The 57,671-nt window shown below is 61.9% G+C and carries 49 protein-coding genes and 1 tRNA gene (1 of these 50 running past the window's edge); 26 read left to right on the top strand and 24 right to left on the bottom strand.

Going from position 1 to position 57,671, the window contains the following annotated elements:
* Positions 1 to 109 carry the final stretch of an NUDIX domain-containing protein gene (locus ACERIT_RS10310; RefSeq protein WP_373674768.1) on the top strand. The gene continues 509 nt to the left of window position 1, outside the view, so the window shows 109 of its 618 coding nt (coding positions 510-618); its start codon lies off the left edge, out of view; its stop codon occupies positions 107 to 109.
* A gap of 4 nt (positions 110 to 113) precedes the next feature.
* On the opposite strand, the gene gpmI is transcribed toward ACERIT_RS10310, so the two are convergent.
* Entirely contained in the window at positions 114 to 1,628 is a 1,515-nt protein-coding gene (gene gpmI, locus ACERIT_RS10305; protein ID WP_373674767.1) for a 2,3-bisphosphoglycerate-independent phosphoglycerate mutase, read from the bottom strand.
* A 236-nt stretch (positions 1,629 to 1,864) separates the two neighbouring features.
* Between gpmI and ACERIT_RS10300 the strand changes: the two genes are divergently transcribed.
* Both ACERIT_RS10300 and ACERIT_RS10295 read left to right on the top strand, forming a co-directional pair.
* A complete protein-coding gene (locus tag ACERIT_RS10300) occupies positions 1,865 to 2,791 on the top strand; it encodes a replication factor A (protein ID WP_373674766.1) in 927 nt (308 codons plus the stop codon).
* A gap of 1 nt (position 2,792) precedes the next feature.
* Positions 2,793 to 3,425: an RPA family protein gene (locus ACERIT_RS10295; RefSeq protein ID WP_373674765.1), complete on the top strand. Its 633-nt coding sequence runs from the start codon at positions 2,793 to 2,795 to the stop codon at positions 3,423 to 3,425.
* A 245-nt stretch (positions 3,426 to 3,670) separates the two neighbouring features.
* Here the strand turns inward: ACERIT_RS10295 and yciH are convergent, their stop codons facing one another.
* From yciH to ACERIT_RS10280, 3 genes are all read right to left on the bottom strand, one after another.
* Positions 3,671 to 3,964 carry a stress response translation initiation inhibitor YciH gene (gene yciH / locus ACERIT_RS10290; protein ID WP_373674764.1) on the bottom strand — a complete coding sequence of 98 codons (294 nt, stop codon included), beginning with the start codon at positions 3,962 to 3,964 and terminating at the stop codon, positions 3,671 to 3,673.
* 97 nt (positions 3,965 to 4,061) lie between these two features.
* Positions 4,062 to 5,402 (bottom strand): dihydroorotase, encoded by a 1,341-nt coding sequence (locus ACERIT_RS10285; RefSeq protein WP_373674763.1) that lies wholly within the window; start codon positions 5,400 to 5,402, stop codon positions 4,062 to 4,064.
* Between the two features lie 42 nt (positions 5,403 to 5,444).
* Positions 5,445 to 6,086 carry a DUF6149 family protein gene (locus ACERIT_RS10280; protein ID WP_373674762.1) on the bottom strand — a complete coding sequence of 214 codons (642 nt, stop codon included), beginning with the start codon at positions 6,084 to 6,086 and terminating at the stop codon, positions 5,445 to 5,447.
* Between the two features lie 197 nt (positions 6,087 to 6,283).
* Here ACERIT_RS10280 and ACERIT_RS10275 point away from each other — a divergent pair, with 197 nt between their 5' ends.
* The 3 genes from ACERIT_RS10275 to mptA all read left to right on the top strand — a co-directional run bounded on the left by ACERIT_RS10275 (position 6,284) and on the right by mptA (position 9,008).
* Positions 6,284 to 7,522, top strand: a complete 1,239-nt coding sequence (locus ACERIT_RS10275) for an NAD(P)/FAD-dependent oxidoreductase (RefSeq protein ID WP_373674761.1) — start codon at positions 6,284 to 6,286, stop codon at positions 7,520 to 7,522.
* 48 nt (positions 7,523 to 7,570) lie between these two features.
* Positions 7,571 to 7,984, top strand: coding sequence for a hypothetical protein (locus ACERIT_RS10270; RefSeq protein ID WP_373674760.1), 414 nt, complete (start codon positions 7,571 to 7,573; stop codon positions 7,982 to 7,984).
* A gap of 88 nt (positions 7,985 to 8,072) precedes the next feature.
* A complete protein-coding gene (mptA, locus tag ACERIT_RS10265; RefSeq protein WP_373674759.1) occupies positions 8,073 to 9,008 on the top strand; it encodes a GTP cyclohydrolase MptA in 936 nt (311 codons plus the stop codon).
* Positions 9,009 to 9,068: 60 nt separating this feature from the next.
* On the opposite strand, the gene ACERIT_RS10260 is transcribed toward mptA, so the two are convergent.
* Both ACERIT_RS10260 and ACERIT_RS10255 read right to left on the bottom strand, forming a co-directional pair.
* Positions 9,069 to 10,724 (bottom strand): DUF255 domain-containing protein, encoded by a 1,656-nt coding sequence (locus ACERIT_RS10260; protein WP_373674758.1) that lies wholly within the window; start codon positions 10,722 to 10,724, stop codon positions 9,069 to 9,071.
* Between the two features lie 129 nt (positions 10,725 to 10,853).
* A complete protein-coding gene (locus ACERIT_RS10255) occupies positions 10,854 to 11,558 on the bottom strand; it encodes a helix-turn-helix domain-containing protein (protein ID WP_373674757.1) in 705 nt (234 codons plus the stop codon).
* A 177-nt stretch (positions 11,559 to 11,735) separates the two neighbouring features.
* Here ACERIT_RS10255 and ACERIT_RS10250 point away from each other — a divergent pair, with 177 nt between their 5' ends.
* The 3 genes from ACERIT_RS10250 to arcS all read left to right on the top strand — a co-directional run bounded on the left by ACERIT_RS10250 (position 11,736) and on the right by arcS (position 16,147).
* A complete protein-coding gene (locus tag ACERIT_RS10250) occupies positions 11,736 to 12,749 on the top strand; it encodes a zinc-binding dehydrogenase (RefSeq protein WP_373674756.1) in 1,014 nt (337 codons plus the stop codon).
* Positions 12,750 to 12,910: 161 nt separating this feature from the next.
* Positions 12,911 to 14,308, top strand: a complete 1,398-nt coding sequence (locus tag ACERIT_RS10245; RefSeq protein WP_373674755.1) for a hypothetical protein — start codon at positions 12,911 to 12,913, stop codon at positions 14,306 to 14,308.
* A gap of 51 nt (positions 14,309 to 14,359) precedes the next feature.
* Positions 14,360 to 16,147 (top strand): archaeosine synthase subunit alpha, encoded by a 1,788-nt coding sequence (arcS, locus tag ACERIT_RS10240; protein ID WP_373674754.1) that lies wholly within the window; start codon positions 14,360 to 14,362, stop codon positions 16,145 to 16,147.
* 28 nt (positions 16,148 to 16,175) lie between these two features.
* On the opposite strand, the gene ACERIT_RS10235 is transcribed toward arcS, so the two are convergent.
* The 3 genes from ACERIT_RS10235 to ACERIT_RS10225 all read right to left on the bottom strand — a co-directional run bounded on the left by ACERIT_RS10235 (position 16,176) and on the right by ACERIT_RS10225 (position 18,566).
* Complete coding sequence (locus ACERIT_RS10235; protein ID WP_373674753.1) at positions 16,176 to 16,469, bottom strand: hypothetical protein; 294 nt, start codon at positions 16,467 to 16,469, stop codon at positions 16,176 to 16,178.
* Positions 16,470 to 16,533: 64 nt separating this feature from the next.
* Positions 16,534 to 18,207 carry an ABC1 kinase family protein gene (locus ACERIT_RS10230; RefSeq protein WP_373674752.1) on the bottom strand — a complete coding sequence of 558 codons (1,674 nt, stop codon included), beginning with the start codon at positions 18,205 to 18,207 and terminating at the stop codon, positions 16,534 to 16,536.
* 2 nt (positions 18,208 to 18,209) lie between these two features.
* Positions 18,210 to 18,566 (bottom strand): Hsp20/alpha crystallin family protein, encoded by a 357-nt coding sequence (locus tag ACERIT_RS10225; protein WP_373674751.1) that lies wholly within the window; start codon positions 18,564 to 18,566, stop codon positions 18,210 to 18,212.
* 81 nt (positions 18,567 to 18,647) lie between these two features.
* On the opposite strand from ACERIT_RS10225, the gene glp reads away from it, so the two are divergent.
* Together glp and ACERIT_RS10215 are read left to right on the top strand one after the other, a co-directional pair.
* Positions 18,648 to 19,913, top strand: coding sequence for a gephyrin-like molybdotransferase Glp (gene glp / locus ACERIT_RS10220; protein ID WP_373674750.1), 1,266 nt, complete (start codon positions 18,648 to 18,650; stop codon positions 19,911 to 19,913).
* Complete coding sequence (locus ACERIT_RS10215; RefSeq protein ID WP_373674749.1) at positions 19,910 to 21,865, top strand: molybdopterin biosynthesis protein; 1,956 nt, start codon at positions 19,910 to 19,912, stop codon at positions 21,863 to 21,865. The genes glp and ACERIT_RS10215 overlap by 4 nt, the downstream gene beginning before the upstream one ends.
* A 54-nt stretch (positions 21,866 to 21,919) precedes the next feature.
* Here the strand turns inward: ACERIT_RS10215 and ACERIT_RS10210 are convergent, their stop codons facing one another.
* From ACERIT_RS10210 to ACERIT_RS10200, 3 genes are all read right to left on the bottom strand, one after another.
* Positions 21,920 to 22,318, bottom strand: a complete 399-nt coding sequence (locus ACERIT_RS10210) for a universal stress protein (RefSeq protein ID WP_373674748.1) — start codon at positions 22,316 to 22,318, stop codon at positions 21,920 to 21,922.
* A 64-nt stretch (positions 22,319 to 22,382) separates the two neighbouring features.
* Positions 22,383 to 22,721, bottom strand: coding sequence for a hypothetical protein (locus ACERIT_RS10205; RefSeq protein WP_373674747.1), 339 nt, complete (start codon positions 22,719 to 22,721; stop codon positions 22,383 to 22,385).
* Between the two features lie 154 nt (positions 22,722 to 22,875).
* Positions 22,876 to 23,712 (bottom strand): ubiquinol-cytochrome c reductase iron-sulfur subunit, encoded by an 837-nt coding sequence (locus ACERIT_RS10200; RefSeq protein WP_373674746.1) that lies wholly within the window; start codon positions 23,710 to 23,712, stop codon positions 22,876 to 22,878.
* Between the two features lie 125 nt (positions 23,713 to 23,837).
* Here ACERIT_RS10200 and cmk point away from each other — a divergent pair, with 125 nt between their 5' ends.
* From cmk to ACERIT_RS10175, 5 genes are all read left to right on the top strand, one after another.
* Positions 23,838 to 24,416 carry a (d)CMP kinase gene (gene cmk / locus ACERIT_RS10195; RefSeq protein ID WP_373674745.1) on the top strand — a complete coding sequence of 193 codons (579 nt, stop codon included), beginning with the start codon at positions 23,838 to 23,840 and terminating at the stop codon, positions 24,414 to 24,416.
* 31 nt (positions 24,417 to 24,447) lie between these two features.
* Positions 24,448 to 25,467: an RNA-guided pseudouridylation complex pseudouridine synthase subunit Cbf5 gene (locus tag ACERIT_RS10190; RefSeq protein ID WP_373674744.1), complete on the top strand. Its 1,020-nt coding sequence runs from the start codon at positions 24,448 to 24,450 to the stop codon at positions 25,465 to 25,467.
* A gap of 86 nt (positions 25,468 to 25,553) precedes the next feature.
* Positions 25,554 to 25,624 (top strand) — tRNA-Pro (locus ACERIT_RS10185).
* Between the two features lie 337 nt (positions 25,625 to 25,961).
* Positions 25,962 to 27,575 carry a hypothetical protein gene (locus ACERIT_RS10180; protein WP_373674743.1) on the top strand — a complete coding sequence of 538 codons (1,614 nt, stop codon included), beginning with the start codon at positions 25,962 to 25,964 and terminating at the stop codon, positions 27,573 to 27,575.
* A gap of 670 nt (positions 27,576 to 28,245) precedes the next feature.
* Positions 28,246 to 29,502 (top strand): RNA-guided endonuclease InsQ/TnpB family protein, encoded by a 1,257-nt coding sequence (locus ACERIT_RS10175; RefSeq protein ID WP_373674742.1) that lies wholly within the window; start codon positions 28,246 to 28,248, stop codon positions 29,500 to 29,502.
* 179 nt (positions 29,503 to 29,681) lie between these two features.
* Here ACERIT_RS10175 and ACERIT_RS10170 read toward each other — a convergent pair whose 3' ends face one another.
* Entirely contained in the window at positions 29,682 to 33,356 is a 3,675-nt protein-coding gene (locus ACERIT_RS10170; RefSeq protein ID WP_373674819.1) for a cadherin domain-containing protein, read from the bottom strand.
* Between the two features lie 686 nt (positions 33,357 to 34,042).
* Here ACERIT_RS10170 and ACERIT_RS10165 point away from each other — a divergent pair.
* Positions 34,043 to 35,005, top strand: a complete 963-nt coding sequence (locus ACERIT_RS10165) for an integrase (protein WP_373674741.1) — start codon at positions 34,043 to 34,045, stop codon at positions 35,003 to 35,005.
* Positions 35,006 to 35,155: 150 nt separating this feature from the next.
* Here the strand turns inward: ACERIT_RS10165 and ACERIT_RS10160 are convergent, their stop codons facing one another.
* Positions 35,156 to 36,322: an enolase C-terminal domain-like protein gene (locus ACERIT_RS10160; RefSeq protein WP_373674740.1), complete on the bottom strand. Its 1,167-nt coding sequence runs from the start codon at positions 36,320 to 36,322 to the stop codon at positions 35,156 to 35,158.
* 261 nt (positions 36,323 to 36,583) lie between these two features.
* Here ACERIT_RS10160 and ACERIT_RS10155 point away from each other — a divergent pair, with 261 nt between their 5' ends.
* Complete coding sequence (locus tag ACERIT_RS10155; RefSeq protein WP_373674739.1) at positions 36,584 to 37,237, top strand: DUF2391 domain-containing protein; 654 nt, start codon at positions 36,584 to 36,586, stop codon at positions 37,235 to 37,237.
* A gap of 48 nt (positions 37,238 to 37,285) precedes the next feature.
* Here the strand turns inward: ACERIT_RS10155 and ilvD are convergent, their stop codons facing one another.
* The 3 genes from ilvD to purS form a co-directional block, all read right to left on the bottom strand.
* A complete protein-coding gene (ilvD, locus tag ACERIT_RS10150) occupies positions 37,286 to 39,070 on the bottom strand; it encodes a dihydroxy-acid dehydratase (RefSeq protein WP_373674738.1) in 1,785 nt (594 codons plus the stop codon).
* 148 nt (positions 39,071 to 39,218) lie between these two features.
* Complete coding sequence (gene purQ, locus ACERIT_RS10145) at positions 39,219 to 39,896, bottom strand: phosphoribosylformylglycinamidine synthase I (protein ID WP_373674737.1); 678 nt, start codon at positions 39,894 to 39,896, stop codon at positions 39,219 to 39,221.
* Positions 39,893 to 40,144 (bottom strand): phosphoribosylformylglycinamidine synthase subunit PurS, encoded by a 252-nt coding sequence (gene purS / locus ACERIT_RS10140; protein ID WP_373674736.1) that lies wholly within the window; start codon positions 40,142 to 40,144, stop codon positions 39,893 to 39,895. Before purS ends, purQ begins: the two co-directional genes overlap by 4 nt.
* A gap of 150 nt (positions 40,145 to 40,294) precedes the next feature.
* Between purS and ACERIT_RS10135 the strand changes: the two genes are divergently transcribed.
* Positions 40,295 to 41,500: a potassium channel family protein gene (locus ACERIT_RS10135; RefSeq protein ID WP_373674735.1), complete on the top strand. Its 1,206-nt coding sequence runs from the start codon at positions 40,295 to 40,297 to the stop codon at positions 41,498 to 41,500.
* 54 nt (positions 41,501 to 41,554) lie between these two features.
* Here the strand turns inward: ACERIT_RS10135 and ACERIT_RS10130 are convergent, their stop codons facing one another.
* Positions 41,555 to 41,959 carry a ribbon-helix-helix protein, CopG family gene (locus tag ACERIT_RS10130; protein WP_373674818.1) on the bottom strand — a complete coding sequence of 135 codons (405 nt, stop codon included), beginning with the start codon at positions 41,957 to 41,959 and terminating at the stop codon, positions 41,555 to 41,557.
* A gap of 111 nt (positions 41,960 to 42,070) precedes the next feature.
* On the opposite strand from ACERIT_RS10130, the gene ACERIT_RS10125 reads away from it, so the two are divergent.
* Positions 42,071 to 44,164 (top strand): CARDB domain-containing protein, encoded by a 2,094-nt coding sequence (locus ACERIT_RS10125; protein ID WP_373674734.1) that lies wholly within the window; start codon positions 42,071 to 42,073, stop codon positions 44,162 to 44,164.
* Positions 44,165 to 44,253: 89 nt separating this feature from the next.
* Here the strand turns inward: ACERIT_RS10125 and ACERIT_RS10120 are convergent, their stop codons facing one another.
* On the bottom strand, positions 44,254 to 44,640 hold the full coding sequence (locus tag ACERIT_RS10120; RefSeq protein ID WP_373674733.1) for a rhodanese-like domain-containing protein: 387 nt from the start codon (positions 44,638 to 44,640) through the stop codon (positions 44,254 to 44,256).
* A 2-nt stretch (positions 44,641 to 44,642) separates the two neighbouring features.
* Positions 44,643 to 44,969 carry a cupin domain-containing protein gene (locus ACERIT_RS10115; protein WP_373674732.1) on the bottom strand — a complete coding sequence of 109 codons (327 nt, stop codon included), beginning with the start codon at positions 44,967 to 44,969 and terminating at the stop codon, positions 44,643 to 44,645.
* A gap of 310 nt (positions 44,970 to 45,279) precedes the next feature.
* Here ACERIT_RS10115 and ACERIT_RS10110 point away from each other — a divergent pair, with 310 nt between their 5' ends.
* The gene (locus ACERIT_RS10110; RefSeq protein ID WP_373674731.1) at positions 45,280 to 45,654 is read left to right on the top strand and encodes a hypothetical protein; all 375 of its coding nucleotides are present in this window, start codon (positions 45,280 to 45,282) and stop codon (positions 45,652 to 45,654) included.
* On the opposite strand, the gene ACERIT_RS10105 is transcribed toward ACERIT_RS10110, so the two are convergent.
* Both ACERIT_RS10105 and ACERIT_RS10100 read right to left on the bottom strand, forming a co-directional pair.
* Positions 45,606 to 45,929, bottom strand: coding sequence for a DsrE family protein (locus tag ACERIT_RS10105; RefSeq protein ID WP_373674730.1), 324 nt, complete (start codon positions 45,927 to 45,929; stop codon positions 45,606 to 45,608). The genes ACERIT_RS10110 and ACERIT_RS10105 overlap by 49 nt on opposite strands.
* 820 nt (positions 45,930 to 46,749) lie before the next feature.
* Complete coding sequence (locus ACERIT_RS10100; RefSeq protein ID WP_373674729.1) at positions 46,750 to 46,893, bottom strand: hypothetical protein; 144 nt, start codon at positions 46,891 to 46,893, stop codon at positions 46,750 to 46,752.
* Positions 46,894 to 47,324: 431 nt separating this feature from the next.
* Between ACERIT_RS10100 and ACERIT_RS10095 the strand changes: the two genes are divergently transcribed.
* Entirely contained in the window at positions 47,325 to 48,374 is a 1,050-nt protein-coding gene (locus ACERIT_RS10095; RefSeq protein ID WP_373674728.1) for a sensor histidine kinase, read from the top strand.
* Positions 48,375 to 48,385: 11 nt separating this feature from the next.
* On the opposite strand, the gene ACERIT_RS10090 is transcribed toward ACERIT_RS10095, so the two are convergent.
* Complete coding sequence (locus tag ACERIT_RS10090) at positions 48,386 to 48,724, bottom strand: HalOD1 output domain-containing protein (protein ID WP_373674727.1); 339 nt, start codon at positions 48,722 to 48,724, stop codon at positions 48,386 to 48,388.
* A 402-nt stretch (positions 48,725 to 49,126) separates the two neighbouring features.
* Between ACERIT_RS10090 and ACERIT_RS10085 the strand changes: the two genes are divergently transcribed.
* The 3 genes from ACERIT_RS10085 to ACERIT_RS10075 all read left to right on the top strand — a co-directional run bounded on the left by ACERIT_RS10085 (position 49,127) and on the right by ACERIT_RS10075 (position 52,600).
* Positions 49,127 to 50,908, top strand: coding sequence for a PAS domain-containing protein (locus ACERIT_RS10085; RefSeq protein ID WP_373674726.1), 1,782 nt, complete (start codon positions 49,127 to 49,129; stop codon positions 50,906 to 50,908).
* Positions 50,909 to 51,307: 399 nt separating this feature from the next.
* Positions 51,308 to 52,051, top strand: a complete 744-nt coding sequence (locus ACERIT_RS10080) for a universal stress protein (protein WP_373674725.1) — start codon at positions 51,308 to 51,310, stop codon at positions 52,049 to 52,051.
* A 117-nt stretch (positions 52,052 to 52,168) separates the two neighbouring features.
* Positions 52,169 to 52,600: a universal stress protein gene (locus ACERIT_RS10075; protein WP_373674724.1), complete on the top strand. Its 432-nt coding sequence runs from the start codon at positions 52,169 to 52,171 to the stop codon at positions 52,598 to 52,600.
* 17 nt (positions 52,601 to 52,617) lie between these two features.
* On the opposite strand, the gene ACERIT_RS10070 is transcribed toward ACERIT_RS10075, so the two are convergent.
* Positions 52,618 to 53,766 carry an anion permease gene (locus ACERIT_RS10070; RefSeq protein WP_373674817.1) on the bottom strand — a complete coding sequence of 383 codons (1,149 nt, stop codon included), beginning with the start codon at positions 53,764 to 53,766 and terminating at the stop codon, positions 52,618 to 52,620.
* Between the two features lie 739 nt (positions 53,767 to 54,505).
* Here ACERIT_RS10070 and ACERIT_RS10065 point away from each other — a divergent pair.
* Positions 54,506 to 57,671 (top strand): PAS domain S-box protein (locus tag ACERIT_RS10065; RefSeq protein ID WP_373674723.1); only part of this gene is annotated, 3,166 nt, incomplete at its 3' end.

Genomic DNA, 57,671 nt, shown 5'->3' with positions numbered 1-57,671 from the left:
AATGCTCTGGGTCGACTATGACCACTTGCACGAACATCCCAAGTGGTACCGTCAGCTCCGTCTATGTCCCTGGTTCGAGATCGCGATGCGACGCGACTTCTCGGAATAGCACGTCACTCGAGTAGCGATTCACCGGTCATCGCGTCGGGGCATTCGATCCCCATCGACTGGAGGACCGTCGGTGCCACGTCACAAAGCGACCCGTCGTCGCGAATCGATCGTCCGCCGTCGTCACCCGCGGACGAGAGATAGACGAACGGAACCGGATTGTACGTGTGGGCAGTATGTGGCTCCTCCTCGGTACCCATGTCATCCGCATTGCCGTGGTCGGCGGTCACGAGCGCGTGTCCGCCGGCGTCCGCGACCGTGGCGAGTAGCCGATCGAGTTGGTGGTCGACCGTCTCGACGGCCTGGATCGCGGCCTCGAAGTCGCCGGTGTGTCCGACCATGTCGGGATTGGCGTAGTTGAGCACGACCAGATCCGGGTCATCCGTCCGAATCCTCGAGACCGCTTCGTCGGTAACTTCCCGGGCCGACATCTCGGGCCGGCGATCGTAGGTGGCCACGTCGGGACTCTCGACGATCGTCCGGATCTCGCCGGGGAACTTCACTTCGCGGCCGCCGTTGAGAAAGTAGGTGACGTGGGCGTACTTCTCGGATTCGGCGATCCGAAGTTGACGGAGCCCGGCATCGGCGACCACCTCTCCGAGCGTGTCCTCGGGGATCTCGGGCGGAAACGCGACCGGGAACGGGAACGTCTCGTCGTATTCGGTCATCGTCACCATCCGGATCTCGGGCTGATCGAGATCGAACGACCACACCGGCTCGGTGTCGGTGAGCAGCCGGACGAGCTGGCGAGCACGATCGGCCCGAAAGTTGAAGAAGACGACCGCGTCGCCGTCCGTGAGCGCCGGCTCATCCGCCACCAACGTCGGTTCGATGAACTCGTCCGTCTCGCCGCGGGCGTGAGCACGCTCGACGGCTTCGACGGCCGACTCCGCCGTGTAGGAAGCCTGGCGGTTCACGATCGCCTCGTAGGCCTTCCGCGTCCGCTCCCAGTTTCCGTCACGGTCCATCGCGTGGTATCGCCCGGTCACGGTGGCCACGTCGCCGGTCCCGACCGCCGCGACGTGTTCGGCAATATCCGCGAGGAACGTCTCCGCGATCTCCGGGGCGGTGTCGCGCCCGTCGGTGAATGCGTGAGTAGTCGCGGGGACACCCGCCTCGGCCGCGAGTTCGATCAGCGCCTTCAGGTGCTCGATGTCCGAATGAACTCCGCCATCGGAGACGAGCCCCATGAAGTGGACCCGGCCATCGTGTTCGTCCGCGTACGAAAATGCCTCCTGTATCGCCTCGTTGTCGTCGAGTTCGCCGGCGGCGATCGCATCGGCGATCCGAGTGTAGGCCTGTTTCACCACCCGCCCCGCGCCGATGTTGAGGTGGCCGACCTCGGAGTTGCCCATCTGTCCCTCCGGCAGTCCGACCCGCCGTCCGTGAACGGTCAGTTCGCCGTATGCACCCTGCGCCGATATCCCCTCGAACGTCGGGGTGTGGGCCGCCTCGACCGCGTTTCGACGGTCGTGGTCGCCGATCCCCCACCCGTCCAATACCACGAGTGCTGTTCGCATACCTGAACGGTCGAGGGCGACCCCCAACTACCCTTCGTTGTCGCTCCCTTCTCGATCGGTGTCCATCTCCACTCGAAACGCAGCCCGCGTGCGTCCGACGATCGTCACACGCACGGCAGCGAGACCCGACGTCATCCGCCGATCGTTCACTTTCACTGCAGCTACGGAACTTTTTACACGATGACGCACCAAGGAGCCTACGCCTCCCATTTGAAAACACGCCGGAGGCAACAACCATGACGGAACTTCGAGACCACGCGGAAGCAATAGCAGAACAGTTCTCGGACCATCTCGACCCGGATGTCGATGAGATCGAGGCCCGACTGGAGAACCTCGTCACCGAATACCGAGTCCCCGTCGAGGAGGCACGACGGAGCATCACCAACGACTACCTGGACGAGGCCGGCCTCGAACGCGACGAGCTCGGACGGGGAGGAAGCGAACGCGTCGAGGTGAACGAGATCAACGAGGACGAACAGTGGGTCGACCTGCGGGTGAGCGTCGTCGATCTGTGGGAGCCGAGAAGCGACGCCGTCGCCCAGGTCGGCCTGCTTGGCGACGAGTCGGGGACGATCAAGTTCACGGCCTTCGAGACCTCCGATCTGCCACTGCTCGAGGAGGAACAGGCCTACGAACTCTCGAACGTCGTGACCGACGAATACGAGGGGCGTTATTCGGTGAAGCTCAACCGGACGACCGCTATCACCGAGATCGACGAGGAGATCGAGGTCGGCGACAACGCAGAGACGGTCGAGGGAGCCCTCGTCGACGTCCAGTCCGGGTCCGGACTGATAAAGCGGTGTCCCGAGGAGGACTGTACGCGGGTGCTCCAGAATGGCCGCTGTAGCGAACACGGGAAGGTCGACGGCGAGTTCGACCTCCGCATCAAGGGCGTCCTCGACGACGGTCGGGAGGTCCACGAGGTCATCTTCGATCGGGAGGCCACCGAGGAGTTGACCGGAATGGACTTAGAGGAGGCCAAACAGCTGGCGATGGACGCGCTCGATACGAGCGTCGTCGCCGACGAGATGTCCGAGGGGATCCTCGGTCGCTACTACCAGGTCACGGGTCCAACGCTTGGCCGGTACGTACTCGCGAACGAGACGGAAGAGCCCGGAGCCGTCGACGTTGAAGGTGCGCTGATCAACGCGAGGTCGATCTGAGATGAGCCAACGAGAATCCACCCCGACCCGAGAGGTCGCCCGGCGCGTCTTCGCCACGGAGTTCAACGACGCCGGCTACACGTTCAAAGAATCCGACGACGAGCGCGCGCCCGTCTATTCGCTGCTTCCCACCGGGGAGTCCGCGAACCGAGTGTTCCTCGTCGGCACGGTCACGGAGAAGGACGACGTGGGCGAGGATAACGAATACTGGCGCGGCCGGATCGTCGATCCGACGGGGACGTTCTTCGTTTACGCCGGCCAGTATCAACCCGAAGCCGCGAGCACGCTCCGCGATCTCGAGCCGCCGGCGTACGTCGCCGTGGTCGGCAAACCCCGCGCCTACGAGACTGACGACGGGTCGATCAACGTCTCGGTCCGACCGGAGTCGATCACTCGCGTGGACGCCGCGGTCCGTGATCGTTGGGTCGCCGAAACTGCGGAACGAACCATAGAACGCGTCGCCCGCTTCGAGGACGAGGGCAACGAATACGCACGGATGGCGCGTGAACACTACGATCTCGATCCCGAGACGTACCGCGCGGCTGCGCTCTCCGCGCTCGAAGATCTCGACGAAGCGGACGGTGACGACACCGATTCGGAGACGGACGACCCCGAGACCTCGATCGAGGCGTAGCCGCTCGTCTCCATCGAGCAGTCGCTCGATCAGCCGGCCGTCCGAGGAATTCGACGGAAGCGATTCGACTAGGAGAGCCAACGGGAGCGATTCAGCGGAGGGGAGCCGACGACGAAAAATCGCGTCCGATCGCCCGCTAGATCGACCGTCGATCGAACCGAGTCGTTCAAACCGTATGATCGGCGGCGCAGCTCACGGATCGATCGCAGGCGAAAAGACGGCTCGACGGCGGAATCAGGCGTCAGTCACGCGACGTTGAACCCCTTCTCGCGGAGGAACTCCTCGACGCGCCCGGAGTGGTTGCCCTGTAGCTCGATGGCGCCATCCTCGACGGTGCCGCCACAGGCGAACTTGGATTTCAGATCCGACGATAGCGAGTCGAGATCGACGTCCTTGGGGTCGAATCCCTCGATGACCGTTACCTCCTTACCGTACCTTCGCTCGTCGATGCGGATGCTGATCTGCTGGGACTCCTTGGCGACGTCTTCACAGACGCAGAGTTCCTGAGGCAGCCCGCACGTCGAGCAGACTTCCGACATTACAATTCGAACCTACTGGACGCCGGTATTAAATAGTGTCGGGACCCCCGGCAGCGATCACCGTCGATCGACCAGACGATCGTCACTGTCGAACGGATCAGCCATCGTCACTGTCGAACGGAACAGCCACGCGAACGTTTTCACCGAGAGGGTCACCAAACGACTCCACACCCGTCACCGGATCGCGCTCGTAGGCGAGGCGGCCGCGAACGATCGTGGTCTCGGGGAACACTCCCGATCGCCCCTCGAAGGGCGTCCATCCGCACTTCGAGTGGAGTGCAGCCGCCTCGATCTCGCGCGGGTCCTCAAGGTCGACGAGAACGAGGTCCGCATCCCGACCGGGCTCGATCGCACCCTTCCGAGCGAGCCCGAAGATCGACGCGGGATTTCTCGCCGTGACGTCCCGGACGCGTTCGAGCGTGAGTTCGTCCCGTCGAACGGCCTCCAACAGCAGGGGGACCATCGTCTCCACACCGGGAACGCCGCTTGGGGCGTCCGTGAGCGTTCGCCGCTTCTCCATGGCGGCGTGTGGAGCGTGGTCGGTCGCGACGACGTCGACGTGGCCGTCGCGGAGCCGCTCGAAAACGGCCGCTCGTCGGTCGGGATCGCGAAGCGGCGGATTCATTCGACCGAACGTTCCGAGTCGATCGCAGTCGTCCGTAGAGAGGAACAGGTGATGGGGCGTAACCTCACAGGTCGCCGTCGTTCCCACGGTCGCATCGATCCCCTCCGGCGTCGAGGTGTGAGCGACGTGGATCCGGCCGTCAACGTCCTCGCCGGCCGCGACGGCCCGCTCGACGGCCGCCGCTTCCGCCTCCGGCGTTCGAAACGCGGACCAGCGATCGCTTCGAGCCTGACGGCCGACGCCGCCGAGGTCCCCGTCAAGTGCGTCCGGGTCGAACAGGCTCGCGTCCTCCGCGTGGACCGTCACGGGCACGTTCGCGGCCGTCGCCCGCGCGAGAGCGTCCTCGAAGAGGTCCATCTCGATGCCCATCTCCCCGGTCGAGTCAGCCAGGAAGACCTCACCGAGCGCAAAAAGCGGTCGATCGAGGAGGCGTTCGGGATCCCACGTGTCGACGACGCCCCCATTGATCCCGTAGTCGACGACCGAGTCAGCGGCCGCGAGTGCGGCTTTGGCATCGAAGGTTTCACCGTCGACGGTCGGCGGATCGGTGTTCGGTTGGTCGACGACGGTCGTCACGCCGCCGGCCGCGGCCGACTGCGATCCGGTTTCCCAGGTCTCCTTGTGCGATCCGCCGGGCTCACGAAAGTGGACGTGAACGTCGATCGCGCCGGGGAGCAGGTGTTTGCCTCGGGCATCGATAACGCGTTCGTCGTCCGCGGGAACGAGATCGGATTCGACCGCGGCGATCGTCTCCCCGTCGATACGGACGTCCCGAACGCGCCCGTCCGCGAGCGTCCCGCCGGTGATGAGCATATCGGGATCCTCGATGGCGGGCGGAAAAAGCGGTCCGATCCATCAGGCGCGCTTGCGGTCGTCCCCGGTCGGAGACTCCTCGCCGATCGCGTTCGCGTAGTCGACGTCCTCGTCGAGTCCGGGAGTCGCGCTCGGATCGACGTCCTCGGGCTCGCCACGGTCGCCGACGACCGTCTCGCCGTCATCCGTTTCGACGTACACGTCATCTGCAAAGCCGGCGAGCGCGTTCTCGTATTCGGGCTCCTCAAGTCGCTCCGGCGTCGCGGGAGCGCTCGTGATGCCCTCATCAGGGTGGAACTTGCCGAGCGGATCGTCGATCGTGATCCCGTGATCCGAAAGGAACTCCCCGTAGCGGCGGTAGTGGGCCTCGAGTTCGTCGCCAGGTATCTCCATCATCTCCGTCCAGCCGTGGTTGAAGAAGTCGAAGTTCGCCTGGATGTGGGTTATCTCCCGAGCCTCCGCCTCCGGAAACCCGGACTCGAGCGCCGCGACGTAGGTGTCCATCGTCGCATCGAAGAAATCGTCGAGGTGCTCGCGCCGTTGTTCGCGTCGGTCATCGTCAGCCTTATTCAGAAAGATGGTGGTGTGGAGATCCACCAGCTTGTCGTTTGCCACCTCGCCGAGAACCGGTGCCGTGAGTGCCTTCTTGGCGGCCCAATGGCGGACGTTCTGGCTGATCTTCATGGACTCGGATAGGGTCCGTACGCCCTTGAATCTGTGGCGAACGAACCACCAGCACCATGTTGGGTGGTAACGCGATTCGACGTCGACAGCCCCTCTAAGGACCTAAAGGAGCAAGGTGATCCCCTCCATGAGATCATTCCTCATGATTCCTCACGTCGATAGCAATCCACATTAACCCCCGTACCGAACGGCCGAACATGAGCGAATCGTACGTGATCGTTGGCGACGGTGTCGCCGGATCGTCGGCCGCCGAAACGCTTCGGGAGGAACGACCCGACGCCGACATCACGGTCATTACGGACGAGGGGGAGGCCCTCTACAATCGCATTCTGATAAAGGAGTACGCGAAAGGGAAGCTTCCCGAGGCTCCGATCTCCATCCACGACGAGGAGTGGTATACGGAGCGAGACATCGAACTCCGACTCAACACTCTCGTGGTCGACATCGACGTCGAAGCCGACGAGATCCGGACCCACGAAGGGGACGTCCTCGCATACGACAAGTTGCTTTTGGCGATCGGAGGGACGCCACAACAGCTCCCGGTCGAAAACGCCGACGCCGACGGTATCCACCACTTCTGGACGTTTCAGGACGCCCGCCGGATCAAAGAAAGCGTCGAGGACGCCGAGTCGGGCGTCGTTGTCGGAGCCGGGCTGCTCGGGATCGACTTCGCCGCCATCTGTGGCGCACAGGGCGTCGAGGCAAAATACCTGATGCGAGGGGACTCGTGGTGGCGATATGCCCTCTCGAATGAGGGCGCGGAGATCATGCACGAGGCGATGCGCGAACGCGGCGTCGAGCCGGTCTTCGACTCGGGCGTCGACCACTTCGAAGTGGACGACGAGGGACACGTCGAGGCGGCGGTCGACCCGAACGGCGAGCGCTATGCGTGTGATTTCGCCGGCGTCGCGATCGGCTTGAACTTCAACACCGAGATCGTCGAGGACACACCGATCGAGACCAATGACGGGATCATCGTCGACGAGCACATGCGCACGAACGTCGAGAACGTCTTCGCTGCCGGCGACATCACGGAGTTCAACGACCTCATCCTCGGCGACCGGGCACAAAACGGGGCCTGGGGGTCGGCCAAAGAACAGGGAACGATCGCGGCACGGAACATGGTCGACTACGGTACCGAGAAGTTCCGGTGGGTCACGTCCTATTCGATCACACACTTCGAGTTCCCGTTCCTCTCGTTTGGCCATCCGACCCTCGGCGACGAGACGGTCGAAGCGAGAACCGGGGAAAACGAGTGGCGGCGACTGGCGCTGAAGGACGGTCGGATCGTCGGCGGCGTCCTGATCGGCGATCTCGCACCCCAGTCGGCGTATAAAGAGTTGATGCGGGAACGGCGATACGTCGGCGATCAGACGGAGATCCTGATGGAGGATGGGTTCGCCGTCGACGATCTGGCCCCGACGAGCGAACAGTAGCGACGTGGGAAGCGAAGCGGTTTTCGGCCGGCACAGCCAATCCGAGATATGGACAGTGGCGGATCCACCGATATGACGTTGGCCTTCGAACTGGAGGCGCTCCAGCAGTTCGAGGACCCGAACGCGGTGTTCAACGATGCTCGACAGTGGACGGAATACGTCGGGGTCGTAAGCGAGAAGCCGACCTACGTGGTGACGAACTTCACGCGAAAACACCGGGTTCGCCAGGACTTCTTTTCGGGACCCAGAGGGGTCAAAGAGAGCCTTCAGAACATCAAAGACCAGTTCGAAACCGACCGGCACGTCTTCGTCGGCATCTCCCCGGAAGAGGAGGCGCTCGCTGAGTCGGTCGATTGGGAGTTCCTGCAGGTCGAGGACGCCGCCGAGGCTGCGGGCTGGCGGCTCGCCGAGGAGGGAACCGAGGTCACGGAGACGACGGACGAGCGCGACGACTGGCCCTGACCACCGTCAGGCGCTCATGCCGGGGACTCACGCCGTCGAACCGTCGGTTTCGAAAGCCCTAATCAGGTCTCGCCCCTTCCAGTAGGTAATGAGCCACCAGCTGCCGGACGTCCAGGCGTCGGCGCCTGAGATCGCCGTCGGCCTCTCACAGGTCGGCGTCACCGACGTACAGAAACTCGTGAAGCTCTCGCGAGGCGACGATCGGCCGATCGTGTTGATGGCGGAGTTCCAGGTGTTCGTCGACCTCCCGAGCGGCCGAAAGGGACTCGATATGTCCCGAAACATGGAGGTCATCGACGAAATTCTGGAGGATATCACCCGCGAGGAGGCCTACCGCGTCGAGGACGTCTGTGGGGACGCCGCCGAACGGCTTCTGGAGAAACACGAGTACACCTCGAAAGCCGAGGTGAAGATGACCGCCGAGTTGATCACCCGCGAGCGCACCCCCGCCTCCGACCGTCCGACACAGAACACGGCGACGATCATCGCCTCGGCGGAGGCGACCGAGGAGGGAACCCGCGAGGAGATCGGCGCGGAGGTAACCGGCATGACCGTCTGTCCGTGTTCACAGGGCATGTCGGAATCACGGGCACGCGAGAAGCTGCACGAACTTGGCGTCGATGAGGAGACGACGGAGTCGTTCCTCGAAGCGGTTCCACAACCCGGCCACTCACAGCGCGGCCATGCGACGCTGACGATCACGGCCGACGGCGATCCCGAGGTCGACCTCCGAGAGATCATCGACGTGGCACGCGACGCGATGAGCGCGCGGATCTACAACATGGCGAAACGTCCCGACGAGGACCACATGACCTACCATGCACACGCGAACGCGAAGTTCGTCGAGGACTGCGTGCGGTCGCTCGCCGAGCAGACGGTTACGGAGTTCGACCATCTGTCCAACGACGCCGTGATCAGGATGGCCCAGTCGAATGAGGAGTCGATCCACGAGCACAACGCCCACGCTGAACGCGAGGTCACCATGGGTCAGCTGCGATCCGAAGTGAGCGACGCGGACGACTGATCGGCGAGGTCACAACCCGAACCACAGGTGGCATGCAGGCTCGAACGCCCGATGCACCGATCACTCGATGATCTCGGCGACTCGCGTCATCAGCCCATCGGGAGTGCTCGCGGGTTCGGAGACGCGACCGTCGATGGAGATCACCGCTGTGTCTCGATCGACGGTCGCGTCTCCGGGCGAGTCGGCGAGATGTGCGTTCGGGACGATGATCTTTTCGTGATCGGCGACACGCCAGGCGGCTCGATGGAGATCGCTTCCGGGCGGCGTACCGACGTGAATGACCGGCGATCCACGTAGTAGCCGCCCCACGAGGGCGCCGTAGCCCGCTATCTGTACGCCGTAGCGTTCGAAGGCCCCCGCGAACGATTCGGCGGTCTCGCGCGCGACGGACGCGTATCGGTCCTCGCCGGTCACAAGCGAGAGGTCATAGAGCGCGTCGGCCATCTCGACGTTGGTGTCGAGCGGGCGGAACGGCCGATCGAGGAGTCCCGGGCCGTTCGCCGGGCCGTCGAGGAACGAGCCGTCCGTGTGGAGGACGTCGATCGCCCGGTCGGCGACGACGCGTGCAACGTCGACGCCCTCGCCACGGACGCCATGTGCGCGGGTGAACGCGGCGACGACGCGAGCAACGTCCTCCAAGACGTCGGTCTCGCCGACCTCGTCGCCCGCTCGAAAGCGCGTGACCACTCCAGCATCCGAATCAACGAGATCGTGGGCGAGCATGTCGAGGATCCGTTCGGCGTACTCGCGGGCACGTTCGTCATCGGTGTAGGCCGCATGAGTCAACAACGCGTCCGCCGCGAGCGCGTTGCCGCCCGCGAACACGGTGGGGTCGTGGCGGGGAGACGTCATCTCCGCGCGGTCCGCGGCGTCACTGGCGTAGTAGGCGCGACCCTCTCCGGGGCCGATGCTGCCGCCGACGCCGACGCCGGTCCAGAGATCGTCCGTGAGGAACTCGACTGCGTCACTTGCGGTCTCCGCGTAGGCCGACTCGCCGGTGTAGAGATAGGCGTTCGCGAACGCCCGAAGCGTCGCGGCGTTGACGTCGATAGTCTTCTCGGGATGGACGTCCTCCCACTCCCTGGTTCCGGCGTACCGGAAGAACCCTCCCGCCACGTCATCACGGAGGTGCGTCGAGATGGCATCGAGGGTTCGACGCGCCTGCGATCGCTCGCGTTTGAGCGCGAACTCGATCGTCCGTGCCAACGGGAACTTGGCGTCGTCGCCCCAACCGGCGTGTTCCTCGTCGAACTGGACCTCGAGTTGTCCTGCGAGGTGTTCTTCGATCACCTGTGAAAGTTCGCCTGATGGAGGGAGATCGCCGGCGAGCGCGCGGGGAACCCGTCCGGCCTCGGTGCCCGTGTCGGACCACATCGTGCGCACGGACTCAAGCACCTGCCGCATCCCGTCCGGACCGAGATAGCCCGCGCCGGTGAGGAGGGTCCCCTCGGGGGTGATAAAGACCGTCGAGGGGAACCCGCCCATGTTGTACCGCTCCCGGACCCGTGGACGGCGGTCGACGTCGACCCGGACGGGGACGAATCCCTCGTTGATGTTGGCGGCGATTCGGGGTTCCCCGTAGGTCCGCGCGTCCATTTCATGGCAGTCCGTACACCACGTCGCCGTGAGCGCAAGCAACACCGGCCGATCGGTCTCGTCGGCCTCTCGGAAGGCCGCAGTCCCCCATTCGCGCCACTCGACGTGCGTCTCGTTCATGTGCCGAATTCCACTCGCCGGTCGGGTAAGCGCTTCGAGACGTGCGGGCCGGGGCAGTCGAGTTGGGTAAGTCAATCGGTTGCGTCGGTCGAACGGAGCCCTCGATTCGGCCAGTTCGATCGAACCGATCTACAGATCGCGAAGCGTCTCGAGGGACTCGTCCAGATCGCGCGTCGCGACCGCCAGGGAGAAGCCGTCCGCCCTCGCGAGATCGGCGGCGTGTTCCCACAGGTCCGGTTCCTCGATACCGTGGAGAACGACCGCGTTCGGCGTCGGCGTCACGACCCGGAGCGCGACCAGCGGCGATTCCCCACGCGTGACGTTCGTGAACACGAGTGCGCGATTCGTCGACTGGCCGTACAGCCGGTAGAACTCCTCGCTCGAGAGCCGGGAGATGGCCTGAATGGAGTTGATGACGGTGTGGCCGTAGATCCGGTCGCGATCGCCGGATTCGATCTCGGTCGCGCCCATCGCCTCATGGAACGTCGAGAGCGGGACGGCCGTCGAGTACTCCCGAAGATCGTGGACGACGTCGCTTTCGAACCCGGCCGAAAGGACGCGTGCGTGCTGGCGAAGGCGATCGCCGCCGCGGTCGACATCGATGTCGAGCAGCGCCTCGACGGTCCGGCGCACCACCCCGATCCCGGGACTCTCACGGCGGCCACTCTCGTAATCGGAGACGACCGACGAGGAGACGTCGAGTTGGCCCGCAAGCTCCGTCTGGGAGACGTCGAAATCCGTCCGCCACTTGCGGAGCGTCGCGCCCGGGTCGTCGCTGAGAGTGATCTCGCCGGCGATCCGCCGCGCCAACTCCTCACGCGCACGCTGACTCATCGTGGCCACGTCCGAGCGAGACGCGCAAAAGGGTATCGAAAGTGGGGTTCGTCAACCGTCGATATCGATCGTCGGGAATCGCGGCGTCGATCCCGGCGCAGTTCCGCCACCGAGCGCCGAAAGCGCCGTTTGCGATAGCCGCCAGCACTATTGGTGCCGCCGTGGAAATCCCTCACGATGCGCGCCGCAGCATTCGCCGAATTGACCGGCCCCGAGGGAGTACGGATCATCGACCGACCAACGCCCGAACCGGAATCCGGGGAGGCGATCGTCGACGTTGAATCACGTGCGATCAACCGGCACGACCTCTGGGTCCTGGAGGGAGGGTCCGCGATGGTCGAGACCGACGATCTACCGTTCGTTAGCGGCCTCGATGTCGCCGGGACGGTTCAGTCGGTCGGCGAGGAGGTAACACACGTTGCCCCCGGGGACGAGGTAGTACTGTGTCCGATCGAGACCTGTCGGAGCTGTCGGTTCTGTCGTGAGGGACCCGAGAACCGCTGTGAATCCTTCTCGCTTTATCACGGCGGACTCGCCGAGTCGGTATGCGTCACCGCCGACAGGCTGGTCCACCGTCCCGATGGCGTCGACGCGACGACGGCGGCTGCCCTCCCGACCGCGTACCTGACCGCCTATCGGATGCTCCAACGGGCGAACGTGGGCGCCACCGATCTCGTCTTCATTCCGGGGGCAACGGGCGGCGTCGGTCTCGCAGCCGTGCAACTAGCGAACGTGCTCGGGGCCCAAACCGTGGGCACCTCCTCCTCGGCGAGGAAGCTCGATCGGGTCAAATCTCTTGGACTCGATCACGCCGTGCACGGAACCGAGCCGGACGTGCTGCGGGAGGCCGTCGGGGAGATCGGAACGCCGGATGCGGTGGTGAACCACCTCGGCGGGCCCTACACCGACCTCGGGATGGACGTGCTCCGTCGCGACGGGACCATGGTCGTCTGTGGACGGACCGCCGGTGACCGTTCGGAGTTCGACGTTGCCGACCTGTTTCGTGGGCACAAGCGGATCATCGGCAGCACGATGGGGACACAAGGCGACCTCGAGACGCTCGTCGAACTCGTCTCCACGGGGGAACTCACGCCCGAGATCGACGAAACGTATCCGCTCGAGGAGACCGCAAGCGCCTTCGAGACGATGCAGGACCGAGAAATGGTCGGAAAGCTCGTGATCACGTCCTGATCGACTCCATGGCGGCCGAATCAGTCGGCGTGTCGCCCGATCGTCCCGTGGGAATCCCGACGAAGATGCGACGGGAATCGTCATCTATGTGACCGTTCACGGGCGTGAACGGTGCGAACGGAACTCGGAGTTTATATGCGAGCCACGAGTGATCTCAATCAATGAGGATTCTCGCCGCGGTGTTTGCAGTCTGTCTGTTGGCAGCCACGATCGGGGGCATCGCGGGGACGGCCGCCGCGGTACCGACCGGTCCCGACGATCCGTCGATCGATCCGATCGGGTTCGACGATGGGGCCGGCATCGGCGACGCCGATCCCACAAACGGTGAACAGCAGGTCGACGGGAATGAAAGCGACGCCGACACCGGCGACAATACGAGCGATACGGAACCCGACAACGAAACCGAAAGCGACGACGAAAACACGAGCGACGAGGAAGCCGCTACCGGCGGATTCGGGTCGGACATCACGGCGTTCGTACAGTCGACGTCTGCGGAGACGGGAACCACGATCGACCAGGGGATGTGGGAGGCCGGGATCGACGACGAGGCCGCCGACGAGGCGGGCCGCGATCGAGCGAACGAGCTGTCGAGGCGAGTCGTGGAGATACGCGAGGAGCGCGCGCAACTCGCCGAGGCACGCGCGAACGGGTCGATTTCGGCCGAACGATTCCGCGCCGCGGACCAACGGGCGCAGGCACGGCTGGCAGCGACACGATCGGCCGCGAACGCGACTCGCACCGCGGTTCCGAACGATCCGGAGACTGAACGAGCGCTCGAAGCGGTCGAACGGGCGATCGAGAACGCACAGGGACCGCCCGAGACGACCCGAAATCGGACCGGCGCAGGGCCACCGACATCGGTCCCCGGAAACGGAACGGGGCGACCGGACAACGCGACCGGGATACCGGCGAACGTGTCGAACGGATCGACGAACGTCTCGAACGTGACCAGGGCAGATAACGGCACGCCGCCGGAAGGGCTCCCCGGATCCGATCGAGGTTTGAAAGGCGGATCGTCCGAAAACGGTCCCGATGATGCCACCGGAAACGGTGTCTCGGACGGCAGATCCGGGTCCGATGAGAATCGCGGAAACGGAGGGTTCGACCAGGGAACCGGTAACGACGGCGGGAGCGGAAACGCCGCCGATAGGAACGGCGGAAGCGATGACGGCGAGGATGACGATGACGACGAAGACGGCAACGGATCCGGAAACGGCGAGGGATCAGATCAGAACTCGGGACGGTCCGATGGTGGTTCGGAAGCGAACGGGGGATCCGAGGCCGGAGCGGGATCGAATCGTGGGAGCGGAGCCAGTGACGGTTCGGGTGACTCATCTGGTCCGGGTTTGGGTGACTCATCTGGTCCCGGCTCTGATTCCGGTCCCGGCTCTGATTCCGGTCCCAGTTCTGATTCGGGCGCGAAAGGAAATCCGAACGAGGAGAGATGGGACGGCACGAACGGCGGTTCATCGAACGAGTACTCCATCGGTGACGGTCCGGCGAACGATCGGTCGATCGACGTCGCACCGACCGCGTCCAGCAGGCTCCTCGGGGAGTGACGGGCGGGCCCGGAACGCAACCTATTCGGCCGTCCGCGGCGGACCGACGGTATGACCGAGTACTTCGAGATCCACGAGCGGGACGGCATGGCCCGCCTCGGCGAACTCCGACTCGCCGACCCGGTGCGGACGCCGGTACGTGCCGACACCCTCCTCGATGACGCCGGCAGCCTCTGGGCGGCCGACCGGTCGGTCCCCGAGGGCGACGAGAGCGCTCTCACCATCCTGCCACACCGCGGATTCCCGGCAGGAACCCGCGAAGCCGTCCGGGAGTCGTTTCGGGTCGATCATCCGGACGTCGAGTTCCCGAGTGCGGCCGTCATCAGCGCCGCCGATCCGACGGACGTCGGTGCCGACGCCTACGTGCTGTCCGATGCCACCGGGTTCGTCGGCCACGGAGCGGCATTCGTCGACGCGATCGTTCGAGTCAAACGCGCAGTTCCCGCGGACACGGCGCTCGTCCTCTCGGGGGTCGCCACGCCGTTGAACGTCGCAACGCTCGCGTACGCCGGCGTCGACCTCGTCGACGGATCGCTTGCCCGGGTGAAAGGATCACAGGGCAAATACCTCACGAACGAGGGCGAACACTTCCTCGAGGATCTCGAGGAACTACCGTGCGCCTGTCCCGCCTGTTCAACCCCCCGTGAGGAGTTCACCCGTGCGGACTGCGAGGAACACAACCTGAACGCACTCGATGCCGAGTTGCGCCGGGTCCGTCACCGCATCCATCGGGGGCGCCTCCGCGATTACATCGAGGGACAGGCGCGCCACGACCAGTGGCTGACGGCGACGTTTCGGGAGTTCGACGACCGGTGGGAGCACGTCGAACGCCACGCGCCGATCGTTCGCGATTCGGAGATCACGGCGGCAAGCGAGGATACCCTCGAACGGGCGGAGATAAAACGATTCGCCGATCGCGTGAGCACCCGGTACCGCTGTCGGTTCGACGCACCGTTGGTGTTGGTCCCGTGTTCGGCCACGAAGCCCTACAGCGACTCGCGGAGCCACCGACAGTTCCACGACGCGATCAGGTGGCGTGGCCACGTGGTCTCGATGACTTCGCCGATCGGCATCGTTCCCCAGGAACTCGAGACGACCTACCCGGCCCAACACTACGACTCCGTCGTGACGGGGCGCTGGTCGGCCGACGAGACGGCCTTCGTCGCGGAAGTCCTGCGTCGGTATCTCGATCGCAACGAGTACTCACGCGTGATCGCCCACCTGCCCGAGGACTACCTCGAAATCCTCGAGCGCGTGGCGGACGACATCGACGTCCCCATCGAGTACACCTGCGGCGATCACCCGACGACCGACGCCTCGCTGGAACGACTCGCCGACGCCCTGGAGGGCGAGCCGGCCTACAGCAAACGCGAGCGCGAACACAACACGGTTCGCGCGCTTGCCGACTACCAGTTCGGATCCGACGGGAGCGCGACGAGGGCGGCGGGCGACGCCGTCTTCGGTGAGAACGTCGATCTCAGAACGACGGGACGGTATCCCAAGATCCAGGCGTGGGACGGGCCGGCCGGCGACGAGGGGACACAGCTCGCAACGATGGTACCGCAGTACGGCGTCCTCTCGCTCACGCTTGCGGGCGCGCGACGCTGGGTCGACTCCGAGGTACCGACTCGACGGGTCGAGATCGACGAGTTCGTGCCGAGAGGATCGGTTCTTGCGCCCGGGATCGTCGACGCGGACGAGTCGATCCGGGTCGGCGACGAGGTCGTGATCGAGGGACCGAACGCGTTCGGGGTCGGCCGCGCACGGATGCACGGCCAGGAAATGGCGGATTCGACGCGCGGAATCGCCGTTGCGGTTCGCCACGTCGAAGAGCGGTGAGACGGTCGGACAATCGAACGGACCGAAGTCACCACGTCTCGACGTAGCCGTCCTGGATATCCTCGAGACAGCCTTCACAGTCGGGGTGGTCGGCCTCGAAACAGACCGGTCGACCCGCCTCGTCGATCGGGACCGATCGGCGTTCGCCATGGCGACGGCAGACGATCCGGGCGTTTCCCTCCTCGTCGATCGGAACGTCGAACCGGTCCCCGTCGCCGGACGTCTCGGTGAGTCCCTCGCGGTAGGCACGTTTGGTCTCCTCGAACCGCCGGCCCACCAGCCTGAACCCGCGGCGGAGCGTTTCCTCGAGGTCGTCGTCCATGTCCGCAGAAAGCGGCCGCGGACCCTTGAGTGGTCGGGCTCCGTCGTCGCGGATGCGAACGGCGTCAGTCCTCGCGACGTTTCCGCATGCTCTGTCTCGTGAACTGCGGCTTCGCGCGGATGCCCGAACGCGTGCGGAATGACCGATACAGCGCGATCGCAAGCGGGGTCGAAAGGCCCAATGAGACCATCGCGAGTTCCCAGGCGTTCGCGAACGAGTAGAGTATCGTCGCCGAGAGCACGCCGACCGCGAGCAGCACGGAGTAGGCGATCCGCATTGCCAGTTTATCCAGCACCTTGGTCTCGTCCTCGATGGTCACGTTGAGGTGGATGTCGCCCCGTTCGGTCCGATCGAGTACCCGGTCGAGCTTCGGCGGCACCGTAAAAAGCGCCTCGGCCGTCGCCCTGGCCTGCCTGCCGGCGTCAGCGGCCAACTCGCGAGCTGTCTCTTCGTAGTACCCCTCTTCCCGGAGGTAATCGGTGGCGGTCGCGATGAAGTCGAACTCCGGATCGAGGGTGACACAGACACCCTCGACGACCGTGGCGACCCGAAGAACCAACGCGAGATTCTGTGGGAGCCGGAGCGGGAACTCGTAGATCGTCGATTCGATCTGCTCGATGATCTGGTTGACGCGGTACTGCTCGATGTCCTCGCCGCGGGCGTCAGCAATCGCGAGTTCCATCACCTCACCCATCACCTCTCGGTCGGCCTCCGGTGAGAGCGTTCCCATCGCGATGAGCGTATCGAGGATGCCGTCGATGTCCTGATCGGCGACGGCGACGTAGAACTCGATTATCCGGTCCTGAATGAACGGATCGACGCGACCGGACATTCCGAAGTCGTAGAAGACGATCGCACCGTCGTCGGCGACGGCGAGGTTTCCGGGATGCGGGTCGGCGTGAAAGACGCCGTCGCCGATTATCATCTTCAAATAGGCGCGCTGGAGCGTCTCGGCGACGGCGGTTGGATCGTGTCCGGCATCCTCCAGGTCGGCGATCCGATCGATTTTCGTCCCGGGGATGTACTCCATGGTGAGCACGCGACGTCCCGATACCTCCGGATAAGCCGTCGGGATGCGAATCGACTCGTCGTCGACGAAGTTCTCGCGGATCTCGGCGAGCATCTCGCGTTCGCGCTCGTAGTCCATCTCCTCGCGAATCGTCTTCGAGAACTCCTCGGAGAGGTTCTCAAGCGAGAAGGCGCGTCCGCTTCCGATAAACCGTTTGATGACCGGAAGCAACCATCGGATGACGCGCAGGTCGGCGTTCACGAGGGACTCGATCCCGGGACGCCTGATTTTCACCGCGACCGGATCGCCATCGTAGATGGCGGTGTAGACCTGTCCCAGGCTCGCGCCGCTTATCGGCGCGGAATCGAAGTCGTCGAAGACGTCGTCGACGGGACCCAACTCGTCCTCGATGACCACCTTCGAGTCCACCCAGGGGGCCGGGGGAACGTCGTCCTGTAGGCTCGAGAGAACGTCGATATACGCCGGCGGGAGGACGTCCGGGCGGGTCGAAAGCAGCTGACCGAGCTTGATGAACGTCGGTCCGAGCGTCAACAGGATGTTCAAAAGCGTCTCGGCGCGTTCGCGTTGGGTCTCGGCGTCGACCTGCCGGCTTCCACCGAAAAGCAGAAACCGACGCCGATCCCGCCAGTAGGCGACGATCAACGGCGAGAACTGCCGGATGACGACGAGAAACCGCCAGTAGGCACGGAAGGTGACCAGCGTGACCACCGTTAACCGTCACCGACCTCGATCGGCTGTCCCTCGCCGGAGTCACGCTTGGGAACCGTCAGCTCCAGGATGCCGCGATCCATCTCCGCGCTGGCACTCGATCCGTCGGCATCCGGTGGAAGCGGGAGATCGATGTCGAGGAACAGCGGTCGGTCTTCACGAACGTACCGGTATCCCTCCGGCGTCGCTTTCTCGCGACGAGTCTCGATCGTGATCCGCCCGGACTCGACGACGACATCGGTCGTCTCGCTCGTCGCGCCCGGAAGATCGACCACGATGAGATAGGTGTTCTCGGACTCGAGGAGATCCGCGAACACGGGCTCGGGAAGATCTCGGAGCGCGTCACGAAGCGCGGACATGGTCCATGATACGTGGGGGTGATCGAAAAAGGGTGTGGTCGACGAAGATGGGCTTTTCACTACGGAGAGGAAACGGCGCGTATGGATACACGGAGACACGAGGCCGGGTTCAAAGACCGGACCCGAGTCGCGGCCGCCCGCGAGACGATATTGGAGGCGGTCACGCCACACGGTCGAACCGAGGCGGTGCCGATCCGGGAGGCCGACGGCCGCGTCATCGCCGAGTCGATCCGGGCTCGGAACCCCGTTCCGGGCTACGATCGCGCCGCGATGGACGGCTATGCAGTCCGCGCCCGCGACACCTTTGGGGCATCCGATCGATCGCCGGTCGTCCTGGATCGGACGAGCGGAGCGGTCGGGCCGAACGAGGCCGTACGCGTACACACTGGAAGCGATCTGCCAGAGGGGGCCGACGCCGTCGTGATGATAGAGCAAGTCGAGACGGTCGCCGACGGAGACGAGATCGAGGCGTTCGACGCGGTCGCCGAGGGTGACAACGTCGGCGCGGCGGGTGAGGACGTCGCCGAAGGACAACACCTCTACGACCCGGGACACCGACTCCGTCCGTCCGATCTGGGGCTGTTGAAGTCGGTCGGCCTTCGAACGGTTCAGGTCACCGAGCGGCCGGACGTAGCCGTGATTCCAACCGGCGAGGAGCTCGTATCCGAGGACCCATCCCCCGGAGAAGTGATCGAAACGAATGGGCTCACCGTCTCTCGACTGGCGGAGCGGTGGGGCGGGAACGCCCGATACCGCGACATCGTTACCGACGACGAGACGCTGCTTCGGGAGGCCATCGAGGCGGAGATCGACGACGGCGCCGACCTCGTGGTCACGACCGGCGGTTCCTCGGTCGGCGAGCGTGACCTGCTACCGGAGGTTCTCAGCAGTATCGGAGAGATCCTCGTTCATGGGGTCGCACTCAAGCCAGGTCACCCCGTCTGTCTCGGCGTCGTGGACGACACCCCAGTCGTCTGCCTCCCTGGATATCCGGTCGCGTGCATCGTCAACGCCGTGCAGTTCCTCCGACCGGCGCTCAAGCGGACCGGCGGCGCGGAGATCGAACCACATCCAACGCAACGAGCGGGGCTGTCCCGAAAGGTGGCAAGCGAGCCCGGCACGCGGACGTTCGCTCGCGTGCGTCTCAAGGAAACGCACGAGGAAGCAAGCGAGAACGCGGACGGGTCGGGCTCGGCACCGTTCGAGGCGATCCCGACCCGAGCGAGCGGCTCCGGGGTGCTTTCAAGCGTCGCGCTCGCGGACGGATGGGTCGTCGTTCCCGAGGCGATCGAGGGACTGGAAGCGGGAACGATCGTCGACGTCGAGATCTGGGAGGAGAGCCAATGAGCGATCGACGGGAGTTCCGCGATCTGGACGATCCAGCGGAGGCCCGCCGTGCGATCGGGAGTCTCGATCTCGAGCCCGCTCACGAATCCGTCCCGCTGGAGGAGGCGGACGGTCGAGTCCTCGCGGAGCGGATCGACGCCGACCTCGACGTGCCGGGATTCGATCGGGCCTCGATGGACGGCTATGCGGTTCGCGCGCGCGACACCTTCGGCGCCGACGAGGCCGATCCGATCGAGTTGGATCTGATCGGGGCAGTTCACGCCGGCGCAGAACCCGATGTCGAACTCGAGGCGGGGTCGTGTGCGGAGATCTCGACCGGGGCCGTGATGCCGCCCGGAGCCGACGCCGTCGTGATGGTGGAGCGAACTGACGAGATCGACCCCGGCGACGGCGAAACGAAACGGATCGCGATTCGAACGTCGGTCGCGCCGGGTGATAACGTCATGGTCGCAGGCGCGGACATCGCCGCCGGCCAGCGGGCCCTGGGCCCGAACACGCGGCTTACGCCCCGCGAGATCGGACTGCTGTCCGCACTGGGCCATGAGACAGTTCCAGTCCGCGGGCGACCACGGATCGGGATCGTCTCAACCGGCGACGAACTCGTGCGTCCGGGCGAGGAGATCGACAGCGACCGCGGACAGATCTACGACGTGAACTCGACGACGATCGCTGCCGCCGTCGAGGAGGCGGGTGGCGAGCCGATCTTGTACCCGCACGCCGGTGACGATTACGCGGAGATGCAGCGGCTGCTCGTCCGGGCGGCCGACGAGTGTGATCTGGTGCTCTCCTCGGGGTCGACCTCCGCCAGCGCAGTCGACGTGATCTACCAAGTGATCGAGGACCGCGGGGAGCTGTTAGTACACGGCGTCTCGGTCAAACCGGGCAAGCCGATGCTCGTCGGCCGCATCGATCGATCGGCAGACGCCGATCGGGCGGGCAAGTCGGCGTACGTCGGATTACCCGGCTATCCCGTCTCAGCGCTCACCATCTTCCGGACGTTCGTCGCTCCCGCGATCCGGGAGGCCGCGGGACATCCGGAGCCGCGGACCGCGACGATCGACGGCGAGATGGCCGTTCGTGAGCGGTACGGCGAGGGACGACTCCGACTCATGCCCGTGGGCGTACTCGAACGACCCGAAGCAAGCGATCCGCCGCTCGTCTATCCGGTGGATAAGGGCTCCGGCGCAACCACGAGTCTCGTGGAGGCCGACGGCGTCGTCGCCGTCGATCCCGACACCGAGTACCTCGATACCGGCGAGCGCGTCGAGGTACAGCTGTTTTCGTCCGAGGTTCGTCCGCCGACGTTGCTCGGGGTCGGCGAGGACGATCCGGCCCTCAACCGCCTGCTCGATCGTCTCGATCGGCCACGATATCTTCCGGTCGGCTCCCGGGAAGGACTCAGACGACTTCGCGGCGGACTACCGGACGTCGCGGTCACCGCCGGCCCCGTCGATCGGAACGTCGAGTCGGTCGGCCTCGGCGGCTGGACGCGCGAATGGGGGCTCGTCGTCCCGGCGGGAAATCCCGCGGGAGTGAGTGGTCTCGCGGACCTCGTTGATCGGGACCTCCGGTTTCTCAACCGCGATCGAAACTCGGGGCTCCGGGGGAGTCTTGAGGCCGCCCTCGATGGACTGGCCACCGAGCGCGGACTCGAGAGCGGCGATCTTGTGGCGTCGATCGACGGCTACGAGTGGACCGTTCGCGCCTTCGAGAGCCCGCCACGGCGCGTCAAAGCCGGTGACGCCGACGTCGGAATCGGGCTTCGATCGACTGCCGAAACGTTGGATCTGGCGTTTCTCCCGCTCGGAAAACAGGACGTCCGAATCCGGGCGAACCCCGAACGCACCGGAACCGAAGGGATCGAGGAGATCGAGCAGGCGCTCGCCGCGATCGACCTCGTTCTGGAGGACCTCCCGGGGTTCGAGCCAGCAGGAGAAAACGAATCGACATGAAATCCATCGCGAGAGGCGAGTCCGGTCCGTGACACGGCGGTAGTCGCCCCACCGCTAGGTGGATCGCGGAACCGCGACGACCGGGATATCAGCATCGACCAGCACCCGCTGTGCAACGCTCCCGAAGAGGAGTTTATCGGCCGCTGATCGCTTGCGTACCGCGAGGACGATCTCATCAGCCTCGAAGTTGTCCGCGGCCGCAAGCACGTCCTCGGCCGCGTCGTTTCCACGAACGAACTGGTGGGTTTCGACGGTCGCTGTCGCCACGAGCCGAACCGAGACCACGTTCAACGCCTCCTCGCCGTCTCGAACGTCCTCGGCGGTGGTCTCATCGCCGCCGGGAAGCGAGTTGACGGCGTGGACGACGTCGTCGCCCGCGAGTCTATCGTCGAGATAATCACAGATCGAAGCGCTCGCGTGCACCGAGTTCGTCGCCACGATGAACGTCGTCATCGCGACGGAATTCGTCTGGAACGGTTATAAATCTCCGCGAACGATCGATTCTCGTTGCTCCCGGTTACTGCTCGTCCGGGATCGAACCGGTAGACGCAGGTATTTCTTCGACCTGTCCAGCGAGAGTCGCCGCGTCCCCAGCGACCGTCGACGGTTCGACGTCAGCCTGTCTCGAGACGAGCCGGAGGTGGGCTGCAAGCAGCGCAAGCGGCTGGAGCGCCTCCTGATCGGGGTCGTCGGCCCGCTGGGCGAAGGTCGTCTCGACCTCGCCGTCCCGGACCGCGCCGACGAACAACGCGTCGGCGTCGGTATCGAGGAGTTCGCGTGCACGATCGACCTCTACAGCAAACTCGTCTTCGTCGGCGGTTTCTGCCGTCTCGTCGCGGTCGTCGGGAGCGTCCATACCGATCGATGCGGTCGGGAGGCCAAAAAGGCGCGGCTCTAGATAGTGGGGAAACGATCGGGAGCAACGCGAAAACGAGCGAAAACTGGATCGGAAGATCGAACGTATGAGGTGAGAAAGCGACGCCGATCGTCCGGACCGGCCGTTCTGGCAGTCAGTTCGGACGCGGGCGGGCGATGAACAGCGTCTCGACGATGTTGAACGGATCGTATCTCGACTGGTGACATTGACAGTAGACGCCGTCTTCAGCCTCGTATCGGACCGACTCCTCGTTCTTCTTGTAGCCGGGGACACAACAGAAGTGGGTACAGACGTTCATCCACGCGAGGAAGCCGTTCTCGGTCGAGGCGGCGAGCCACTCGTCGTCCTGTGCGGCCTCCTCGATGAGCGGCGAGCGAATGACGGTGACGGTGAGCGTGTCATCGGCATCCTCCGAGCGCCAGTTGGTGACGGCCGGCTTGCCGATCCCGTCCTGTCCGATGCCGTTACCCCACTCATCGTAGTCCTCAAAGGAGTCGGCGCGGATCCGATCGCCGGTCTCGTACTCATCGGACTGCCAGTCATATCCGCCCGGTGCAGAACGGAGGATGTTATCCGATTCGAAAGTGGGTTGAACGTTCTCGTACCCTTCCATGCCGCAGTACTGGAACCATTCGCCAGCATAGGTTACGCCGCCGGCCATATCCTCTTGAGCGACGGTGATCTCGATACCCTCCTGGGTGATGGTCGTAGTCTCCGGCCACTTGCCTCGCAGGTAGCCGTCGTCGGTGATCTCGATCGGCACCTGGGGCATCCCACGCGGGGCGGGACCGCCCATGAGCTCGATGGCCATCGCGACGGTCTGCCCCCCACCCTCACCGGAGGCACTCGTCAGAGAGTTGACGGTCGCGGAGCCGGCCGCGCCCACACTTGAGAGGGCCGCACCGCCGACGACGCCCTTCACGAACCGCCGCCGCCCGGATTCGGCGGGATACTTGTCGTCCTCGCTCATACCTGAGTTTCGGATGGACCGGTAAAAAGCGTGACGAAGCCCCGCCCGTGCGAGACGTCGTCCGCGGTCGCTCGATCGTCCCGTGAAACGACAGTCGTTTGTAACGGGCTCGATAGAGTGTTCATATGTTACTGACCGTCTCCGGCCCGCCGGGAAGCGGGAAGAGCACCACGGCCGCCGGACTCGCGGAGACGCTCGATCTCGACCACGTGAGCGGCGGCGACATCTTTCGCGAGATGGCCGCCGAAAACGACATGACGCCGGTCGAGTTCAACGAACACGCCGAGAGCGACGACCGGATCGACCGCGAACTCGACCGTCGTCTCCAGGAGATCGCGACGACCCGCGAGGACGTCGTCATCGAGTCTCGCCTCGCCGGGTGGCTCGCAGGGGACAGTGCGGACGTGCGCATCTGGCTCGATGCGCCCCTCGAAGTGCGTGCCGCGCGGATCGCCGACCGGGAGGGAAAGGACGTCGACCGGGCCCGCGAGGAGACGCGCCGGCGCGAGGAGAGCGAGTCGAAGCGATACCTGGAGTACTACGATATCCCGATCGAAGACCTCTCGATTTACGACGTCGTCTACAACACGTCCCGATGGGGACCTGACGCCATCCACGAGTCGATCGTCGCGCTCGTCGAGGCCTACGATCCGGCACTCGACGAGGGCAAACACCCCATCGAGGACGTCCGGTACGACTTTTGAGACCCATGAACAATACGGATGGAGGGCGAACGTGACTGACGACAGCCGGGAGGAACGATCTGCTGATGACGCCGGCACCACACGGGGTCACGAACGATTGAGAGCCCCGCCCGAGGATCGATCGCCGGCAGCGCTTTTGCGCTTCGGCGTGGTCAACCTGGACAAGCCGGCGGGGCCCTCCTCGCATCAAGTCTCCGCGTGGATCCGCGACGAGATCATCGAGACGCTCGCCGAGATAGATCCGGAAGGACCGTCGATCGACGGGGTTGCCCACTCCGGAACGCTCGACCCGAAAGTGACCGGCTGTCTCCCGACGCTCGTGGGGACGGCAAGGCGGGCCGCCCGGGTATTCCTCGAGGGGCAAAAGGAGTACGTCGCGGAACTCGAGTTCCACGACGTTCCGCCGTCGGATCTCGAGGCGATCGTGGCCGACTTCGAGGGGGAGATCTACCAGAAGCCGCCGCGCAAAAGCGCCGTAACTCGCCGGCTTCGGACCCGCCGGATCCACGAGTTGGACCTCCTCGAACTCGAGGATCGCCACGGCCTGTTTCGGATCCGGTGTGAGTCCGGCACGTACATCCGTAAGCTGTGCCACGATCTGGGGCTGGCGGCCGGGACCGGCGGCCACATGGGCGCGTTGCGCCGCATCGCCACGGATCCCTTCGACGATACCGATCTACGGACGCTTCAGGACCTGTGGGACGCGCTCGCGTGGGCCCGTGAGGGAGACGACTCGTTCCTTCGGGAGGTCGTCCAACCCGCAGAAGCAGCGTTATCGCACCTGCCTGCGGTCACGATCGCACCCTCGACCGCGGTGAACGTCACCACCGGAGCACCCATCTATGCACCAGGGGTGATCGACGTCGACGGCGAATTGGACGGCGACGCCACTCCGAGTACGGACAGCGGTCACGATGGAGACGATCGACCCCTCGTCGCGTGCTACCTCCCTAACGGTAGCGCCGTCTGTTTAGGGACGCTCGTCGGGGATCCGAACGCGGAGGAGGGGCTCGTCGTTGACCTCGAACGCGTGCTCGTCCGATCGTCGTGACCGGCCGATCTCGGGGGCAGTGGCGTCCATCGGCGGGTGAAACGAAGCCCTTAATTAACGGACTCTCGTTCGTTTGAATGCAGCCAGGGACCGTGGGGTAGTGGTATCCTATGCCGATGGGGTCGGTATGACCCGAGTTCGATTCTCGGCGGTCCCATTAAAATTCTTACAACTCCCCGTTACCGGGGAGTGTAACCCGTTCAGGACCTCGAAATCGACGACCGCGGGGTCAGAAAAATGATGCGGATCGGTCAACTAACCGATAACTCCGTCTGTCTCTACTGCAATTCTCATATCTCTGATACGTTCCGCCGAACCTTCGGTGATGAGGAGGGTCGCGTCCACCGCTGTCTCGCCTGCGATACGCGATCCCGAATCCAACTCGGAAGCGCGGCCGGCCGGGACGTCGATTGGCCCGATCCTGCCGACCAGCCGAAGCGGAACCGCGGGACTCACACTGACCAACTCGAGAATTCCAACGGGGGCGGTCGCTGATGAGCACGGACCGACCAGGTCTCGCACGTTCGAGGCGACTCGGTGAGACCTCCGAGTCCGCCGTACTCGATCTCGTTCCGCAGTTGGAACCCGTCTCGGACACCGAGAATCCACACGTCGACGCCCGGATGCGGGGGGCGTTCACGCCATCCTCCGAACTCGACTCTGCGGGCCTACTCATCATCGAGGACGGGACGCTCGTCGAGATTAAGAGCGTGTCCGTGGTCTACGGAGAGGGCCAGCGCCGCGGGCGGTTCCACTTCCGTGAGACGCAGCACGAGTACCTCGCGGAGCACGGTGGCGTTTACCTGCTCGCCGTGTGTGCGCCGCACTCCCGAGATGTTCTCGCAGCTACGCTAGCCCCGCCGAACGCGGTCGGTCAGGAACTCATCGAGACGTGGAGCGATACGGACGGCCGCGAGCCCTACTCGAAGGTGGCGTGGTCGCGCGTATTCGATCCGGACGAGATGAGGGGTGATCTACGTGGATCTCCCCCTCCACCAGCGGACGATCTGTCGACCGCGAGTCCGGTACGGCGAGAACGACGAGCGCGTTCCGATCTGCCCGATCTGTGGCGACGACATCGACTGATGCTGTTGCTCGCCGACGAGAAGGGCACTCGGTGGGAGTACAAGGCCGACAATACGGACGTGATCGGCTACCGGCACGCGATAGAACTGGAACCGTCCGCGGTCGAACAGATCGTTCCCGATCACGCGACAGGCGTGCGGCTGAAGAGCTACCACCCCAAACACGCGCGTCGCGAGGAGACGGGGGACGATCCCCTTTCGTCGCCGAAGTTCGGCTGTGCGTTTCACCGGAAGATCGACGGCGACACGCGTGAGTGGCGCGATCGCGACGAGCTTCAACGGCAACTCGAAGAGTTGCTCGTGAACGTGTTGCGTTGGGCCGATGTCCCGACCGATCCCGATCCGACTGCCTATGTCGCCGACGATCACTTCGAGGTCACCGGCTCCGACCAAGAGATCGCGGGATTGTCCGATCCGACGCCGCAACTTGAAGCCCAGCAGGAGAGCGTGTTGATGAGTGTGCTCGGCGAGCTGACGCCGACCGCTCGCGACGCTACGGAAGTGCTTGCAACCGACGGCGGCCGAATGCACTACGAAGAACTCGCGGAGAAGACCGACTCGTCCGTCTCAACGATCTACCGCGTCCTCGAGCGCTTCGGCGAGATCGTCGAAAGCGACCGCGGCATGGTCAAATTCACCAGCCAGAAGATCCGCCAGGAGATCGTCGGGATGGTCGACCGCCTCGAAGAGTTGAAAGAATCGACTGCCGAACGAGTGGCCGAACTCGCGAACGTGGATCTTCGCTCGCGGGCCGATTCCGCTCTGGAAAAGTGGATGGCCCGATATGGGGCGACCCTCGTCGATGTTGACGGTGATGAGAGAACACTCCGCTTCGATACCCTCCTTTCGAAGCTCAAGTGCGTTGACGAACCTCGTGTTGAAGACGTCCTTCAGGAGGGTCTGGAAGCGTGGATATCGACGGGACGGGATCGGCTTCAGTTCCTTGAACTCAGGGTCGATGCCAAAATCCGCGGCCAGCGAGATCTCGGCGGCGTGCCTGTGGGGTCGATCATCGATTGGTAGCGCGGCGACTCGTGAGAGGCATCACTATCCTGCGGTTCCGTTCTTTATAAGTAGACATCCGTAACCCCGGTTTCGCATGGAGCCGGCGAATCCCGCGATCGGGTCGATCGGACGTCGACGTCGGCGATCCGTTCCCGGCCGATGGGAGGATCCCCTTACCGAGTATCCCTAAAAGGGACATGAACAAGAAAAACACCCCACACCGCCACGGCTCCACCCGATGCACACGAACCGCACCCTCACGCGGGCGCGCTACGACCGTGGGCGTGGGGAGGCGTTGCGCGAGGACCAGTTAGGGCACGAGCACGCGCAGTACCGCCGGCGCTCGTCCGTGCAGTGGAACGCGCACAGCCACCCGCAGCCCCGGGAGCACGCACGCATCAGAATCCGATGCGTGCGCGTAGGAACAACCGCTCAACTCTCGACTCGTCTACGACCCCAGCCGCTACGTACGAAACCGGACGACCAGGAGAGTAGGGACGGTTACCTCTCCACGAATCTTTTCGCATCAATTGGATCGGTGTGGCTCCATCACCCTATTCAACTGTTCGGTAGCGCGGAGTCCCCTTCCTCAAGGAGCGACCGGAGGGAGCGAGTAGGAAGGGGAGGAGCGCGTTCGCATCGATTACAAACGCTAGACTATAAACACCTTCCAGATTACATTGAAACTGTGGCAGACGACTACGTGCGTCGGACGGCAATCACTCGTCTCTCGGTAGACGATGAGCAACGCGAGTTGCTTGAGGAAACCATCTCCGAGTGGAAGCGTGGTTGCCAACTCGCCACGGATATGGCGTGGGGGAGGTGCAACTCGAAAAGCGATGTACAGCCCCTCGCCTACGACGATGTGCGCGAACACACCGACCTCGGTAGTCAGCACGCGATTCTCGCCACCCACCAAGCCGCCCAAGCCATCACTGGCTGTATCGAACGCCGGTCGAACGGCAAGAAGGTGAGCAAGCCCCTCTTCACCGCCCCCACGGTGAAGTACGACGCCCGGACCATGACGCTGTTTGAGGACGATACCGTGTCGCTCTCCACAACGGAGAGTCGTGTCCGGTGTCCGCTTGCACTCCCTGACGCTGACGATGGCTACCAACGGCAGTACATCGATTCAGACACATGGAGCGTTACGGAAAGCACGCTCACCGCCCGTGACGGCGATTACTTCTTACATATCGGCTTCCGACGACCCAAGAACGATATTGAGCGAAACACCGCTGAGGACGGAACGGTCCTCGGGGTTGACCTCGGTATCGAAAACCTCGCCGTCACAAGTACCGCCTCCTTCATCAGCGGGCGGGAGCTAACCCACGACCTCCGCGAGTTTGAGAAGGTACGCGCCGGACTCCAACAGACCGGGACGCGAAGTGCCCACCGAACACTCAATCAGTCGAGTGGCCGGGAACTTCGCTACATCCGCGACGTACTCCACCGAGCGTCGAATATGATTGTGGATGAAGCACTCCGTTATGAGTGCGATGTAATTGCATTCGAGGACTTAACCCACATCCGCGATCGCACGGGCGCATCGTGGGGCCACAAGTGGGCGTTCCGAACGCTGTACGAGCAGGTGGAATACAAAGCCGAAGCGGTCGGTATCTCGGTGAAGCAAGTCGGGTCGGCGTACACGTCCAAGCGGTGCGCCGAGTGTGGCTTCACGGCAGACGAGAATCGTCCGACTCGCAACGATTTCCGGTGTCAGAAGTGTGATTCGGAGGCGAACGCAGACTATAACGCGGCGAAGAATATCGGACTGCGGTATGTCCGTCGAGGCCAACAGTCGTCTCGGCGGACGGGCAACAGTCAACTTGCCCTAAAGTCTGGAACAGTGACGCTGAGCGGCGGATTTACCGCCCACCCGGAAGGGTTTGAGGCCGAGTTCATGGACAAGCCCCACCCTCAACGAGCGAACCCGTCAGGGTGAGCAAAGTAGGGTGGGGTAGTTGACAACCTGTCAAGATGGACTTGCTGAATATAGAGCGCATATCTCGCACGAGACGTGTTCCGGGATTCGGGTGCAGAATCAGTCAGGACAGGAAATGGATGAAACGGTTAGTGCAGGATAGTCATTTCAGACGGGAAATAAGTCGGACGAACGCCTACTCACTGTCTTTGACGCCACCAGAGACCGCCCGCAAGCACGACGGCGATCAGGACGACCAGAAACGTGATTGGCCCTATCGGGAGACCCGACTCTCCAGATTCCTCGGCGGCCGTCACCTCCTCCTCCGACTCAGTGGCGGCTTCGACGGTGAGGCCGGCAAGATTGATCTCGCCCACAGCCATGTCATACTCGCCGGGCGAGTCGGGGGTGAATGACAGCGTCACGTCGGCGGTTTCCTCGCCCTCGACTGTGACAGTCTGGGAGTCGACGACGGACCCGCCGAGGGTAAGGTTGACGGTGGTTTCGCCGACGGTCTGGCCGCGATTGGTGACGGTTGCCGTGACCGTCGCGGTCTCGTCGGCCGTGATAGTCGGTTCAGCAAGACTGGCGTCGGTCACGTCCAACTGGGAAGCGCCAGTTCCGAGCGCGAACACGGAGAACTCGGGCATCGAGCCCTCGAAGCGATGGTAGGTGTCACCGGTTGCGACGTATTCAGTCTCACGAGTTACCCACTCATCGTCAGCAACCTGGTGGTAGAGGGTAACTTCCTTGGGTTCGACACCCAACTCATCGAGGTACGCCCGACGGATGCTGAACTCGACGGTCGCGTCGGTGACCTCCTCGGGGGTGAGCGTAGTGTCAACCTGGACGTAGCCCGCGGGGACGGTGCCGGTCTGGCCCTCGAAGGATCGGGCCGCGGCCTCGACCTCGTCGGGAGTGAGACCACCTTCGGTCTGGGTGGGCGCAGTGTTGATCCTCATCATCGACGCCCCCCGAGCCAGCGGCGCAACCCGGGCGGACTGGGTGCCGACCTCAATTGCCGTGCTACGCGTCAGGTCGTCCTCGTAGGTGGTCACCGACAGCTCGAAGTCCTGGTCGGTGTTGATGTTGACGGTCAGTTGATTTGCCCGGACGTTGCTGGTGGAAGATCCACTTGTGCCGTCGCCATTGTCGGCCTCACCCTCCTGCGAGTCGCCGCCATCGTCTTGGCCGCCGTCTTCGCCGCCATCCTGGGTGTTGCCGTCCTCAGGAACTCTCTCGCCCTCCTCCTGGATGGTGGCGCCGTTCTCGTCGATAACGAGTGTCTGGCCGGGCTGGGGGTTCGTCACGGTGACGGTCATGTCCCGCGCCGGCTCGTTGCCTTCCGTTCCGTCACTCTCGTCTCCCGAGTTCTCTTCGACAGTAACCGTCGTTTCGGTGGTTTCATCTACGGAACTTCCGCCGCTACCACCACCGCTACCACTCCCTCCGGTATCGTCTATATCTGTGACCGTGACCGTGATTGTTTGGTTTGTAGTTTTTGCACTGTCATTCGCCTGGACATTGACGACGTAATTGTTGTTGGTGTCCGAATCGGTGGGGTTCTCGTAGTCCGGCGGGCTGTCGAAGGTTAGATTCCCGGTACTGCTGTCGACACTAAACGCGGACTGGTCGGCACCGCCGACGAGCGAATAGGAAACACCTGCATCAACACTACCACCATCACCGTCGGTCGCGTTCACGTCGATTACCGTTCCCGTCCCGTCTTCAGCGAATGACGGGGTGGTTCCTGAACTGAACGATGGTTGATTATCTATATCTGTGACATTGACAGTAATGTTCTGTGTCGACGTCTTCAAGCCATCATCAGCCTCCACGTCAACGACATAGTCGTTGTTGGCGTCTGAATCGTTTGGACTTTCGTAGTCCGGCGGGCTGTCGAAGGTTAGATTCCCGGTACTGCTGTCGACACTAAACGCGGACTGGTCGGCACCGCCGACGAGCGAATAGGAAACACCTGCATCAACACTACCACCATCACCGTCGGTCGCGTTCACGTCGATTACCGTTCCCGTCCCGTCTTCAGCGAATGACAGATTCGTTTCCGAGCTAAACGTCGGTTGCTTATCGTTCACGTTGGTGACCTCGACGGTGATGGTCTGAGTTGCTGTCTCTTGCCCGTCATCAGCCTCCACGTCAACGACATAGTCGTTGTTGGCGTCTGAATCGTTTGGACTTTCGTGGTCTGGCGGACTGTCGAAGGTTAGATTCCCGGTGCTGCTGTCGATACTGAACGCAGACTGGTCCGCGCCACCCACAAGCGAATACGTTATTCCGGTGTCGTTCCCACTGTCTGCTTCGGCGTTTACGTCGATGGCTCTCCCCGTACTTTCTTCATCGAACGAAGGGTTCGAGCCTGAATTGAATGTTGGTGGATCGAACGGAACATCGACGGTTGCGGTAGCCGAAGACGAAGAGCCACCGGCTGGCGTTGATGTCAGTGTCACCTCGTACTGACCGCCGTTAACTGAATCCGGGGGCGTCACCGTAACGGTCTCCTGCACTGTACTGCCTGCACTGATGTTCGTATCTGATGGCGTCGTGATGGTCCAGCCGCTCGGTCCATCCGTAGAGTAACTCACGTCCTCAGGCGAACTCACGATGTTTTCGACATCGAACGTAAGGTCAGTCGAGTCGCCACTGTGTGACTTGGTTCCAGGGCCCGTTGTAATGACGGTTGACAGGGTGAGTGACTCTCGGGCGTCAACTGTCCAAGTTTCACCATCACCCAAGGTGCTCCCGCGTTCCCACTCCATTCCGTATCCGTTGTCGTGTGGAGTGTTATCAACAGTGTCCGGCATATCGCCGTCAGCAAGATTATTATCAACGTCCGAATAACGTTGGCTTATATACCCGTCCGGCCCGGTCAATCCTCGGAGTTCGAGTCGGTTCTCTGCGCTAACACTGAAGTTCCCGGGACCTTTCCGCACACCGACAGTGTCCGTATCCGAATTGTAGAACCCGATACCACTATCGCCACCTGCAAGATACGTATCTGCCCCGTGAAGCACTTCGACACCGGAGATGTCACTGGTTCCAGCGGGGATATTTCTGACATCCCATGACATGTCATAGTATTGGTTGGATCCCGAATACGTGATCCGTTGGACGAACGTCACTCCGCTTCCGGGGTCCTTGTACTCGGTGACAACAGTTGTGTCCCCATCAGTCGTGTAATTGTACTGTTCCCGAACTTGTAGCTCCCCATCGGTTGATGGGTCAGCTGTACCCCCGTTCGGCTTGTCGTAGACTGACCCCCCTGCATGAACGGCGGTATCGGAGGAATAAGAGGAACCTCCGGTCCCTCCCGGGTAGTACTGACCAACCCACTCCGATCCCGTCCCATTGTATCGGAAGAGACGGATATTCCCGCTCTCGATATTAATTTTCAACGCCCCATCGGTTTCTGTCCCACCGAGCGTATGCGACGTACCTTCGTCAGCCCGGTCAGTTATGTTGACTGTGATAGTCTGTGTAGAGGTTTGGGTCCCGTCGTCGGCCTCTACGTCGACAACATAGTCGTTGCCCTCATCCGAGTCAGTCGGAACCTCATAGTTCGGAGGATTCTGGAATGTCAAGTCGCCAGTATCTGGATCGATGGTGAACTTCGATTGGTCGGCGCCACCGACGAGTGAGTACGTGATTCCTTCATCATTACTCCCTCCCTCGCCGTCGTCAGCATTCACATCAATGACTGTTCCGGTACCCATTTCGGCGAATGACGGGTTGTTGCCCGAATTAAACGTCACCCCGTCGGCTGCTGCCACCCCTGCAGAAAACGATGCGAATATCGAAAAAATAAGACACAAACTGAGAACGAGTACGGTCAGCTTCTGATGAGGGGTTGAGCTCATTACCACGCAGCCCCATGTAATAAACTCGAATCAAGTTCGTCGGTGATTCCACCGCCTGTATTACGAAAATCGGCATCCAGCCAATTGTCGTGCCGCTGACGAGCGATGGAAGCGTCGAACTCTTTGGCCGTGGTTAGAACTCCCTGCTGTAATCGTGCCCACCACTCGACAAATGACGGGTCAGGATTCCAGTAAACATACCATGTATCCCATCCAGCCGTGTCTTCGTATATAGAGCTCATACCGAATCTCATATCATCCGACCACTAAACTTCTTGCCTAGTCTTGATCCTTTTCACACGACTGGAGTTGCTGACCACGATTCATCATCTGGAGCAGTCGTTCTTACTAGCCGCCCACGAATACGCGAGCCCGCTACGGACGCGTTCGCCCTCCAGACGTACGCAATCCCCGACGTACGCGAAGACGTCCACGAAGTCCGTGGATGGCTCGCCGAACTCGAAGAGCAATACTGACTACGTCCGGCGGGTTTTGAGATCGGTTCGCGTACCCTGATCGGCGAGCTACCAGGCCAGTGAGTACAGTGAAAGACGGTGATATTCTTTCGTAACGGAACGTCCGACCGCGTTATTCGGTGGCTCCTGCGAGGCTCGTCATCGGCGTTGCGCCGGCAACGTTCGCGCCTGTTGCGATGATCGACGCAGAGAGAACGATGAAGTCTCCGCTTGGCGAATATCCGGCTAAACGGCCGACATCTGCTCCGATACGATTCCGAGCTCCGTTCCGAGCGCGACGTCCAGCGGAACACGCTGAAGAACGAACTCGGGACGATCCGGAAGTTCCTCGAGTTCTGTATCCGATCGAACGCGGTCGAGCCCGCGGTCGCCTTACAGGTCGATGTCCCGTCCTTGTCGAAGGACGAACGGATCAATCGCGAGAAGCTGCCGTCGGAACGCGCTCGAGACATCCTCGATTACTTGGATCGGTTCAAGTACGCGAGCCGGGATCACGTCTTCGCGGGACTGCTGTGGGAGACGGGGGCTCGGATCGGCTCGATCCGGGCGCTCGATATCGAGGACGTGTATCTCGACGAGGACGATCTCGATCGACTCCGGTATCAGGAGGATCTCGACATCGAGGAGTCCGTCCTCGAGCGGATCCTTGGCGACGTCGAGCCGCCGTTCCTCTACTTCCGGCATCGTCCGGAGACGGGGACGCCGCTGAAGAAGAAGGACGCTGCCGAGCGCCCGGTAAACATCACGGAGGAACTTGGGTCGATCATCAGCGCGTACCTCAATGTGAACCGGCCGGACCAGACGGACGAGCACGGCCAGGAACCACTGCTCGCGTCGGCGAAGTCGGATTCCCGACTGAGCCTTTCGGGGATGCGGATGCGGGCCTACGTGCTCACCCAGCCGTGCCGGATGGGGAAGGATTGTCCCCATGGTCGCGATCCGGAGACCTGTGAGGCTCGCGAGCACGGCGGCGAGTCGAAGTGTCCGTCGGTTCGGTCGCCCCACAAGTGGCGGACGGGGTCGATCACTTGGCACCGCGATCGCGGGTGGCCGCCCGAGGAGATCGCGGTGAAGATGGCGACGAGCGTGGAGATGGTGAACTCGGTTTATGACCAGCCTGAGAAGCTGAAACGGATGAATAACCGCAGGACGTTCCTCGACGACTTAGAATGATGATAGGACATACCCAACTTCGAAAAATAATATGCATAACTTCAAAAAAGTGACGTCGATCTCGGCGGTCCCATTAAAATTCATACAACTCCCCGTTACCGGGGAGTGTACCCTCTTAGACTGCCGAAATAATCGTTTACTCGGCTCTCGTCACTCGTAGACGCGCCGGCCGGTCTTGTTCGCCTCGATGAAGTCCCAATCGTACTCGACGCCCAGTCCCGGTCCGTCCGGGAAGCCGATGGTTCCATCCTCGTCGATGCAGTCGAGTTGGTCGGTATACCCGTCGGCGTAGATCGGCGGCGTCGTGTTCGGCGTCTTCGGCCCGACGAGCGACATCTCGTAGTAGTTCGTGTTTCGAATGGCGGCCAGGCACTGCCGTTGTGCGGGTCCGGGCGCGTGGAACTCGATGTCGAGGCCGAAGCCCTCGGCCACGCGAGCCCGCTTTATCGCGCCGGTAATGCCGGCATCGTATTCGGGGTCGGCACGGACGAAGTCGGTCGCCTCGTTGGCGATGAAGTCGGTGAACGGCTCCAGCCCACGGATGTGTTCGGTCTGGAGGATCGGTGTCTCAAGCATCTGGCGGAGTTTGCGGTGGCTGTGCTGGGAGATGCCGCCGTCGCGGTAGGGATCCTCATACCAGAAGAAGTCCTGTTCATCGCAGGCCTGTCCAACCTTCAGAGCGTCGCCGAACGTCTCGATCTGGCAGGCGGGATCGCACAGGAGATCCATCTCGTCGCCGACGCGCTCGCCCACCGCGTGGATAGTGTCGATGGTACGCTGGGTGTCACGCCACTGGCCGCCCCAGGGGTGGATCTTGAAGCCTTGATAGCCCATCTCGAGACATTCCTCCGCGAAATCGGCATAGGCTTCGGGGGAGTCGAGACCACCGTTCATGTCACCGAAGTACGTCGAGGCATAAGCGGGGATACGTTCACGGTAAGTGCCGAGGAGTTCGTGGATCGGTGAGTCGTGGTACTTGCCGGCGAAATCCCACAGCGCGATGTCGATGGGGCCCATTCCCATGCGGTCGTACTTGCGGAGCGCGCGTTTGAGCTCCGACCAGTGTTTCTCGCGATTCAGAGGATTCTTCCCCACGAGGTAGTCCGCGACCTGATGGAGTTCGGCCATGCCCGGAGAGTTGCCACCGACGTATTCGCCGACGATGCCTTCGTCGGTGTGCACCTGCAGGCCGAATAGGTGACGCTCGAACGTCGAATCCGGCTCGTAGACCATGTGAAATCCGTCGGGAGTCGGGCCCTGATCCTCGAGTTCGTAAGCGAACTCCGTACTGACTATCTTCGTGATCGTTGGCGGCATGGGTGTCCCGCTCTTGGGAGTATACATAAACCCCCACCCACAGGCAGGAATCTCCGCTGGAATGACCCATAGCCGAACGATCCGCCAACGCACACGGAGGGAACGTTCGTGTGACCGAGTCGGAATCCGGCAGTGTCCGCTTCGATATCCCTCGCGTCGGGTCCCGCGATCCGGGAGGATGAACGGGAGAGCAACTCCGGAACGATGATCGATCCCCCCCTGGCGCGCACCTTTTTGGATCGACCGCCCCAGCGTTCGTCCATGACCGACACCGATGGGGAAAGAACGGACGGAGATATGGATGAGTACGGTCCCGACGAACCGGACATCGCCGATCTCCTTCGGAAGCTCGACGCGCTCGAGGGGACCGTCGACGACCCGCACGAACGTCGGAAAGTCCAACAGACGATCTCACTTGTCGAACGAATGCCTGGAAGCACGGCATTTACCGAACACATCTACAAGTACACCTCACGGGACATGGCCGAGGCGCTCGTCGGAAGCGTCATCTTCGCACTCCCGTTTCTCGTCGAGGACGGCGTCTTCCTCATCGCACAGTGGTTTCTCACGGTTCGGATCGCCTCGATCCCGGTGTTCCTCCTCGCGAACGTGCTGTTCGTGCTCGGATTGACCGCGGGATTGATCTACTATGCCGACATCCGAGAGGTACAGGTGACCAAGCCGGTTCTAGGCGTCATACCACGCCGTTATCTGGGCGTGCTCGTCGTTTCGTTTGGTACTTCATTCCTACTGTTGGCGATGTGGGGCCGGCTGACGATCGACGACCCGACGCCCCTCGAAGCGTTCGCCCGGGTGACGGTCGTCTGGGCGGCCACCGCACTCGGTGCCGCACTCGGCGACATCCTCCCCGGAGAAAGCAAAGGCGAAGACCTCAGCGACCTGTTCGACGGCTGATCGGTGACCGCCGATCAGCGGCCAACCACGGCCGTCCGTTCCGACTCCTCACTCGTGTTTGACGCCCGGATTCGTGACGGCGCCGAGTGATGCCGAGGAGAAATCGCGGTGGTATTTCGCGAGGATCCCCGTGGAGTAGGGCGGCTCCAGTGGTTCCCACTCGTCGTGGCGGCTCTCGAGTTCTTCATCGCTGAGGTCGACGGAGAGTTCACGGCTCGGTATGTCGACGGTGACCTCGTCGCCCTCCTCGATCAGGGCGATCGGTCCACCGGAGGCAGCCTCGGGGGCGACGTGGCCGATCATCGGCCCTCGGGTCGCCCCGGAGAATCGGCCGTCGGTGAGAAGCGCCACGTCGTCCTCGTGACCAGCGCCGACGACGGCCGCGGTCACGCCGAGCATCTCGCGCATGCCGGGGCCCCCTTTGGGACCCTCGTTGCGGATGACGATCACGTCGCCGGAATCGATCTCGCCGGTCTGGACGTACTCCATGGCGTCCTCCTCGTTCTCGAAGATCCGGGCGGGACCCTGGTGATGGAACTCGTCCTGGCCGGTCGCCTTCAGGACCGCGCCCTCCGGCGCGAGGTTGCCTTTGAGGATCTTTATTGCGCCCTCGGGCTGTTTGGGCTCATCGACGGTGTAGAGGAAGTCGGCGTCGATCTCGTCGTCGTCGGGGAGATCGAGCGTCTCGAGTTCCTCCTCGATGGTTCGACCCGTGACGGTGAGCTGGTCGCCGTCGAAGAGGCCGGCCTCAAGCAGCCGACGAATGACGATCGGAACGCCGCCGATCTCGTGAAGGTCGTTCATCACGCTGTCGCCGCCGGGCTGCATGTTCGCGATCTTCGGAGTCCGACGCGAGATTTCGTCGAAATCCTCGATGTCGAGGTCGATATCGGCCTCACCGGCGAGCGCGAGGAGGTGAAGGACGCCGTTCGTCGATCCGCCGATCGCCGTCTGAAGGGCGATCGCGTTCTCGAAGGACTTCCGGGTCAGGATGTCCGAGGGACGGCGGTCGTTCTCGATGCAGTCGACGGCCAGATCGCCAGCGCGCTCGGCGACGTCGTATCGTTCGTCCTCCTCGGCCGGCGGGCTTGCTGACCCGAGCGGCGCGAGTCCGAGTGCCTCGGAAATCGACGCCATCGTGTTCGCCGTGAACATCCCGCCACAGGATCCCGCACCCGGGCAGGCGTTGCGCTCCAGTTCGTCGAGATCGTCAGCCTCCATCTCGCCCTGTGCGTACGTGCCGACGCCCTCGAAGACCTGCACGATGGTGACGTCACGGCCCTCGTGTTGGCCGGGCATGATCGAGCCGCCGTACAGGAAGACCGAGGGAAGGTCGGTCCGGATCGCCGCCATCAACATGCCGGGAAGGTTCTTGTCACAGCCCGCGACCGTGACGAGTCCGTCCATCCGTTCGCCAAAGGAGACGAGTTCAACGGAGTCGGCGATGACTTCACGGGAGATGAGCGAGGCCTTCATCCCTTCCGTTCCCATCGAGATGGCGTCGGAGATCGTGATCGTACCGAACTCGATCGGCATCCCACCGGTCTCCTCGATGCCGTCGAGCGCGGAGCCGGCCACGTCGTCGAGATGGACGTTACATGGCGTGATATCGGCGGCAGGGTTAGCCACGCCGACCATCGGCGAGGAGAGGTCCTCGTCGTCGAAGCCCATCGCACGGAACATCGACCGGTGGGGGGCGCGTTCGGGGCCCTCGGTCACCTCTCGGCTCCGCAGATCGGCCTCCTTGCTGCCGGCAAACTCATCTTCGTCGTCACTACTGGAAGCATCCTCGTCGTCGACGGCATCCGCGGACCGTCGTTGGGATTCGCTCATGTCCCGACGATGGAGCCCCGGTGGTTTAAGTTTTGCAGGCCGCGTCTCCGTCCTCACGGAACGACACAACGAGCAAGATGCTATCGGGACGATCGGATAGGGAGAAAGGTCACGAAGAGCGTGTCCGCTGTCGGTCGAGACCGAGTCGTCACCGAAACGCTCGAAGGATCTCCTGGCCGTCGGTGTTGGCGGCGACGTCCGGAAGCGTTGCGCGCTCGGGATGGGGCATCAACACCGCCGTCGTGTCTCGCTCGCCGACGATGCCGGCGACGTTGCCCGTCGAGCCGTTTGGGTTTGCCGCCTCGGTGACGTTTCCGTCCGGATCGCAATACCGAAACAGCACGCGATCGGTCGCCTGCAGGTCCGCATACGCCTGCTCGTCTATCTCGAATCGTCCCTCACCGTGGGCGATCGGGAGTCGAAGGACCTCGCCCTCCTCGTAGGCGGCCGTCCAGGGCGTATCCGCACGCTCGACGCGAACGTGGACGTGTTCACACTGGAACCGCGCGCTCGCGTTCGTCGTGAACACGCCCTCGACGAGATCGGATTCGGCGCCGATCTGCGCGCCGTTGCAGATGCCAAGCACTGGTGTGCCGTCGGCGGCAGCCTCGTGGACCGATTCCATGATCGGGGCGCGGGCAGCCATGGCGCCGGCCCGAAGGTAGTCCCCGTAGGAGAACCCGCCCGGAAGGAGGATCCCGTCCGTCTCCTCGTGGAGTCCGTCCTCGAACCAGCGACGCTCGGCGTCGATGCCGAGATGATCGAGCGCGCGAACCGAGTCCCGATCGCAGTTGGACCCGCCGAATTGGACGACCGTGACCGTCATCGTTCGGCCACGGCGACGTCGTAGTCGTGGATCGTCGGGTTGGCGAGGAGCCGCTCCGCCATCTCCTCGGCCCGATCGGCGGCCTCCTCGGCGTCGCCCGCGTCGAGATCAACCTCGAAGCGATCGGCCGACCGGAGATCCTCGAGTTCGAACCCGAGCCGTTCGAGCGCCCGCTTCGTCGTCTCGGCCTCGGGATCGAGGACGCCCCGCTTGAGCCGAACCGTGACGGTCGCAGTATAGCCGGTCATCGATCAATACTGCGAAGTCGTGTGCAAAAACGGTTTTGGAACGCCAGTACGATCCACAGATGTGGATCTTCGCCGGCGAGAGCTGATCGGGGAGACGAGGCCCGATCACGCCGTAACAAGGCTTTTGGGACGCCACGGCGAGTGTGAGTCATGGGACGATTCGAGGGGTCTGGCCCTCCCGAGACAGTCGAATACGAGCCAACGAGCGTGAAGGACCTGCTCGTCGAGATGAAAGATACCGCGGAGCTCCTCATCGATCTGTCCTACTCGGCCGTGCTCCACCAAAGCACCGACGTCGCCCGGGAGGTCCTCGAACTCGAAAACCGGATGGACGTCCTCCAGTTGCGCGCGCGAATGAGTCTCATGCTCGCGGCGCGCAACCCGAACGAGGCCGAACAACTCGCGCCCGTCCTCGGAGTCGTCGCCGGGGCCGACAAGGTGAGCGATGCCGCAGGTGACATCGCGAAGATCGTCTTAGAGGAGATCGGCCTTCCGGACGCGATGCGCGGCGCCCTCTCGGAGGCCGTCGAGATGCTAGTCCGCGGCGAGATCGACCCCGAGTCGCCGTACGCCGGACGAACGCTCGCGGACATCGACCTCGAATCGGAGACCGGCGTGCGGGTGATCGCGATCCGGCGGTCACAGGAGTGGATCCGCAACCCCGGTCCAAACACGGAGTTACAGGCGGGCGACGTGGCGATCCTTCGGGGACCCGAGGCATCGATCCCCGACGTTCACGAGACCGCGACCGGCGAGACCTACGAGCCGGACGAGCCGATCGAGCCCGACGTCCCCAACCTCGAACGGGCCGTCGATTCGATCGTCCTGATGAAGAACCTCTCGGAACTTGCCGTCGATCTCGCCTACGGATCGGTACTTTTCGACACCGAAGAACTGGCCGAGGAGGTAGCCAATCTTGAGGTGGAGGTCGACGCGTTACAGTCGCGCTTCGAGGCCTGGACGCTGCAGGCGGCTGCCGAGGCCGACGATCCGGTCGCGCTTCGCGGACTCATCCATCTGGGCATCTCCACGGAGGTTATCTCCGATGCGGCACTGGAGATCAGCGAGGGCGTGCTTCGCGATCTGGAGGTTCACCCGGTCGTCGAACTCGCAGTCCAGGAATCCGATGAGATCATCACTCGAACGACCGTCCGCGCGGGAAGCGAACTCGACGGCACCACCGTCCGAGAGGGCGTTCCCGAGACCGCCGTCTCCACGAGCGTGTTGGCGATCCGCCGTCCCGAGGAGGGGTGGCTGGTCGGTCCCGACCTGGACACCAAGATACGGGCGGGCGACGTGTTGATCACGAAGGGAACACGGACGTCAGCGGCGGAGTTCGACGCACTCGCGAGGTGAGGTGAGGTGAAATCGCCGAACGAACGGAACGCAGTTGAGAAACACCGAGTCCGTTCACCCGAGTCTGAAGGAGGGTTCGTCGGGCTCGCCGTCCAGATCCTCGAGTTGGATGACCTCCTCGTCCTCGTCTTCGAGCTGCTCGCGGAGGTAGGTCACGTAGCGTTTGTGCTCTTCGAGTTGCTCACGGAGGTGGTCAGCCTCCAGTTCGAGCCGCTCGTGTTCGCGAATGAAGCTCTTGGGGACCTCGACTTTCGGGGGGAACGAGTCGTCGCCATCGCCCGCGTTCTCTAGTTGGTGTTCGGGAACGACCCGCACCTTGCCGTCGTGGGCAACCAGTGTGTCCACGTAATCGCGGAACACGGCGGAAAGCGAGATGTCCCGCTCTTCGGCGATCTCGCGAAGCGTCTCGAAGGCGTCCTCGTTGACGCGAAACGAGATGGTCTTGTTCTTGTTGCCCATCATCGGCTCTTGGAGCCGCATGATACTTAAACGTTTGTCAGACAGTTGTACGGTTCACGCCGAGATCGGCGATCCCGAACCCCTAATTTGGTCCGCCGAGTCAGTCCCTGTATGCGCGGATCGATCCGGATCGAAACCGGAAGGTTGGGAGTCGCGATCGTTCTGGCGACGCTCATTTTTACGGTTGCATTCGCGGGAATTCCGCTCACGGGAGAGGCACACGGCGCAACGACGAACACGATCGATGCGAGCGGATCTGACGAGCGGGAGACCGCCGCCATCGAGGGGTCGGACACGATCCGCCTTGAGAACACCTTGCGGCAGGTCGACCGCACCGGAGAATACGGCGTCAGAACCCAAGTTCGGATCCCCGATCAGGTAACCGAACTGCGGATATTCCTTCCCGAGAGTGCACACGGGATGACGACGAACGGGTTCACCCGTGAGGACGAAACGACGTGGGTCTGGGACGGCCGGACGTCGACCCCGCGTGTCTCCTACCGAATGCCGGCCAATCGCACCCGCGAGCGGGCCGGTCCGCTCGAGGGAGGTGGACAATACCTCTTCGTCGGCGTGGGCGAGTGGGCGATCGTCCAGCCACCGGCGGTCAACGTTAGTTGGCGCCAGCCGCATCAGACCCGTGACGTACGCGTCACTCGCGAGAACGTCGTTGCAGGCGAGGGCGCCGCGAGTGACCGAATGGCCTACCTCGGCCCCTACGAGGAACACGTCCGCGAGGCACACGGCCAGCAGTTCCGACTGATCGTGCCGGAAAGTGCTGAACTGGCCGATTCACCGACTGAGATATTGGCGTCACTCGAGCACGCATCGGGAGCGCTCCCGATCGGCGACCGCGACGAGACGGTGTTCGTGATCGCCGCACCGACCGACGAGGTCGGCTGGAGCGTCCGCGGACTCCAGACGGGATCAGCCGACATGTGGGTGCGAGATCCCGAACGAACGGACACGGCCGACAACGTCTGGGTCCATGAATACGTCCACACGCGTCAGGACTATTCCACCACCACCTCGGGGCAGTGGATCACTGAGGCGTCGGCGACCTACTACGCGGCCCTGTTGACCCTCGAACGTGGTGGTGTCGACTTCGATGCGTTCCGGCGTGTACTCCGGCGCGGCGAACGCGAACCGCAGGCCGACTCGATTCTCACCCGGCCGAACACCTGGCGAAATGCCGCCGAGTATAGAAAGGGGGCACTCGTTGTCAGCGAGATCGACCGACGAATGCGGCTTTCGACGGACGGTGGACGGACGATTGCAACCGTCCTCCGCCGAGTCAACGCGAAGAACGGGGAGGTGAGGAACGACGACGTGCTCGAATACGTCCGGGAGGCTGCCGGACGTGAGGTTCGCGACGACGCCGAGCGACTGACGACCACCGATGCGGTTCCCGCGGCATGGGACCGATCCGCTCACGACGAAGCATTCGGACGGCTTCCGAGCCGGATCTACGTCTCGATCGACGATCCGGATTCGGTTCGTGTTACCGGCGAGTACCGCGACCAAGCGATCGATCCGAATCCGGCGACGATCGTTCCCGGCGAGAGCCTCCAGGTCCGGGTTCGCGTCTCGAACAGCGGCGGTACTGCCGGCGAGTACGCCCTCACAATGCGCGTCGATGGTGTAGTCGTGGCGACCCGGGAAGGGGAACTCGGCGCCGGCGAGACGACCGTCGAAACCCTCAAGCACGCGTTCACGGAGCCCGGCAGCCACGAGGTGACCGTCGACGACGAGGGGATCGCGGTGACGGTCGTCGAGCCGGCGACACCGCGCGTTCGGGAGTTGTCAGTCAAGCCCGATCGGGTTACGGCTGGCGAGGAGGTGCGTGTGAGCGCGACCGTCGAAAATCCGGAGTCGATCCCCGCACGTGAGGCGTTCGTGCTGTCGGTGAACGGAGCGGCCGAAGCGACCCACGAAGTGACGCTCGACGCCGGCGAGACGGAGACGATCGGCGCGACCGTAACCCTGAACGAGGCCGGCGAGACGACGATCGAGATCGGCAAGGAACACACAACGGTGACCGTCGATCCGCCAGAGACGACCGACGGGTCGGAAACGAACGCATCAACCGGTGGAAACGCCTCGCCGACAAGCGAACGAACGCCAGGATTCGCAGGTGCTCACGCAGTAGTCGCACTCGTGACCGCGATGGCGACCGTGATGATCCTCGCACGGCGACGACAGTGAGTGAGACTTCAGAATGGCGGCGATCGTAAGCGGGGAGCAACGACGGGGACGGGGACGGGGACGGGGACGGGGACGGGGACGGACGGCTCTCAAAAGGGAGCTTCCGGACCCTCTCCAGTCTCACCTGCACCGCGGTCCTCATCACGGGTTCCGGACGCGGCGGTTGACTCCAGCGGACCGTTCCACCCCTCCAAGCCGCCACGGAGGCTCTCGACGCGAGCGTCCGCGGTGCCCGCGTACGAGCTGATGAGGGCCGCAGCCTGTTGGCTGGAGACGCCGTGAGGACAGACCGTCACGATCCGGGCTGCGTCCTCGAGTTCGCTGACTCGTGTCGTGAGCTCCGGAAACGGCAGGTTGCGGCTTCCGGGGAGGTGTCCGCGATCGAATGCACGCCTCGACCGGATGTCCACGATCGTGGGTGAATCGCCGTCCTGGAGCAGCGCCGCGAGTTCCGCAGCATCGATCTCGGCGACCATTCTCACGGAAGCGGGCAGAGGCTCGCGGTAAGCACGGCACGCTCGTCGGTCTCGTTTACAGCGCCGTGGATGTCGCCGCGCTCGTTGGGGACGACGGCGGGGGCTGTGAGACGGTCGCGCTCCCCCTCTTTGATCACCGTTGGAGTCCCCTCCAGAACGTGAAACACGTTCGTCGCGTCGGCGTGTTCGTGCGGTTCGATCTCAGCGTCGGGACCAAGCACGAACGCCTTGACGAGCACGTCGTCGGTGACGACGAGTTCGGCGGTCTCCACGTCACCGCGGTCGGGATCGAGGTCGGCGATAGCGTCGGCGTATCGATCGAGGCTCATGGACACCCATCAGCGATGAAGCCCAATAAGTCCCGGCGGACCGTCCGCTCAGGTGCACACCGAGTCGTCTGAAACGGGGAGTGGCCGGAGTGGGTTCCGAACTCGGTATTTGGCCACATATCAATGGCGTGTATCTGACCGAGCAGCCGGAGAGAGCTATCCAGCGAAACGTGGAACGCTGTACGGATAGCGACGGGATGAGTGCCGCCGATGCTGAGGTGATTCTCGACGCACACCGACGATCGAACTCCGGGGTCGGAGAGAATTCTCGGCGAGCCAGCACAGCGACGTCTTGATGCGGAGCGTCAAGATGGCTCGCGAGGTTGGCGGTCTCGCGGACGCCCTCGAGAAGCGGAAGGCCGCCGAGGATACCGTCCGCTGGATCAATCGGACCGACGAGAGCGAGGAGACGAACCGTGAGTACCGACAGTGCCTCCGTGCCTTCGGTCGACGCGCGCTTGGCGTCGACGAACTCCCGGAGTACCTCAACGGGGTCCCGGCTGGCTACTCCAGCAACTACGATCCTTCACCGGACCCGGCGAAGATGTTCAGATGGGACGAGCACGTAGAACAGACACAACAGAGCGAACAGGCTGCCGACGAATCGGACGGAGAATCCGTCGGAGAAATACTTGATCACCCGATCGTAAGCACCTTATCGGCCTCTTCAACGATTCTGAGATAGTCCTCCATCGTTCCTCGGGGCCGGAGATCGTCCGCTTCGATGTCGCGGGAATCGAGACACGTTCCGCAGGCGTAGAGTTCGCCCCCGTTTTGGGTGTACTTGAGCATCACCCCGTGTGGATTGAATTTCTCATGCTCCAGATCCGGTGCTTCGACCCCATCTCCGAGGAGGAAAATCTCAACCGTGTGGTCCGAATCAAGCGCTGTATTCGCTAGGCGGAACGCGTTCCAAACTCGCTCGGAGTCGTTTGTCTCCAGGATGATTCCCAGGTCCATACGAAAACTTTGCCGGTCGTGCACTTGAGAACTTATGATAGTTCTGTGAACTACCCCGACCTACCGCGCTCGGGCCTACTCGGCCCTCGCTTGTTGAGGTCGGGGCTTCCTGTTTGTGCGTCGGAGCTTGTACCCGGCGTGGGCACAGTGGTTCCAGACTCCGCAGGCGATTCCCCTTTACAGGCGGTTCGGAGTGTCCCACTCCTACCGATTGGACACTCGACCACAACCGACGTTGCACGCTTCTTGTCGCGTTTGAACAACGCCGAAGGCGTGGCGAGCATCGTACTACCGCATTCAACCGCCGGAGTAGTAAGGACACCGATTCACACGAAAATAAACGACGACGGCGCTGTATCCCCACCCTACTCGCTTGTGCTTCCGACACCCGTCGGAAGCCCGGCGCTCGTTGAGGTGGGGGCTTAGCGCCTGCATACAGCTAAAGCGGGAAATCACAGGTAGGAATTAACACGTCGGTCGCTTACATTTTAAATTAAGGCAGAGATTGGGCACCTATCTGAGCGGCATCCAGAGCTTCGTTCGCTTCTGTGAGAGCGAGTTTGGAATTGCGGTCATGGGCTTGGAGGGGGCGGGAGTCCGACGGGCGACGAGTAGTTCCAGAACCGCTCCCGTGCGCGACCGGTCGTTCTCGATGTGAGCGCTTGAAAATTCGAACCGAACTAATCACCGAAGACTGCAATTAGCGCACACCCAAACAGCCATACGAGAGACAAGGCGCGTATCTTGTACGGTAACAGCTCAAGAGCGTGGGTATTAGAATCGTGCAGTACTATCTATGGCCGATATTCTGGACTCCGATTTATAGACCTGGGTCACTGAAACGCCCCTCCTGTTCGTAGATATTCACGAGTTCCTCGATGAATTCTTCCATTGTTTCGTCTTCCTCAAGATGCGTTTCCAGACGCTCGACCAGTTCATCATTGAGTTCAATTGTCCTCGACATACTAAGATGAACAATCGCTCAGGAGTAAAAGGTGTCGCCGAGGACGCTGGTAGATACATACGCTTGTTCTAACGGCTGGTTCAACGCTGATTGCTCGAAACAAACGAGGTGAGCTTGCTAACTACATTCTCTATATCTTGCACGCAGTTTCTGACAAGAGTCAGGTATATTCGGCGCCGCATACGTGAGTCGCTTGTATTGAGCGATTGAGGACCAGAACCTCTCATCGGTTGAGGATTTCAACAGGACCAACGTATCTGATTTGCGAGAACGTCCCGCCACTACTGGTGAACAACTCGAACGTGGGTCGAAGCGTTCTGCACCACCATCTTTTACTATTTTGCAACCGAGACTTGCCCTAATGACCCTCTCTCGGTCGAGAGAGGGGATTTCGATGGGGATAGTGGAGTCTTATGGAGGAAAAAATCTGAATGAGTTCACGAGAAGATCGAGACGGTGGAAGCGACGAGAGTAGTAATTCGGAGACGAACTTCCGATACAAGGAGGAGTTAACTTCCGATTCGGACGATCACAAATTTTCTCCGACACGAATGCTCACGTATCTGGTCCTGGTCATCTTCGTTGCCGAGGTGATCGTGATGGGGCTGCTCCACGCGATGGTTCGGGATCTTCATCCCGCGACGGAGGCGCTGGTGGACTCGACAGCACTGCTACTGCTGATTTTTCCGGTGTTGTACCTGACACTGTTCCGGCCGATGAACCGGACGATCGACCACCTCCAGACCCAGAAGGAGGCCCTGAAGAGTTTCAAGCGGACGATCAATCAGACGGAAGAACAGCGGAATAATCTCGAGATACTCAACCAGGTCCTTCGTCACGACATCCGCAACGACATCCAGTTGATAACCGCCTACGCGGACATGCTTGAGACGTACGTCGACGACGAGGAGGGGATAGAACACCTCCGGACGATCAACGAGGTTTCCGACGATGTCATTGCTCTGACCGCGACCGCCGGGGATCTGGCCGACGTAATGTTAGGAACCCACGTCGAGAACGACCAGATCCAGCTCAACTCCGTCACCAAAGAAGAGCTCACTGAGGCGAGACAAGCCAATACGAACGCGGAAATCCGGGTCGACGGAGGACTCCCGAACACGGAGGTCCGGGCCAATTCGCTGCTCAATTCAGTGTTCAGGAATCTGTTGACAAACGCGATCCGGCACAACGACAAAGACAAACCCGAGATTACTCTCTCCGCGGAGGAGAATGACGATACAGTTCGGGTTCGGGTGGCGGATAACGGACCGGGCGTGCCGGATGCCCGGAAGGATGACATATTCGGGCAGGGGGAGAAAGGATTAGAGAGTCCCGGGACGGGAGTCGGCCTGTATCTTGTCAATACACTCGTGGACACGTACGGTGGCGATGTCTGGGTTGAAGACAACGAACCCGAGGGGGCCGTGTTTGTCGTTGAATTGCCAGTCACAGAAGACTGCAAACAGACTGGCAGCCGTTAGTACTCGATCGTTTAAGCTATCGTCCCCTCGAAGACTGGTTCGGGATTCGTTGGCCGGGTTGCATCACAGACGCGTATCTTCCCGTTGGAAGCGATGAACACGTTCCACGTAGTCATCTGGAAACCGAAGAGATTCTCTGTGTCTGCGGCCCCATTATGGCGGAACAGTTTGTTGATAGCATCGGGATCAACGAACTCATACAGTGGCGGAAGGTCCAACGGGTCAACTTCGGCTGCCTCTGCTACTGCATCGATAACCACATCTGCCGGTGATCGATCGCTATCGATGTTGTATTCCGCGTCAACGACCGGTGTACAACCACGATAGATAGTCAAATCTTCGGGAGGCATACATAATGACAGTCTCCTTTCCTATTTAAATTGATCCTCGTTCATGTTCGCAGTTCGTGTGACTTTTAAGAGCGTTATTGCTTTCCGCTGTGCTGACCCCACGTGTATCAGAACCAATCGCCTTTGGCGGATTCCACCAGCGCCAGAACAACTCACGTATTCTCTCCAAGCCACTCCCGCTCACTGCCCTCCCGGGCATGCATCCGACAAATGTGTGTTTGGCAGCCTCGGAGTTACCTGTTAAGATGAGTTGCAAACTAAGCGCTTGAAAACGAACCAACTAGTGTATACTTCCAAGCGGCCAGGCGAGATACAAGGCACGAATTTAGCAATCGCCACATCTCCGGTCGGGGGACAACTTAAGTCTCGGTCTCGTGACGATTAGTCAATGAGGGTGATGTTATGAACGCTACGACAGACAGAATACGCGTTCTTCATGTCGACGACGAACCGGACTTCGCCGACATGGCTGCAACGTTTCTCGAACGCGAGAGCAACCGGATCACCGTTCACACCGCGACCACTCCCGACGAGGGACTGGAGCTTTTGGCCGACCATGCTGTAGACTGTATCGTCTCCGACTACGACATGCCAGGCCAGGACGGCATCGAGTTTCTCCAAGCCGTCCGCGAGAACTACCCCGACCTCCCATTCATCCTCTATACCGGCAAGGGCTCCGAAGCGGTCGCCAGTACGGCCATCTCATCAGGGGTGACCGATTACCTCCAAAAAGAAACCGGGACCAGTCAGTACGAGGTGCTTGCCAACCGAATCAGGAATACCGTCAGTCAGTTTCACACTCGAAAGGAACTCGACCGAAGTCAGGATCTGCTTGAGCACGCCGAACAGCTTGCCGACGTCGGTGGCTGGGAGATCGATGTCGAGACGGGCGAGCAGCGCTGGACCGAGGGGACGTACACGATTCACGACATCCCCCCTGACTCGGATTTCGAGCCAACGGTGGATGCGGGAGTGGAGTTCTATCACCCGGATGACCAAGCCGAGATTCGGCGGCTTGTCGAACGCTGTATCGAAACTGGCGAGCCTTTTGATGTCGAAGCCAGACTACTCACGGCCGACGACCGGCTCTGTTGGGTGCGAGCCATCGGCGAGGCCATTCAAACGGACGGAGACATCGTCACCATCCGTGGGGCAATCCGGGACATCACCGACCGCAAAGAGCGCGAACAGGACCTCAGACAGTACGAGTTTTTCGTCGAGCACTCGCCGGACCAGATCGCCCTCTTGGACGAGGAGTTGACCGTTCAATACCAAAGTCCGATCTCCTCGCTACACGAACTAGACGCGATAGAAATCGAGGGCGAAGACCCGCTCGAATATATCCATCCGGACGACCAGCAGATACTCTCCGACCACTTTGAAGATCTGTTGGCAAATCCAAACGAAACGTTCTCTGCGGAGTTCCGAGCAAAGGACGTTTCCGGTGAGTGGCGGTGGGTCGAAACCCGGGGGAAAAATCTCCTCGGGGAGGAGCCCGTTGACGGCATTCTTGCAATGATCCGGGACGTGACGCAACGAAACCGCCAGAGACACAAGTTGAAGCGGCAAAACGAGTTTCTCGACGAATTCACCAGTGTCGTGTCTCACGACTTGCGGAACCCATTGAACGTAGCACGCGGACGAGTGGAACTAGCCCAACAGGATTGTGACAGCGAACATCTCGAAGATGCGGTCACAGCGATAGATCGAAGCTTTACGTTGATCGAAGAACTGCTCACGGTTTCGCATAAAGCCGAAGACGTTAGTGAGGTCGAACCCGTCGAGATGGCAGATACGCTTGACAGTTGCTGGCGGAACGTGGAGACAGGTACTGCGGCACTTGTCATCGAGACGGAACAGACGATCCAGGCCGATGCAAGCCGACTGAAACAATTGCTGGAGAACCTGATCTCCAATGCGGTCACACACGGAGGTGAGAGGGTGACCGTGACAGTCGGGGATCTGACCGACGGGTTCTATGTTGCCGATGACGCTGCCGGAATTCCTGCTGACGAACGCGAGGCGGTGTTCGACATCGGGTACTCGACCGCAGAGGACGGCACCGGCCTCGGACTCAACATCGTCCAACGGATTGTCGAGGCTCATGGATGGGAGATCAGCATCACTGACAGCATAGATGGTGGCGCCCGATTCGAGATTACCGGCGTCGAGTTTGCTGCATAGAACCTCCGTATTCGGCAGCCGGGGGTTGATCATTCCGGAATGAGTTGACTCATGTCGGTCTCGATACAGAGCGCGTATTCAACAACTCTGACGGTCAGCAGATGAGGAGAAACGGTTACTACCGGCGTTGCCGTCCATCTGGTCGCACTGGCGACGACGGTGTGAGCAGTCCTCCGTTACGTGACCGCCGAGCGTCTGCTGTGAGTATTCCCTTGCATCCAGCGTCTCCCCGACAGACATCGTCGCGGTGATCCGTCGCTGGTAGTCCCGCACAGTCAGCAGGATACCTTCGCAGTTCACCGCACTCCGAAAACACGCGGTGATTCACACTGCCTTTTATGATCGGTGCGTATCTAAGCTCCACATCAGTGCCACCAGACTCAACGGAACGTTCAGACAATGCAAGACAGACCCAACATCTTGATTCCGATCAGCGTTCTCGAGGGGGAATCAATTCCGGAGGGCGTTCCCGAACTCCTTGCGAATGCACACGTCGTCCTGCTTGGCTACCACGTCGTGCCAGACCAGACCGCAACCGATCAGGCGCGACACCAGTTCGAAGACCAGGCCACCCGCCGTCTCGACGATTTCGCGGAGATACTCGAACACGCGGGTGCGATAGTCGAATCCCAGCTCGTATTTACCCACCATGGACAGACCACTATCGATCGGATGGCGGCCGAACACGACTGTCTCGCGGTACTGATTCCAAACGCAACGAGACCAATTGAGACTGTACTCGTCGCGGTCCGCGGCATCGTCGGAATCGATCGGTTCATCCGCTTAGTTTCGGGACTGTTCGCAACGAACGACGTCAACGTAACACTGTACCACGTCCCCGAAGAGAACGAAACTGACGAAGACGTGAAGACGCTGCTCGATGGGATTTCGACTCGACTCTCCCAAGAGGGAGTATCCCCAGACATGATCGATATCCAGATCTCGCGAGGGGACGATCCCCAAGCGGCAATCGTTGATGCTGCCGATAATTACGATGCGATCGTCATGGGAGAATCCGATCCATCAGTGGCGACCTTCTTGTTCGGGATGACTGCGGACCAGGTCGCAAAGCAGTTTCTCGGTCCGGTATTCGTGATCCAGCACGGGGAACCGGACGATGACGAGGAGACTGACACGGAGTGACGGCTCCAGCAACGAGGTACAGGCTCGGATCCGGATTTCAGGAGCGGGGTCATATTTCTCAACAGGTGACCTCCCATTGGCTGGAAGATATATACCCGTCCCACGTTGAATTTCATTATGCAGCCGTCACATGTTCTCGTGCCGATGGACGGATCGCCGCTAGCCGGGAAGGCTCTTGAACACGCACTTGCGGTGTTCGACTGCGAGGTGACGGTCCTGAACATTATCACGCCGTTGGATTCCCCGCTGAGTGAGGGTGGCGTTCTGGAAGTGGACGAAACACGGTTTAAGACTGCACAAGAACGATCTGAGAACCTGATTGAACGCGCCAGCAGACAGGCCGAGACAGCAGGTCGGGAGATCGAGACGGTCATTGAAACTGGCGAGCCGGCCAAGACGATTCTCGCATATGTTGACACACACGACGTTGATCAGATCGTAATGGGGGCACACGGCGGCGAGCAGGGCCGGATTGCCCGACGACTGCTCGGCACTGTTGCGACCGCTGTCGTCGGTGACGCACCAGTAACTGTTACGGTCGTCCGGTAACGTGACTCCGCGCGTATTCACCGAATCCCTAGTAACGTCGAGAACACCTGATAGAGTCCGAAGCTGATGCCGATTGATGTCAATAGGGTAATCAACCAGAAGGCGAGTGTTACGCCGATTTTTCGTCGGGAGACACCTGCCGATCCCGCCACGAGCCCACCGCCGATCACGCCGGAGATGATGATGTTGTTGAACGAGATTGGGATGCCAAGCGCGATTGCGATCTGTGCGATAATAAACCCAGGAACAAGTGCCGCAATCGACCGACGGACACCGAGCTGTGCGTACTCGCGGGACGTCGCCTGCAGGAGGCGTGGAGCACCCATCCACGCACCAGCAAGAATTCCCATCGCACCGACAGCGAGCAGGACGATCCCCGGTAACCCGAGTTCGACCCCGTAGAGATTCTCCAGCGGCCCCGTCGCAAGTCCAACCTGGCTCCCGCCACTGGAGAAGGCGACGACACTTCCGAGGATGAGCAGGAAGGTTCGAATCCCCTTTTCAACAGACGCCTGAGTCATGCGACGGATAACGGAGAACCCAATCCCCGCGATCAGCAGTGTGACGAGGATGGCGATAGCGTCGAGTCCCGCAACGAGCGGACGTCCTACCGCTATCGAGACGGCGTCAGCGAGCGATCCTTGCGCGCGATCAGGGTGTGGAATCACACTGAGGCGGATGTTCGCGAGAATCCCCCCAACAACTGCTGCAAGCAACGGGACGCCGACTGTTTCAGGCACTTCATCACGTCTGAGAAGTATCGCAGTGAGAAAAGCAAGCCCGCCTGACATCGGCGGGACCAGTAGCCAGAACGTCCCGATACGCTGGTAGGTTCCAAACGCCGGATCACCGCCAAGCGAGAGACCCACGCCGACCATCGCACCGGTCGTCGCAAACGCTGCAGGGACCGGGTAGCCTGTGTAGACGCCGAAGATCATAAACGATGCTGCCACAAGCAGACCCGTACTCGCTGCAAGGGGTGTGATCGTGACGCTGCCGATCAACTCTGCACCGACCGTCTCCGAAATCGCACCACCTTGGGTCAGTGCGCCCGCTGCTGCGAAAATCCCGATGAGAAACGCCGCGCGCATCGTCGAAATGGCGTTCGCTCCGATTGCAGGCGCAAACGGTGGTGAATTGCTGTTTGCACCGAGTGCCCACGCCATGAATAAGCCAGCAAGCGTCGCAAAGAAGACGAGACTCCAGAAGGCAAGACTCACTGCTCGGCCCTCCACATCCGAGCGGAGGGCTCGATGCAGTCAAGTGTGCAGTTAGAACCGACGGCGACGATGGACACCACCATCCCCATCATTAGCATATACCCACAGGTGTCGGATACGGAGAGAGTTGTCTTATCAGTTGTTGTGGTTGGAGAGTCGTTGAGGTCTTGATTACTCAGATGGAACACCCAGTTACTGTCCGATACGAAACGGATTGGAATGCTACATGCACGGCGCGTATGCACCGCTGAGTCTTGCTGTAATCAACGCCGTCAAATCGATCAATACGAACACCGCGGTGAACAGAGACGATGGCTTTGAGTCATTTCTGAACCCAGTGGTTGCTTCCAGAGTATCTCCGCAGCAGCATGGTCGCAGGACCGGGGATGCCGGAGCTCTCACGAATGGCTCGGAAGACGTCGACGCGGTGAGCGATCGTTCCTGGAGTGGGTCTACGAGAAGTGGGGATCGGGTGTCTGTCCAGATGCCCGATCCGGTTCGTGTGAGCAGTATTACACCGTGTTCGCTGATTGATGAATGACCCTCTTGCGATCGGTGACTGTGGGGTTGTAACCCGCCCAGCGATAGCGGAGTCGTGGAACGAGTCAAGCGGATAGACGAGTTCCGTCTTGCAAATGTGGTATCTACCCCTTCGTATTAACCGCCCAGCGAACCAGTTCAAGCCATGGACGGCCAAGACGGACGGAATGAGGATCCCGAGAAGGATTCCGGATCGGACGATCGATCAGCCGATCTGGATGGCCAGTCTGCAGTTACCGAATCCGAGTACGAGATGCTCTTCAAACACGCACCGGACGGGATCATCGTCCACGATGCCGAGGGACAAATCCTCGACGCCAACGAGACGATTCTGGAAATCCTTGGCTACACGCGTGAGGAGTTGCTCTCGATGGAAATCCCCGAGATCGAAGTGAGCCTCGACGGGGGAAGGCTCCAGGAAATGTGGCACTCACTGGACGCCGGCTCCGTGGAAAGTGTAGAAGACGAGGGAATCCACCGCCGAAAGGATGGAACGACGTTCCCCGTCGAGGTCTGGGTGAGCAAAGTTGAATCCGACGGAGCGGATCGATTCATTGCTCTCGTGCGCGATATCACCGAGCGCAAAGAGAACGAACGGCAGATCGAACGACGAGAGGAGAAATACCGAACCCTCTTCGAAGAATCCCGGGATGCGCTGATGCTTCTGGATCGGGAGGGATTCTTCGATTGCAACGAAACGACTCTTGAGCTGTTCGGCCTCGATTCGGTCGCGGAGTTCACGAACTACACATCTGGGGAACTTTCCCCACCGACACAGCCTGACGGGACTGACTCCGAGACCGCCGCGACGGAACATATCGAACAGGCCTTCGAGGACGGAGCCGAGAGCTTCGACTGGGTCCATAAACGAGTAGACGGAACCGATTTCCACGCGGAAGTGAAGCTCAGCCGTATCGAATTCGACGGTGAACCGGTACTTCAGGCGCTCGTTCGGGACGTTACGGAACGAAAAGAGCGCCAGCGGGAACTCGAACAGTACGAAACCCTCTGGCAGAACCTTCCAGTTGGCGTCTGTCGCGTCGATCCGACCGGAGATGGCGAGTTCATCGAGGTGAACGAGGCGCTGATCGACATGGCTGGGGCCGAGTCACGCGAAGCGTTACTTGAGCAGTCAGTAGCAGACCTGTGGAAAGAGAAGAGCGAGCGCGAAGCCCTGATTGAGCAGGCAGCCGAGACGGGCCGGGAAACGGTCGAACGTCGGTTCGAAATGCTGGATGGCCGAACGGTCTGGCTGCGAGTCATCGTCATGGCACAAGAAGGGAGTCCCGACCTTGACGTTGTCGCGCAGGACGTCACCGATCGCCGACAGCGGGACATTCACTTGGAGAAGGCCCAGGAAGTGGGCAATATCGGCTGGTGGCGGAAGGATATCCCCTCCGACGAGATCTACTGGTCCGACCGAATTTATGACATGTGGGATGTCGAGGGCGAGGGCGGACCGATCGATCACGAGACGTTTCTGGACCTTATCCACCCCGACGACGAGGAGTCCGTCGAACAGGCCTGGGAGGCTGCCAAAGAGGGGGAACCGTATGACATCGAACACCGGATCATCACCGGCGACGGCGAGACACGCTGGATGCGGGAGAAAGCCGAGATCACCTTCGATGACGGCCAGCCGGTCAGTGCCGTGGGGCTCGTCCAGGACATTACCGAGCACAAGGAAGCCAAACAGAGACTCGAACAGTTCGAGAAAGCAATCGAACAGACAGCTCACGCCGTCTACATCACGGACGTCGATGGGACGATCGAATACGTGAATCCTGCTTTCGAGACGATTACGGGCTATTCCGAGCCAGAAGCCGTCGGCAAAACGCCGACACTGCTCCAGTCCGGCGAGCAGGACGAGGAGTTCTACGAAGAGCTGTGGGAGACGATCCGATCGGGCGAGCAGTGGCATGGCGAAATCACCGACGAGCACAACCACGGCCAGCAAATCGTCCTCGACCAGACGATTTCACCGCTGGCGGACGACGACGGGAACGTCGAGAAGTTCGTCGCTGTCGCCCGAGACATCACTGAGCGTAAGCAATACGAACGCGAACTCAAGCGCTATCGCACCTACGTCGAAAGCGCGAACGACGTGATCACGCTAATCGACCCTGATGGCACTATCGAGTACGTCAGCCCGGCGGTCGAACGTGTCTTCGGCTGGGAACCGACGGAACTGATCGGCGAGCATGGCTTCGAGTACGTCCATCCTGACGATCGAGAGTCTCGGTTCGCGGACGTTGCGGAACTCACAGAATCACCGGGTACAGAGACTACGTTCGAGTACCGGTTTCAGCAGTCGGATGGCAGCTACGTCTGGATTGAAACGACAGCACGGAATCTGCTTGAAGACACCGACATCGGGGGGATTCTTTTAAGTAGCAGAGACATCACCGAACGCAAGGAACACCAAAATCGCCTCTCGACTCTCCACGAGACGACCCGGCGAATCATCGAGGCCGAAACGGACACAGAGGTCGCAGAGATCACCGTCAAGGCAGCAAGCGATCTGCTCGAGTTCTCGTTGCCGTCCGTGTGGTACCCGACCGACGACGGGTCGGAACTCGGCATGGTCGCAGCCTCCGAAGAATACCAGGATCGTCTCGAAAAAGCGGGGACGCCCGAACCAGCCCATCCACGAGGCAGTTGGGGGTGGGATATCTTCGAGGAAGGCGAGACCGTCGTCCGGAGTCCGCTTCCACAGGACGATATCGCGGCCGACGTCCCCATCCAATCGGCGATCCTCCTCCCGTTGGGCGACCACGGCGTCCTTGCGTGTGCAGCCAACGGTGAAGTCGAGTTTACCGATCGCCAGATTAGCGTCGCCGAGATCCTCGCGCGGAACGTCCGCGTCGCACTTGATCAACTTGATCAGCGGGCAGCCCTCGAACGCCAAAAAGAGTTCACTGACGACTTACTTGACGCGATCGAGGACGTGGTCTACGTACTGGACAGCGACGGAGATCTCAGAGACTGGAACACAGCCTTCGAGGAAGTGACGGGACACACGAGTGACGAGTTTGAATCGATGAATGCGGTGAATTTCTTCAGCGAGGAGGATGCAGAGGCTGCCGAGTCTGCCCTCGAAGAGTCCTTCGAAACCGGGCGTATCCGTGCCGAACTGGATTTACTGGCCGCCGACGGCGAGTCAATCCCTTACGAGTTCATCGCGAACGCCTTCGAAGATCCCAACGGCGAGCCCGTGGTAGCCGGGATCGGCCGCGACCGAAGTCTTCACGCCGAGTACGAACAAAAGATCGAAGAGCAGCGGGACAATCTCGAGGTGCTCAACCAGGTCG

Origin of the sequence: Halopenitus sp. H-Gu1 (genome assembly GCF_041821145.1) — an archaeon.
Taxonomy (GTDB): domain Archaea; phylum Halobacteriota; class Halobacteria; order Halobacteriales; family Haloferacaceae; genus Halopenitus.
The sequence above is the reverse complement of the archived record's forward strand: the minus strand, read 5'-3'. Positions and strand labels throughout refer to the sequence as shown.

Coding starts and splice junctions, on each gene's coding strand:
- gpmI (WP_373674767.1), bottom strand. CDS start 1,628: ATGCGAACAGCACTCGTGGTATTGGACGGGTGGGGGATCGGCGACCAC.
- ACERIT_RS10300 (WP_373674766.1), top strand. CDS start 1,865: ATGACGGAACTTCGAGACCACGCGGAAGCAATAGCAGAACAGTTCTCG.
- ACERIT_RS10295 (WP_373674765.1), top strand. CDS start 2,793: ATGAGCCAACGAGAATCCACCCCGACCCGAGAGGTCGCCCGGCGCGTC.
- yciH (WP_373674764.1), bottom strand. CDS start 3,964: ATGTCGGAAGTCTGCTCGACGTGCGGGCTGCCTCAGGAACTCTGCGTC.
- ACERIT_RS10285 (WP_373674763.1), bottom strand. CDS start 5,402: ATGCTCATCACCGGCGGGACGCTCGCGGACGGGCGCGTTCGGGACGTC.
- ACERIT_RS10280 (WP_373674762.1), bottom strand. CDS start 6,086: ATGAAGATCAGCCAGAACGTCCGCCATTGGGCCGCCAAGAAGGCACTC.
- ACERIT_RS10275 (WP_373674761.1), top strand. CDS start 6,284: ATGAGCGAATCGTACGTGATCGTTGGCGACGGTGTCGCCGGATCGTCG.
- ACERIT_RS10270 (WP_373674760.1), top strand. CDS start 7,571: ATGGACAGTGGCGGATCCACCGATATGACGTTGGCCTTCGAACTGGAG.
- mptA (WP_373674759.1), top strand. CDS start 8,073: ATGAGCCACCAGCTGCCGGACGTCCAGGCGTCGGCGCCTGAGATCGCC.
- ACERIT_RS10260 (WP_373674758.1), bottom strand. CDS start 10,724: ATGAACGAGACGCACGTCGAGTGGCGCGAATGGGGGACTGCGGCCTTC.
- ACERIT_RS10255 (WP_373674757.1), bottom strand. CDS start 11,558: ATGAGTCAGCGTGCGCGTGAGGAGTTGGCGCGGCGGATCGCCGGCGAG.
- ACERIT_RS10250 (WP_373674756.1), top strand. CDS start 11,736: ATGCGCGCCGCAGCATTCGCCGAATTGACCGGCCCCGAGGGAGTACGG.
- ACERIT_RS10245 (WP_373674755.1), top strand. CDS start 12,911: ATGAGGATTCTCGCCGCGGTGTTTGCAGTCTGTCTGTTGGCAGCCACG.
- arcS (WP_373674754.1), top strand. CDS start 14,360: ATGACCGAGTACTTCGAGATCCACGAGCGGGACGGCATGGCCCGCCTC.
- ACERIT_RS10235 (WP_373674753.1), bottom strand. CDS start 16,469: ATGGACGACGACCTCGAGGAAACGCTCCGCCGCGGGTTCAGGCTGGTG.
- ACERIT_RS10225 (WP_373674751.1), bottom strand. CDS start 18,566: ATGTCCGCGCTTCGTGACGCGCTCCGAGATCTTCCCGAGCCCGTGTTC.
- glp (WP_373674750.1), top strand. CDS start 18,648: ATGGATACACGGAGACACGAGGCCGGGTTCAAAGACCGGACCCGAGTC.
- ACERIT_RS10215 (WP_373674749.1), top strand. CDS start 19,910: ATGAGCGATCGACGGGAGTTCCGCGATCTGGACGATCCAGCGGAGGCC.
- ACERIT_RS10210 (WP_373674748.1), bottom strand. CDS start 22,318: ATGACGACGTTCATCGTGGCGACGAACTCGGTGCACGCGAGCGCTTCG.
- ACERIT_RS10205 (WP_373674747.1), bottom strand. CDS start 22,721: ATGGACGCTCCCGACGACCGCGACGAGACGGCAGAAACCGCCGACGAA.
- ACERIT_RS10200 (WP_373674746.1), bottom strand. CDS start 23,712: ATGAGCGAGGACGACAAGTATCCCGCCGAATCCGGGCGGCGGCGGTTC.
- cmk (WP_373674745.1), top strand. CDS start 23,838: ATGTTACTGACCGTCTCCGGCCCGCCGGGAAGCGGGAAGAGCACCACG.
- ACERIT_RS10180 (WP_373674743.1), top strand. CDS start 25,962: ATGAGCACGGACCGACCAGGTCTCGCACGTTCGAGGCGACTCGGTGAG.
- ACERIT_RS10170 (WP_373674819.1), bottom strand. CDS start 33,356: ATGAGCTCAACCCCTCATCAGAAGCTGACCGTACTCGTTCTCAGTTTG.
- ACERIT_RS10160 (WP_373674740.1), bottom strand. CDS start 36,322: ATGCCGCCAACGATCACGAAGATAGTCAGTACGGAGTTCGCTTACGAA.
- ACERIT_RS10155 (WP_373674739.1), top strand. CDS start 36,584: ATGACCGACACCGATGGGGAAAGAACGGACGGAGATATGGATGAGTAC.
- ilvD (WP_373674738.1), bottom strand. CDS start 39,070: ATGAGCGAATCCCAACGACGGTCCGCGGATGCCGTCGACGACGAGGAT.
- purQ (WP_373674737.1), bottom strand. CDS start 39,896: ATGACGGTCACGGTCGTCCAATTCGGCGGGTCCAACTGCGATCGGGAC.
- purS (WP_373674736.1), bottom strand. CDS start 40,144: ATGACCGGCTATACTGCGACCGTCACGGTTCGGCTCAAGCGGGGCGTC.
- ACERIT_RS10135 (WP_373674735.1), top strand. CDS start 40,295: ATGGGACGATTCGAGGGGTCTGGCCCTCCCGAGACAGTCGAATACGAG.
- ACERIT_RS10130 (WP_373674818.1), bottom strand. CDS start 41,959: ATGGGCAACAAGAACAAGACCATCTCGTTTCGCGTCAACGAGGACGCC.
- ACERIT_RS10125 (WP_373674734.1), top strand. CDS start 42,071: ATGCGCGGATCGATCCGGATCGAAACCGGAAGGTTGGGAGTCGCGATC.
- ACERIT_RS10120 (WP_373674733.1), bottom strand. CDS start 44,640: ATGGTCGCCGAGATCGATGCTGCGGAACTCGCGGCGCTGCTCCAGGAC.
- ACERIT_RS10115 (WP_373674732.1), bottom strand. CDS start 44,969: ATGAGCCTCGATCGATACGCCGACGCTATCGCCGACCTCGATCCCGAC.
- ACERIT_RS10110 (WP_373674731.1), top strand. CDS start 45,280: ATGGCTCGCGAGGTTGGCGGTCTCGCGGACGCCCTCGAGAAGCGGAAG.
- ACERIT_RS10105 (WP_373674730.1), bottom strand. CDS start 45,929: ATGGACCTGGGAATCATCCTGGAGACAAACGACTCCGAGCGAGTTTGG.
- ACERIT_RS10100 (WP_373674729.1), bottom strand. CDS start 46,893: ATGTCGAGGACAATTGAACTCAATGATGAACTGGTCGAGCGTCTGGAA.
- ACERIT_RS10095 (WP_373674728.1), top strand. CDS start 47,325: ATGAGTTCACGAGAAGATCGAGACGGTGGAAGCGACGAGAGTAGTAAT.
- ACERIT_RS10090 (WP_373674727.1), bottom strand. CDS start 48,724: ATGCCTCCCGAAGATTTGACTATCTATCGTGGTTGTACACCGGTCGTT.
- ACERIT_RS10085 (WP_373674726.1), top strand. CDS start 49,127: ATGAACGCTACGACAGACAGAATACGCGTTCTTCATGTCGACGACGAA.
- ACERIT_RS10080 (WP_373674725.1), top strand. CDS start 51,308: ATGCAAGACAGACCCAACATCTTGATTCCGATCAGCGTTCTCGAGGGG.
- ACERIT_RS10075 (WP_373674724.1), top strand. CDS start 52,169: ATGCAGCCGTCACATGTTCTCGTGCCGATGGACGGATCGCCGCTAGCC.
- ACERIT_RS10070 (WP_373674817.1), bottom strand. CDS start 53,766: ATGGCGTGGGCACTCGGTGCAAACAGCAATTCACCACCGTTTGCGCCT.